At 68.5% G+C, this 54,649-nt stretch carries 50 protein-coding genes, 1 tRNA gene and 2 pseudogenes; 32 read left to right on the plus strand and 21 right to left on the minus strand.

Features of this window, described 5'->3' with window-relative positions; genetic code table 11:
• The first annotated feature begins 1 nt into the window (after window position 1).
• The 3 genes from ACIA8E_RS17760 to ACIA8E_RS17770 all read left to right on the plus strand — a co-directional run bounded on the left by ACIA8E_RS17760 (window position 2) and on the right by ACIA8E_RS17770 (window position 3,224).
• Window positions 2-370: an HPP family protein gene (locus ACIA8E_RS17760; protein ID WP_399298937.1), complete on the plus strand. Its 369-nt coding sequence runs from the start codon at window positions 2-4 to the stop codon at window positions 368-370.
• Between the two features lie 426 nt (window positions 371-796).
• Entirely contained in the window at window positions 797-1,771 is a 975-nt protein-coding gene (locus tag ACIA8E_RS17765; protein WP_399298939.1) for a hypothetical protein, read from the plus strand.
• A gap of 613 nt (window positions 1,772-2,384) precedes the next feature.
• Entirely contained in the window at window positions 2,385-3,224 is an 840-nt protein-coding gene (locus ACIA8E_RS17770) for a DUF5707 domain-containing protein (RefSeq protein ID WP_399298941.1), read from the plus strand.
• An 88-nt stretch (window positions 3,225-3,312) separates the two neighbouring features.
• Here the strand turns inward: ACIA8E_RS17770 and ACIA8E_RS17775 are convergent.
• A pseudogene (locus ACIA8E_RS17775) lies at window positions 3,313-3,537 on the minus strand (hypothetical protein); the annotation flags it as partial.
• A gap of 108 nt (window positions 3,538-3,645) precedes the next feature.
• Complete coding sequence (locus ACIA8E_RS17780) at window positions 3,646-4,380, minus strand: DinB family protein (protein ID WP_399298943.1); 735 nt, start codon at window positions 4,378-4,380, stop codon at window positions 3,646-3,648.
• A 142-nt stretch (window positions 4,381-4,522) separates the two neighbouring features.
• Here ACIA8E_RS17780 and ACIA8E_RS17785 point away from each other — a divergent pair, with 142 nt between their 5' ends.
• On the plus strand, window positions 4,523-6,163 hold the full coding sequence (locus ACIA8E_RS17785; protein WP_399299167.1) for a M4 family metallopeptidase: 1,641 nt from the start codon (window positions 4,523-4,525) through the stop codon (window positions 6,161-6,163).
• Between the two features lie 228 nt (window positions 6,164-6,391).
• Window positions 6,392-8,062: a cellulase family glycosylhydrolase gene (locus ACIA8E_RS17790; RefSeq protein ID WP_399298945.1), complete on the plus strand. Its 1,671-nt coding sequence runs from the start codon at window positions 6,392-6,394 to the stop codon at window positions 8,060-8,062.
• A 456-nt stretch (window positions 8,063-8,518) separates the two neighbouring features.
• On the opposite strand, the gene ACIA8E_RS17795 is transcribed toward ACIA8E_RS17790, so the two are convergent.
• Complete coding sequence (locus ACIA8E_RS17795; RefSeq protein ID WP_399298947.1) at window positions 8,519-8,713, minus strand: hypothetical protein; 195 nt, start codon at window positions 8,711-8,713, stop codon at window positions 8,519-8,521.
• A gap of 145 nt (window positions 8,714-8,858) precedes the next feature.
• On the opposite strand from ACIA8E_RS17795, the gene ACIA8E_RS17800 reads away from it, so the two are divergent.
• Together ACIA8E_RS17800 and ACIA8E_RS17805 are read left to right on the plus strand one after the other, a co-directional pair.
• Window positions 8,859-9,611, plus strand: a complete 753-nt coding sequence (locus ACIA8E_RS17800; RefSeq protein WP_399298949.1) for a DUF6879 family protein — start codon at window positions 8,859-8,861, stop codon at window positions 9,609-9,611.
• A gap of 17 nt (window positions 9,612-9,628) precedes the next feature.
• A complete protein-coding gene (locus ACIA8E_RS17805; RefSeq protein WP_399298951.1) occupies window positions 9,629-10,480 on the plus strand; it encodes a helix-turn-helix domain-containing protein in 852 nt (283 codons plus the stop codon).
• Between the two features lie 31 nt (window positions 10,481-10,511).
• Here ACIA8E_RS17805 and ACIA8E_RS17810 read toward each other — a convergent pair whose 3' ends face one another.
• The 3 genes from ACIA8E_RS17810 to ACIA8E_RS17820 all read right to left on the minus strand — a co-directional run bounded on the left by ACIA8E_RS17810 (window position 10,512) and on the right by ACIA8E_RS17820 (window position 11,867).
• Window positions 10,512-10,706, minus strand: a complete 195-nt coding sequence (locus ACIA8E_RS17810; protein ID WP_392841047.1) for a DUF397 domain-containing protein — start codon at window positions 10,704-10,706, stop codon at window positions 10,512-10,514.
• A gap of 103 nt (window positions 10,707-10,809) precedes the next feature.
• A complete protein-coding gene (locus tag ACIA8E_RS17815; protein ID WP_392841048.1) occupies window positions 10,810-11,022 on the minus strand; it encodes a DUF397 domain-containing protein in 213 nt (70 codons plus the stop codon).
• On the minus strand, window positions 11,022-11,867 hold the full coding sequence (locus tag ACIA8E_RS17820) for a helix-turn-helix domain-containing protein (protein ID WP_399298954.1): 846 nt from the start codon (window positions 11,865-11,867) through the stop codon (window positions 11,022-11,024). The genes ACIA8E_RS17815 and ACIA8E_RS17820 overlap by 1 nt, the downstream gene beginning before the upstream one ends.
• Window positions 11,868-12,076: 209 nt before the next feature.
• On the opposite strand from ACIA8E_RS17820, the gene ACIA8E_RS17825 reads away from it, so the two are divergent.
• A complete protein-coding gene (locus ACIA8E_RS17825) occupies window positions 12,077-12,700 on the plus strand; it encodes an ATP-binding protein (protein WP_399298956.1) in 624 nt (207 codons plus the stop codon).
• Between the two features lie 31 nt (window positions 12,701-12,731).
• Here ACIA8E_RS17825 and ACIA8E_RS17830 read toward each other — a convergent pair whose 3' ends face one another.
• Complete coding sequence (locus ACIA8E_RS17830; protein WP_399298958.1) at window positions 12,732-13,487, minus strand: HNH endonuclease; 756 nt, start codon at window positions 13,485-13,487, stop codon at window positions 12,732-12,734.
• 161 nt (window positions 13,488-13,648) lie between these two features.
• Between ACIA8E_RS17830 and ACIA8E_RS17835 the strand changes: the two genes are divergently transcribed.
• Window positions 13,649-14,860 (plus strand): DNA cytosine methyltransferase, encoded by a 1,212-nt coding sequence (locus ACIA8E_RS17835; protein ID WP_399298960.1) that lies wholly within the window; start codon window positions 13,649-13,651, stop codon window positions 14,858-14,860.
• Here ACIA8E_RS17835 and ACIA8E_RS17840 read toward each other — a convergent pair.
• The 7 genes from ACIA8E_RS17840 to ACIA8E_RS17870 all read right to left on the minus strand — a co-directional run bounded on the left by ACIA8E_RS17840 (window position 14,795) and on the right by ACIA8E_RS17870 (window position 24,147).
• Window positions 14,795-15,250 (minus strand): very short patch repair endonuclease, encoded by a 456-nt coding sequence (locus ACIA8E_RS17840; protein ID WP_399299170.1) that lies wholly within the window; start codon window positions 15,248-15,250, stop codon window positions 14,795-14,797. The two genes, ACIA8E_RS17835 and ACIA8E_RS17840, sit on opposite strands and share 66 nt — an antisense overlap.
• Entirely contained in the window at window positions 15,243-15,845 is a 603-nt protein-coding gene (locus ACIA8E_RS17845) for a hypothetical protein (RefSeq protein ID WP_399298962.1), read from the minus strand. Before ACIA8E_RS17845 ends, ACIA8E_RS17840 begins: the two co-directional genes overlap by 8 nt.
• A gap of 31 nt (window positions 15,846-15,876) precedes the next feature.
• On the minus strand, window positions 15,877-17,292 hold the full coding sequence (locus tag ACIA8E_RS17850) for a PIN-like domain-containing protein (protein ID WP_399298964.1): 1,416 nt from the start codon (window positions 17,290-17,292) through the stop codon (window positions 15,877-15,879).
• A 63-nt stretch (window positions 17,293-17,355) separates the two neighbouring features.
• Window positions 17,356-18,336: a NaeI family type II restriction endonuclease gene (locus ACIA8E_RS17855; RefSeq protein ID WP_399298966.1), complete on the minus strand. Its 981-nt coding sequence runs from the start codon at window positions 18,334-18,336 to the stop codon at window positions 17,356-17,358.
• Between the two features lie 73 nt (window positions 18,337-18,409).
• Window positions 18,410-21,349 carry a Z1 domain-containing protein gene (locus tag ACIA8E_RS17860; RefSeq protein WP_399298968.1) on the minus strand — a complete coding sequence of 980 codons (2,940 nt, stop codon included), beginning with the start codon at window positions 21,347-21,349 and terminating at the stop codon, window positions 18,410-18,412.
• Window positions 21,350-21,397: 48 nt separating this feature from the next.
• Window positions 21,398-22,927 carry an ATP-binding protein gene (locus tag ACIA8E_RS17865; protein ID WP_399298970.1) on the minus strand — a complete coding sequence of 510 codons (1,530 nt, stop codon included), beginning with the start codon at window positions 22,925-22,927 and terminating at the stop codon, window positions 21,398-21,400.
• Window positions 22,928-23,148: 221 nt separating this feature from the next.
• Window positions 23,149-24,147 carry an SEC-C metal-binding domain-containing protein gene (locus ACIA8E_RS17870; RefSeq protein ID WP_376256870.1) on the minus strand — a complete coding sequence of 333 codons (999 nt, stop codon included), beginning with the start codon at window positions 24,145-24,147 and terminating at the stop codon, window positions 23,149-23,151.
• Between the two features lie 108 nt (window positions 24,148-24,255).
• Between ACIA8E_RS17870 and ACIA8E_RS17875 the strand changes: the two genes are divergently transcribed.
• From ACIA8E_RS17875 to ACIA8E_RS17885, 3 genes are read left to right on the plus strand one after another with little or no spacing between them, the layout of a single operon-like run.
• The gene (locus tag ACIA8E_RS17875; protein ID WP_399299172.1) at window positions 24,256-25,038 is read left to right on the plus strand and encodes a class E sortase; all 783 of its coding nucleotides are present in this window, start codon (window positions 24,256-24,258) and stop codon (window positions 25,036-25,038) included.
• A gap of 54 nt (window positions 25,039-25,092) precedes the next feature.
• Window positions 25,093-25,251 carry a DUF3311 domain-containing protein gene (locus ACIA8E_RS17880; RefSeq protein ID WP_078852680.1) on the plus strand — a complete coding sequence of 53 codons (159 nt, stop codon included), beginning with the start codon at window positions 25,093-25,095 and terminating at the stop codon, window positions 25,249-25,251.
• Window positions 25,248-26,810, plus strand: coding sequence for a sodium:solute symporter (locus tag ACIA8E_RS17885; RefSeq protein ID WP_399298973.1), 1,563 nt, complete (start codon window positions 25,248-25,250; stop codon window positions 26,808-26,810). Before ACIA8E_RS17880 ends, ACIA8E_RS17885 begins: the two co-directional genes overlap by 4 nt.
• On the opposite strand, the gene ACIA8E_RS17890 is transcribed toward ACIA8E_RS17885, so the two are convergent.
• Window positions 26,776-28,221, minus strand: a complete 1,446-nt coding sequence (locus tag ACIA8E_RS17890) for an MFS transporter (RefSeq protein WP_399298975.1) — start codon at window positions 28,219-28,221, stop codon at window positions 26,776-26,778. The genes ACIA8E_RS17885 and ACIA8E_RS17890 overlap by 35 nt on opposite strands.
• A gap of 134 nt (window positions 28,222-28,355) precedes the next feature.
• Between ACIA8E_RS17890 and ACIA8E_RS17895 the strand changes: the two genes are divergently transcribed.
• From ACIA8E_RS17895 to ACIA8E_RS17910, 4 genes are all read left to right on the plus strand, one after another.
• Window positions 28,356-28,883, plus strand: a complete 528-nt coding sequence (locus tag ACIA8E_RS17895; protein WP_399298977.1) for a winged helix-turn-helix transcriptional regulator — start codon at window positions 28,356-28,358, stop codon at window positions 28,881-28,883.
• 86 nt (window positions 28,884-28,969) lie between these two features.
• Complete coding sequence (locus tag ACIA8E_RS17900; protein ID WP_399298979.1) at window positions 28,970-29,305, plus strand: DUF6412 domain-containing protein; 336 nt, start codon at window positions 28,970-28,972, stop codon at window positions 29,303-29,305.
• Between the two features lie 127 nt (window positions 29,306-29,432).
• Complete coding sequence (locus ACIA8E_RS17905) at window positions 29,433-30,203, plus strand: YidC/Oxa1 family membrane protein insertase (RefSeq protein WP_399298981.1); 771 nt, start codon at window positions 29,433-29,435, stop codon at window positions 30,201-30,203.
• A 159-nt stretch (window positions 30,204-30,362) separates the two neighbouring features.
• Window positions 30,363-31,223: a fumarylacetoacetate hydrolase family protein gene (locus ACIA8E_RS17910; RefSeq protein ID WP_399298983.1), complete on the plus strand. Its 861-nt coding sequence runs from the start codon at window positions 30,363-30,365 to the stop codon at window positions 31,221-31,223.
• A gap of 90 nt (window positions 31,224-31,313) precedes the next feature.
• Here ACIA8E_RS17910 and ACIA8E_RS17915 read toward each other — a convergent pair whose 3' ends face one another.
• Both ACIA8E_RS17915 and ACIA8E_RS17920 read right to left on the minus strand, forming a co-directional pair.
• The gene (locus ACIA8E_RS17915) at window positions 31,314-31,793 is read right to left on the minus strand and encodes a heme-degrading domain-containing protein (RefSeq protein WP_399298985.1); all 480 of its coding nucleotides are present in this window, start codon (window positions 31,791-31,793) and stop codon (window positions 31,314-31,316) included.
• Window positions 31,790-32,944 carry a Gfo/Idh/MocA family oxidoreductase gene (locus ACIA8E_RS17920; protein WP_399298987.1) on the minus strand — a complete coding sequence of 385 codons (1,155 nt, stop codon included), beginning with the start codon at window positions 32,942-32,944 and terminating at the stop codon, window positions 31,790-31,792. Before ACIA8E_RS17920 ends, ACIA8E_RS17915 begins: the two co-directional genes overlap by 4 nt.
• A gap of 56 nt (window positions 32,945-33,000) precedes the next feature.
• Here ACIA8E_RS17920 and ACIA8E_RS17925 point away from each other — a divergent pair, with 56 nt between their 5' ends.
• The 9 genes from ACIA8E_RS17925 (at window position 33,001) to ACIA8E_RS17965 (ending at window position 42,366) form a co-directional block, all read left to right on the plus strand.
• Window positions 33,001-34,233: an ROK family protein gene (locus tag ACIA8E_RS17925; RefSeq protein ID WP_399298989.1), complete on the plus strand. Its 1,233-nt coding sequence runs from the start codon at window positions 33,001-33,003 to the stop codon at window positions 34,231-34,233.
• Between the two features lie 177 nt (window positions 34,234-34,410).
• On the plus strand, window positions 34,411-35,649 hold the full coding sequence (locus tag ACIA8E_RS17930) for a hypothetical protein (protein ID WP_399298991.1): 1,239 nt from the start codon (window positions 34,411-34,413) through the stop codon (window positions 35,647-35,649).
• A gap of 54 nt (window positions 35,650-35,703) precedes the next feature.
• Window positions 35,704-36,468: a GntR family transcriptional regulator gene (locus ACIA8E_RS17935; RefSeq protein ID WP_399298993.1), complete on the plus strand. Its 765-nt coding sequence runs from the start codon at window positions 35,704-35,706 to the stop codon at window positions 36,466-36,468.
• Between the two features lie 132 nt (window positions 36,469-36,600).
• Entirely contained in the window at window positions 36,601-37,725 is a 1,125-nt protein-coding gene (locus ACIA8E_RS17940) for a TIGR03364 family FAD-dependent oxidoreductase (protein WP_399298995.1), read from the plus strand.
• Between the two features lie 44 nt (window positions 37,726-37,769).
• Window positions 37,770-38,471, plus strand: a complete 702-nt coding sequence (locus ACIA8E_RS17945; protein WP_399298997.1) for a phosphonatase-like hydrolase — start codon at window positions 37,770-37,772, stop codon at window positions 38,469-38,471.
• Entirely contained in the window at window positions 38,468-39,583 is a 1,116-nt protein-coding gene (locus ACIA8E_RS17950; RefSeq protein WP_399298999.1) for an ABC transporter ATP-binding protein, read from the plus strand. Before ACIA8E_RS17945 ends, ACIA8E_RS17950 begins: the two co-directional genes overlap by 4 nt.
• A gap of 94 nt (window positions 39,584-39,677) precedes the next feature.
• The gene (locus ACIA8E_RS17955; protein ID WP_399299174.1) at window positions 39,678-40,481 is read left to right on the plus strand and encodes a 2-aminoethylphosphonate ABC transporter permease subunit; all 804 of its coding nucleotides are present in this window, start codon (window positions 39,678-39,680) and stop codon (window positions 40,479-40,481) included.
• Entirely contained in the window at window positions 40,468-41,265 is a 798-nt protein-coding gene (locus tag ACIA8E_RS17960) for an ABC transporter permease (protein WP_399299001.1), read from the plus strand. The genes ACIA8E_RS17955 and ACIA8E_RS17960 overlap by 14 nt, the downstream gene beginning before the upstream one ends.
• Window positions 41,266-41,304: 39 nt before the next feature.
• On the plus strand, window positions 41,305-42,366 hold the full coding sequence (locus tag ACIA8E_RS17965; protein ID WP_399299003.1) for a 2-aminoethylphosphonate ABC transporter substrate-binding protein: 1,062 nt from the start codon (window positions 41,305-41,307) through the stop codon (window positions 42,364-42,366).
• A gap of 213 nt (window positions 42,367-42,579) precedes the next feature.
• Here the strand turns inward: ACIA8E_RS17965 and ACIA8E_RS17970 are convergent, their stop codons facing one another.
• Window positions 42,580-43,359: an HAD-IIA family hydrolase gene (locus tag ACIA8E_RS17970; protein ID WP_399299004.1), complete on the minus strand. Its 780-nt coding sequence runs from the start codon at window positions 43,357-43,359 to the stop codon at window positions 42,580-42,582.
• A gap of 241 nt (window positions 43,360-43,600) precedes the next feature.
• Between ACIA8E_RS17970 and ACIA8E_RS17975 the strand changes: the two genes are divergently transcribed.
• From ACIA8E_RS17975 to ACIA8E_RS17985, 3 genes are all read left to right on the plus strand, one after another.
• Window positions 43,601-43,882 (plus strand): HAD hydrolase-like protein, encoded by a 282-nt coding sequence (locus ACIA8E_RS17975; RefSeq protein ID WP_399299176.1) that lies wholly within the window; start codon window positions 43,601-43,603, stop codon window positions 43,880-43,882.
• Window positions 43,883-44,022: 140 nt separating this feature from the next.
• Window positions 44,023-44,598 carry a hypothetical protein gene (locus ACIA8E_RS17980; protein ID WP_399299006.1) on the plus strand — a complete coding sequence of 192 codons (576 nt, stop codon included), beginning with the start codon at window positions 44,023-44,025 and terminating at the stop codon, window positions 44,596-44,598.
• A 5-nt stretch (window positions 44,599-44,603) separates the two neighbouring features.
• A complete protein-coding gene (locus ACIA8E_RS17985) occupies window positions 44,604-45,344 on the plus strand; it encodes a class F sortase (RefSeq protein ID WP_399299008.1) in 741 nt (246 codons plus the stop codon).
• Between the two features lie 253 nt (window positions 45,345-45,597).
• Here ACIA8E_RS17985 and ACIA8E_RS17990 read toward each other — a convergent pair.
• Both ACIA8E_RS17990 and ACIA8E_RS17995 read right to left on the minus strand, forming a co-directional pair.
• Window positions 45,598-46,030, minus strand: a pseudogene (locus ACIA8E_RS17990) (glycosyl transferase); the annotation flags it as partial.
• A gap of 422 nt (window positions 46,031-46,452) precedes the next feature.
• Window positions 46,453-46,526: transfer RNA gene (locus tag ACIA8E_RS17995), tRNA-Lys, on the minus strand.
• 183 nt (window positions 46,527-46,709) lie between these two features.
• Here ACIA8E_RS17995 and ACIA8E_RS18000 point away from each other — a divergent pair.
• From ACIA8E_RS18000 to ACIA8E_RS18015, 4 genes are all read left to right on the plus strand, one after another.
• The gene (locus ACIA8E_RS18000; protein WP_399299010.1) at window positions 46,710-48,146 is read left to right on the plus strand and encodes a peptidoglycan-binding protein; all 1,437 of its coding nucleotides are present in this window, start codon (window positions 46,710-46,712) and stop codon (window positions 48,144-48,146) included.
• Window positions 48,147-48,222: 76 nt separating this feature from the next.
• Complete coding sequence (locus ACIA8E_RS18005; RefSeq protein ID WP_399299012.1) at window positions 48,223-50,376, plus strand: SPFH domain-containing protein; 2,154 nt, start codon at window positions 48,223-48,225, stop codon at window positions 50,374-50,376.
• Between the two features lie 160 nt (window positions 50,377-50,536).
• Complete coding sequence (locus tag ACIA8E_RS18010) at window positions 50,537-51,127, plus strand: lytic polysaccharide monooxygenase (protein WP_399299014.1); 591 nt, start codon at window positions 50,537-50,539, stop codon at window positions 51,125-51,127.
• A 26-nt stretch (window positions 51,128-51,153) separates the two neighbouring features.
• On the plus strand, window positions 51,154-52,833 hold the full coding sequence (locus ACIA8E_RS18015) for an AMP-binding protein (RefSeq protein ID WP_399299016.1): 1,680 nt from the start codon (window positions 51,154-51,156) through the stop codon (window positions 52,831-52,833).
• An 84-nt stretch (window positions 52,834-52,917) separates the two neighbouring features.
• Here the strand turns inward: ACIA8E_RS18015 and ACIA8E_RS18020 are convergent, their stop codons facing one another.
• Window positions 52,918-54,429, minus strand: coding sequence for an MFS transporter (locus tag ACIA8E_RS18020; RefSeq protein ID WP_399299018.1), 1,512 nt, complete (start codon window positions 54,427-54,429; stop codon window positions 52,918-52,920).
• Window positions 54,430-54,649: the final 220 nt, after the last annotated feature.

Here is a 54,649-nt window from a genome sequence, read left to right on the forward strand (position 1 = left end):
GATGGTGCTTGTACCGCCGCTCGCGGCCACGATGGCGATCGTCACCGCGACTCCCGCCTCGCCTCTGGCGCAGCCCCGCCATGTCATCGGCGGCCACATGCTGTCCTGCCTTGTCTGCTTCACGGTGCTGGCCCTCGGCTGGCACGGCCCTTGGGCCGCTGTCGTGGCCTGCGGCATCGCCTGCGGACTTGTGCTCGTGCTCAAGGCGGCCCATCCACCAGCCATGGCGACCGCCGTCATGATCATGCTCACCGCCCCGCCTGCTACCCGCTTCGTACCCCTGCTGGCCGTCGGCGCGGTGCTGCTCGTCATGGTGCAGATGGTCGCCGCCCGTCTGCAGCGAGAGGTCTATCCCACCTCCTGGTGGTGAGCTGATGCGGAGTTGCCTGCGGAGCAGATGAGCCGGTGGCCGTCGACCCGGATCCGCACGGCCGGCATCTCCTCGCGGGATCGCGCGATGGTCCGCCCTGGAGGAACGCCGGGCCCGACAGTGCCTCCGCACGCAGGTGGGAATGATCCGGCGCCTGGTGAACACCTCCAGCGGCGAACTCGCGCTCACTGCCGCGGACATGGTGGGCGTGACGCCTGCGAACCACCGACACGGCTCGATCTGGTACGCCTGACCCACACCGAGGGCGTGACGTGAAGTCCCGTTCGCATGGTGGGAGATGGCGGGGGTGCGATACGGTGACGAAATCATCACGCTCTGTGTGCGCGCGTACGCAGAGCGGCCCCCGGCGGTGCGCCAACACCAACCGAGGGCCTTCATCGCCAGTGGAAGTAGAGGCCACCGGAAATGCTGCGTCATGCTATCTCCCCGTCCCGGCGCTTCACGAAGGCATCGCACGATGTCGTGCGCCATCCGCGTCTGAGCAGTGACGCGAAGATCCTGCTCCTGTACGTCCAGGGCCTTCCCGAAGACACCCCTTGCAGGCCCCTGAGTGAACTCGCCCGGAAGCTCGGCATCAAGGGCCGCGCGTACCAGAAGGCGAAGGAGCAACTTGTCGCGCACGGGTACGTACACGAGTGGCGAAGCCAGGGCGGCCGAGGCCGCTGGATCACCGAGCAACTGGTCGCGAACAACCCTCTGACGATTGAGCAGGCAGAACACCTGCGAGGGGCCCCGCCCGCCACCTCGCCACCGAGTACGCAGATTCCGACGGTCGGCGAACCGGCCACCCGGACGGTCGGTGGCTATGAACCCGTAGAAGACCACAGTGATAAGACCACTCCCCACCCACCCTCCGAAGCCGAGCCGGCGACGGACCCGGAACCCGAACCGACGCCGAGACCGTCCGACTCCCACCAACTGGCCTGCGCGGAACGGGTCCTGCTCTCGCTGCGACACACCCGCCGTGAACTGCACCTGGGAGCACGCGAGGCCCGCGCACTGGCTGGGGAGGCGGTCAAGTGGCTGGAGCGGGGTCTGAGCGAGTCCGACCTGCGACGAGCGCTGCTCGCCGAACGCCCGGAAGACGGAGTGCGCTCGGCGTTCGGCTTCCTGCGCTACCGCCTCATCCAGAAGCTCCCCGCGGCCCCACCCCCGCCCCCGTCGCCTCAACTTCCGTCGTCGGCTGCCCTGGTCGTCTGCTCCTCGCCCGGCGAGGAACACGTCTTCCGCCCCCTGGGAGACGAGACGGAATGCGCCGCGTGCCGCCAGGCCACCGCATACGCGAACTTCTGCGGCATCCCCGCACCGGAGCCTGATCGCATCCCGTGGCGCGATCGGTTCGCGAAGATCAAAATGAATCAGTCGTGCCCCGGCGGCTAAGGGCTGTCCCGTAATCCCGGGTGGATCAGCTCGCGGCGTCGGACGCGGTGCATCGCAAGGCGGAGGGGCGTCCTCATACTGGGCGTATTCGGGCGTTCCGACAACGCAGCGAGGTGCCGTAGCTGTCGTCGTGCGCCCGCTCGCATCACCGCCTGAGGAGCCGCTGTTCTCCGCAGCGTCCACGACGGTATCCACGATCTCGCCGATGGCGGCCTGAGACACGTCCTGTGGGCTGTCCACGACGACCGGCTCCGAGGCGGCGATCACTTCGTCCGCAGCCGGGTCCGTGAGCGTTACAGCGACCACGCTCGGGTGACTACGTCGACGTGCAGTAACTCGACGTCCATCAAGTCGACGTGCAGTATTCCGTAACCCGTAATCTGTAATTCCCGATTCCTTACCCAAAGTCGGTTAATGGCTATGGGTAACGGACTCCGTAATAACCCGCATAAACGCGTACTCGAAAAGATTTCACGGAGTCGCACAACCATTCACTGGTGCCCCATGTCTGATCAGTGGAGTCAGCAGACTCCAGAGACTGACTGGATCGGGCGCCGCGGAAGCATGCAACGGAGCAGTCCCGTGCGCCCCTTTTTCAGACGTGGGGAAACACATGCGCATTCGTGCCTCTGTCGCCGCAGTGACAGGCGCCCTGGCCCTCTCCGCCCTCGCCGTCCCGGCGGCGCAGGCGGATGACAGCAACACCGTCTCCTCGTTCGCGCAGAGCGTCGAGACCGACGCGGCGGTCGACCCGGCCGACGACGTCAGCGGAGACACCACGATCTCGAACGTGGTCGTAAACGGCGGCAAGGCCGTCGTCATGGGTGCGACCACGAAGAAGACCTTCACGGTCAGCTTCACCGCCACGGACGATTCCGGCATCGAGTGGGCGACCGCGGTGCTGTGGCACGGTTCGACCTTCGACAACCTCGACGGCGGCGTGGTGCCCAACGAGGACGAGGCCGTCTGCACCAAGGTCAACGGCACGACCTCCACCTGCAAGCACACCTTCACTGTCGATGCCAACTACGACCTGCTGAACAAGCTGGCCGGCGGCTGGAAGGTCTGGGCGATCGCTCAGGGCACGGACGCCGACTACGTCCAGAAGGACAACGCCAAGGGCTTCAGCCTGCAGCGCATGTCGAAGCTGACGGTCAACGCGTCCCCGGAGCCGGTGGTGAAGGGCAAGACCATCACGGTCACCGGCGCGCTGACCCGTGCCGACTGGGAGTCGAACAAGTACGTGGGCCTCAGCGGCCAGTCGGTGGTGCTGCAGTTCCGCAAGGCGGGCACCACCAACTACACCAACGTCAAGGGCATCAAGTCGACCACGGGCGGCGCGCTGAAGACCACGGTCACGGCGTCCACCGACGGCTATTACCGCTTCACGTACGCGGGTATCGCGTCCACCGCGACGGTCAGCGCCGCGGGTGACTACGTCGACGTGAAGTAAGTCGGCGTGAGGTAAGTCGGCGTGAGGTAGGCCGACGTGAAGTAGCCCATGGCCCCGTAGACGCGGGGCCCGTAACGGATCATCGGATTTACGCGGGAAAGCGGCGGTCGACCCACCTCCACACGAGCTCCAGGGTGGCCGCCGCCACCACGGCGATACCCACCGCGACCCACGGCATCGTCACCCCGACCAGCTTCAGCGCGAAGAAGTCCTGAAGTCAGGGCACAGCGAGCACCTGCAGGAACGCCACGCCCATCGCGGCGACGAGGCAGATTCGCCACCAGGTGTACGGCCGGGCGGTGATCACGAGCACTGCGCGTCCGGGGACTCCTCGGTTGGCGTCACGACCTCGGCCGTGACCGTCATCGACTCGGACACCTGGGGCGGCGGGCTGTGTGGACGTGTACGACCATGCTGCGGGCTATTGCGCCCGAGTCTGCCCGGGAGCGGTGAAGCGGGCCCGCCAGAGGTCGCGGAGCAACGCGATCTCGGCCATGTGGTGGATGAATTCGAGGTTGGACCCCGACAGCACGTCAACGTATGGGTCGTCGGGGTCGGAGCCGTACGGGTACTGCGAGAAGCCGATCGTGTCGAGTTGCTCGTCGGTCATGGCGGCGACGCTGTCGCGCCAGCGGTCGATCAGCGCCAAGAACCGCTCGACGGCCACGGTGGCGGAGGGGGTGAAATCGACCAGCAGCTTCGGCTCCTGCCGCCGTTCACCGAAGGTCCACTCCCATTGGCCCGCGAAGCAGAAGTGGAGGTGTCCCAGCCGCCACGCGATGGTGGTGACCGGCGCATCGTCGGGCTCCGGCGTGCCGGTGTGGGCGAGGATCTGCTCGACCCGCTCGACGCTCACGCTCCAGTCGTCGGCGATCTTGGCGACTGTCATGCCGCCGGCGGCCTGCCGGGCGACCTCGGCGTACTCGTTTGCCGGGATCCGCGGTTCGCCCTGGTCGAGCACCCACTCGCCCGGCCCGAAAGCCCTGGGTGTCGTCGCCTCGCCCCGGGGCCGGATCGACCAGCAACCGGGGACCGGTTCCCACAGGTACTCCTCGTCGCCGAGCCCTGTCAGCCGCACCTCGGCCATCTCCCTGGCGAGGTCGAACTGGCCGACCAGCAAGCCCAAACGGTCGGCCCGCGCGTGCTCATTCCCCATGCCTGGCTCCGTTCGCGGTCGCGGCTCGTACTCGCTGCGTTCGGAGGGAAGCTAACGGCTCAACTCGCGGGGCGCGACTCATTTTCCCGCCACCGAAGCTGCGCAGTGCCACCCGTATCACCGCACCCGTTCAGGCCGTCCAATCAACTCCATGGTCGGCGTCACTTCCGGCGGGCAGCCGTATGTCAACGCCTTCTGGGACGGCTCCAAGATGGTGTACGGGACGGGCGACGCCGAGTACAAGCCGCTCTCCTCCGACCTGGACGTGGTCGGCCATGAGATGACCCACGGCGTCGTCGAGAACACCGCGAATCTGGTGTACGCCGGCCAGTCCGGCGCCATGAACGAGGCGATCGCCGACTACTTCGGCAACGCCATCGACGTCACCGCCTCCGGTACGTCCATGAGCGACCCCGACTCCGGGCTGCTCGGCGAGGACCTCTGCCGCAGCGCGACCCCGCGTGAGTGCGCCTTCCGCGACCTCAACGACGGTGCGACCACCTCCAAGAACTTCCTCGGAGTCTCCTTCGGCGCCGACAACGGCGGCGTCCACCTCAACTCGACGATCTACTCGGGTGCGCTCTGGGACATCCGGCAGGACCTGGGCGCCGACCTCGCGGACAGGATCGCGTACAAGGCGCTCAGTGAGTACATGACGCCGCTGGACGGCTTCACCCAGGGGCGCAACGCCACGATCGCGGCGGCCAAGGCGCTCGGTGTGACGTCCAAGCAGCTCGGTGTCGTCACCCGTTCGTTCAACGCCCATGGCATCGTGCCCGGTTGGGAGCAGGCGCTCGGCGTCGACTCGGACAAGCTCCTGGGCAAGCTCAACACCTACTCCACCGGGACCGGCGCGGGCGGCGGCTGGTGGGCGGCCTCCCGGTCCAACGACGACGGATCGGAACCGTTCTCGGTCTGGGCGGGCAGGACCGCCGGCGGCGGACTGCGGATGATCAGCTCCAACGACGGGAACTACAACGTCTACCCGGCGACCGACGGCAAGACCGTCGTCTGGGCCTCGTTCGGCACATCGAGCATCGATGTCTACACACGGCCGATCTCGGGCGGGCTCCCGAAGAAGGTCTGGTCCTCCTACACCTCGATCGGCGAGCTGAAGATCGACGGTGACGTCGTGGTCTTCGAGGAGACCGACCCCTACGGCCGACGACATGCCGGTTACGTCAACATCAGGACCGGCCGGCAGGCGTACGTCGACGGAGGCTCGTACTCCAAGAGTTCGGCGCTGCCCTCGGTCAAGGGCACGACCCTCGCGTACGGAAAGGTCTGGCCGGACGCGTCCGGCTACCACCTGGGCATCGAGACCCTCGACCTTTCCACCGGAAAGACCACGCTGATGCCGGGCATCGACCAGGCGCAGGCAATCGGCGGGACCGGCCTCGACGGCACCCATGTCCTGTGGCTGGCGGACGACGACGCCGACGGCACGCTGGCGGTCCGCAGGGCCAACTACGACGGCTCCAAGCTGCTCGACCTGACCCCCGAGTCGGGCGACGGCGCGCTCTACGCCTCCGCCCTGTCGGTCAGCGACATCTCGGCGACGGTCACCGCCCAGGTGCCGGACACGGTCTGGCGCAATGAGTCGCTCTCGAAGCTCTGGCAGGTCCCGACGGACGGCACGGGCCCGGCGGTGCGCGTCTCCTGCAACCGCGGGGAGCAGCTCTACGCGGCGGCCGACGGCGGGCAGCGGGTGGTGTGGATCGACGGGACCACGGGCTACACGGACCTGGTGACGCGGGAGCGTCCGGCGGGCCGGTGTGCGTGAGCAGGTAACGGTCAGCCTGTAGCAGTGGTGGCATCACGGGCATGACGGAGCCCCCGGCGCGAGGACGCGTCGGGGGCTCCGCTGCGTGCTCGTCCACCGCACCCCGGCCGTTCAAGTGCCGGAGTGTGCGCGATGTCTTGACGCGCCCCTGACATGATGACTTCATGGGAGCGCTCCCATCTTCCTTCTGATGCTCAGGCTTATTGGCGCTCACCCTCTGGAGTCGCGATGAGAACAACAAGAAGTACGACACGAAGAAGCCCGGTCACCGCCCTACTGGCCGCACTGGCCACCCTCCTCGGGATCGTCGTTCTCGGTGCCCTCGGCCCGGCCACTGCCCACGCCCAGTCGGCGGGCGACCTTGCCACCGGCCTCCACATCAGTGACGGCCGCTTACTCGAAGGCAACGGCAACGACTTCATCATGCGAGGCGTCAACCACGCCCACGCCTGGTACCCGGGCGAGACCCAGTCGCTGGCCGACATCAAGGCGTTGGGCGCCAACACCGTCCGCGTCGTCCTCTCCGACGGCTACCGCTGGAGCGAGAACAGCCCCGCGGAAGTGGCCGACATCGTCGCCCAGTGCAAGACCAACCGGCTCATCTGCGTACTGGAGGTGCACGACACCACCGGCTACGGCGAGGACGCAGCGGCCGGCACGCTCGACCACGCCGCCGACTACTGGATCGGCCTGCAGGACGTACTCGCCGGCGAAGAGAACTACGTGATCATCAACATCGGCAACGAGCCCTGGGGCAACACCGACCCCGAGGGCTGGACCGCGCCCACGATCGCCGCCGTCCAGAAACTGCGGAACGCCGGGTTCGAGCACACGATCATGGTGGATGCGCCCAACTGGGGCCAGGACTGGCAAGGGGTCATGCGCGCCAATGCCCAGTCCGTCTACGACGCCGACCCCACCGGCAACCTGATCTTTTCGATCCACATGTACAGCGTCTACGACACAGCCCAGAAGGTCACCGACTACCTGCACGCCTTCGTCGACGCCGGACTGCCCATCCTCATCGGTGAGTTCGGGGGTCCCGCCGACCAGTACGGTGACCCGGACGAGGACACCATGATGGCCACCGCCGAGCAGCTCCGGCTCGGCTACCTGGCATGGTCCTGGAGCGGCAACACCGACCCGATCCTCGACCTGGCGATCGACTTCGATCCCAGCCGGCTCAGCTCCTGGGGCCGGCGCATCTTCAACGGGGTCAACGGCATCGCCCAGACCTCCCGGGAAGCCACCGTCTACGGAGGCGGCAACCCCGGCGACACTCAGGCCCCGTCCACTGCCGGAACCCCGACCGCCTCCGCCGTGGCCGCCACCTCCGTCACCCTCACCTGGCCTGCCGCCACTGACAACGTCGGCGTCATCGGCTACGACATCGTCCGCGCCAGCGGCGGCTCCGAGGCCACGGTCGCCGCCGCCACCACCAACACCGCCACCGTGACCGGCCTCACCGCCGACACGGCGTACACCTTCGCCGTCTACGCCCGCGACGCGGCCGGGAACCGTTCGGCCCGCTCGGCCACGGTGAGCGTGACCACCGACAAGGGCGGCAGCACACCCGGTGTGGGCTGCGCCGTCGGCTACCGCGTCGTCGGCGAGTGGCCCGACGGCTTTCAGGGCGAGATCACCATCCGCAACACCGGCGCCACCACCATCAACGGCTGGACGCTCGCCTTCGCCTTCGCCAACGGCCAGACCGTCACCAACATGTGGGGAGGGACCCCCACCCAGAACAGCGGCACGGTGAGCGTCGCTCCCGCCTCCTACACCTCCACCATCCCCGCCAACGGCTCGGTCACCGTCGGCTTCACCGCCGCCAAGGGATCCAGCAACGCCGCCCCGACTGCGTTCACCCTCAGCGGCACGAACTGCACCACGGCCTGACCTGGCCGTCCTGCTGACCGGCGGAAGTACTCGCCCCCGTCGGTCAGTGCGCCGTCCAGGCCGAGCGCAACCGAGGACGTGGCGCAGCTGCCGCATCTGTCCGAAGGGGAGGTGGCCGTCGTCGTGCCGCGCGAGCTCCTGGTCGAATACTTGCCGAAGATCAACGGGTCGGCGACGGCTCAGCCGGATGAGGGCGGACCTCGCCTGCGGCGGGGACTGCGACCCACAGGGCTCACCGAACGACAGCGGCAAACGATGTACGGACCCGCCGGAAGCTCTTGTGCCCACTGCGTCCGGTGTGGCTCATGCACTCCACGTCGACACTCGCGGAGTCTGTCGAGGGTTCTGCGGCCCAGTCACACCAGAGACATTCGGCCTCGTAGGTGACGTCTGTGTCGGGGTGTTCGGTGATGCGGTGGAGCACATAGCGGTACGCAGCTCGCGCACGGGCGGCCGTCACGTGTGTTCCCCGTGGTGTCGCCGCAGCTCGACATTGCAGTCGGCGACCGTCGACCAGTTGCCGACACCGGCAGCTTCCTTGCGTTCCCTTGCGAGTGCACCACATACATCGCATCCGGAGCCGGGTTCGGGCGATACGGGAGGGTCCACCACATGCACCGGCGCAGCCATCGTCGTCCTGGGGTTGCTCATGAAGGGAACGCTAAGGAGGCCCAGTTGGAGAGGCGACACGATATTCTCGAATATTCTCGCGTCGGCCTCAGTCATGCATCGACATTCCTGGACGACGGCGGAGATCCTGTGACTTGGAGAGCAACCATGCGAAAGGCAGGTCGACATGGCACGCAGACTGCGGTTCAACGGCACAGGCAGCGGCGGCACCGGATGCCCGTCACTCCATGAAGATCTCGACAGCCGGGAAGTCATCGTTCACGGACCACCGCTCAGCGCCCCCGAGGACGTGGCGCAGTTGCAGCATCTGTCCGCAGGAGAGGTGGCCGTCGTCGTGCCGCGCGAGCTTCTGGTCGATTACGCCCCGAAGGACGCCACCCGCGCAGCGAGGATCATCGACCTGGACGAGTTCGAGAACCTGTTCAAGACGTTCAAGTACACGGCATGGCGCCTGGAGACCAGACGACGCTATGCGAGCGACGAAACCACACACACCTACCGGCAGTTCGTGGAGAGCGGCAGCGCCCAGTGGGACTTCGACGACCCGTACTGCGCCATGATCCGGGCACAGACGGAGCAGGGGAAGCGGGTCGAGCGTGTCCGCATTGCCGACGAGCCGCCGACCCCCGGTCAGCTCTACCTGCTCGACAACGCGAAGCGGAACACCGCCCTTGGTGAGGACATCAGGAATCTGCGGAGGGTCGAAGCGGTGCGGCTCGGACTACCGGAAGAGGATTTCTGGATCTTCGACTCGCGACTCCTCGCGCGGCTGAACTTCGATTCCGACGATCAACTCGTGGACGTCGAGCTCATCACGGAGCCGGCAGAAGTGGTGCGCTGCTCGCTGGTGCGTGATGCGGCGTGGCACCACGCTGTCCCGCATGAGATGTTCACGGTCGAAGTCAACGAGCTCGAATGAAGGCATGAGTTGAACTGGTGAGTACGGACTATCAGCAGGCACGGGCAGCCCTGGGCGCCAGGCTCCGGGAACTCCGTGTCGCGCACCCTGGAGGACCACTCACCGGCTCAGAAATGGCCGCACATCTCGGCTGGCCGCAGTCCAAGATCAGCAAGCTGGAGAACGGTCGCCAGACCGCAACCCCCGATGACCTGAGGTTGTGGGCGGTCGCGACCGGCCACCCCGATGCGTACGACGAACTGCACGCTCGCCTGCAGGGATTCGAGTCGCATGTACGTTCATGGCGTAGGCAGCTCGCGTCCGGCCACCGCCCGGTACAGGACACCTGGAACGAGCTGGTCGCCGGTGCCTCGACCATCCACAATTGGGAGCCGACCATGGTGTCGGGAATGCTCCAGACGGCGGACTACGCGCGCCATGTCTTCGTCCGATACGCGGAGCTTCAGAACTCGGTCCCTGACACAGAAGAAGCTGTCCGATCCCGAATGAAACGGCAGGAGTGGCTGTACCGGCCGGGCAAGAAGCTTCATGTCCTGATGTGGGAAGCGGCATTGCGCACCTTGATCTGCCCGCCATCGGTACTGGCCGCGCAACTGGACCGCCTGGCCGGTGTCATCGGCATGGACACCGTCACTCTCGGAATCGTCCCCCTCCACGCCACAGTGAGGGTCCCTCCCGCCAATGGGTTCTGGAGCTTCGACGGCCGCCTCGTGATCACTGAGGACTGGCACGCCGAGCTGTGGCTCGACGACGCGGACACCATCGCCACGTACCAGCGGGTGTGGCAGGGCCTGAGCGAATCCGCTGTGTTCGGGACCGAGGCGCAACACGTGATCGCCCAGGTGCGCCGGAGCCTCGACGTTCGCTGACTGTGGGCGTCACGCTCGATCGGACGCCGACCTACTGGGTGCGTGGAGAAGCAACGAACCGCGCCCACGTGCTCTGGCTTACGGCTATGTGGGGCCTGCGGGGCTGCTTGGAGTCCCGCACGCCGACCGTCGATTGGAGGTCAGCAACCTCGACACACTCCGTGCCGCTGCCACCACTACGACTGCTCTTCCGCCACTTGGGGCGGGCGAAAGGTTGATCCATCATGAGCACACATGTTCGCGACTGAAGGGAGTCGGTGCGCAGACCTGGCGCTGGAGACCTTTCCCATGAGGCAGCGCGGAGGCAACCCTCACAGGAGGTGGGTCTATCACGCGCCGAGCTGCTGATGTCGTACGGCGGTGAGGAACCCCGCCCACGATGCGCTGCCGAACGTCAGCATCGGACCGTCAGGGGACTTCGAGTCGCGGACCGCGATGGCCTGTGGGAGGTGGGTGGCTTCAACGCACTCAGTTGTGTTCGCACCGCTGTAGGACGATTTGAACCAGCTGAGAGGCCTGTGGGAGTGAGGAACCGAATGCATTACATCTCCTCGCGAACGCGCTCGATCAAGGCCGACGACGTGGCCATGTCCAACGCTTGTGCACGCAGGTAGTCGAACGCAAGTCTGTATCGGTCGAGTTCCTCGTCCTTCTCCATGAAGAGCGAGCCGACATGCAGGTCGACGTACACGACGTCCAAGCTTGTCTCGACCCCGCCGAGAATCACGAAACTTCCCAAGGCCGCGCCGTGAGCGCCCTTGGAGAACGGCAGGATCTGCAAGGTGATGTGTTGCGAGTCGTTGGCTTCCAACAAGTGACCCAGTTGATCGCGCATGATTCGGGGGGAACCGACCACGCGCCGGATCACTGACTCGTCGAGGATGGCCCACAGGTGGGGTGGCTTGGGTCGGCTCAGGATCTCCTGGCGTTTCATGCGGATATCCACGAGACGCTGGATCTCCTGGGATGCCAGGCGCATCTCGCTGGCACCTTGAATCGCTGTGCTGTAGTTCCGTGTCTGCAGAAGGCCGGGCACGTAAGTGCAGGAGAAGTGGTCCTCGCGCACGGCCTCGTCCTCAAGCGTCAGCAAGAGATTCATGTCAGGTGGGATGGAGTCCGTGTACAGCCCCCACCAGCCCTGCTGCTTGGCGTCCTTCGCCAGAGCGACCACGGCAGTCCGCTCCGCGTCGGTTGCGTCGTACTGCCGGCAGAGTGCGTCTGCGATGGGCCACTTCACGGGGCCTTCCTGGGTCTCGTAGCGGCTGACGGTGGCCTTTGAAACCCCGACAAGCCGTCCGGCCTCCTCCAGTGTCATGCCCTTCCGTGCGCGCAGTTTGCGCATCATCGCGCCGAGCTGGCGGCGTCGTGTGGTGGTCCTGACGGACATGGAGGCGGCCTTCCGTTCCGTGCCATGCGGCGCTTGGGCGCCAACAAGGCTATGTCGGTGGCGATTTGGAGGCGTCCGGATTCACCCGATCGATTCCCGTGAGAAGTTTCATGGAGAGACTTCTTGCTGCCATACTCGCAAACCTGACCACTCAGCGCAGTCGTTTGGATACGGCAGGTGCGGCTGAAGTGGCGCCGGAAGGAGAGCGCATGTCCGGACACGACAACAGTTCGCAACTCCGCAGCGTGTTGCCGTTCGAGGCCGAGCCCGCAGCGGTTCGGGACCTCCGGAGAGTCGTCAGAGGGCAGCTCGCGGAGTGGTGCCTGCCGGCCTTTGCTGAAGAGGCCGAGCTCGCAGTGAGTGAGTTGGCTGCCAACGTGATCAAGCACGTGGGAAAAGGTGCCGCTGCCACTCTTGTGTTGGAGGCGGCGGCTGACCGGCTGCGGATCGAGCTCCATGACAAGAGCCACCGTGTGCCGGTCCTTGGATCGCCTGCTTGCGACGACGAGTGTGGCCGGGGTCTGCATTTGCTTGCCGGCATGGCTGTCGACTGGGGAACGTTGCTGACTGCGACGGGTAAAGCGGTCTGGTGCGAACTTTCAGCTGACTCGGAGCTGCACTGCCACCGGGTGCGACGGGCCGAGGCGGCCCTGGCGAATTACCGACGGGACGTCGGAGCGCCGCCATTGCTGCACAGTCGCTCGGCTCAGATCCTTGAGGAATCTGCCACCGACCTCATTGCGGATCTCCTCCACTGGGTCGCTGCCCGGGGCGGCGACCCGGACGGCCTGTTGGACGGGGCGCAGATGCACTTCGAGGCGGAGGCGGCCTGATGGGCGCAGCATACGAGTCGAAGGCGGGCGGCTACGCCGCCCCGCCGACCTTGGCGGCTTTCTCAATCTCCGCCCGCAGGGCTGCAGGGGTACGCCATGATGCGCCGCGATGGCCTCTGTGGCACATGCGGTGGCAGTTGGCGCACAGGAAGGCGAGGTCTTCCAGCTTGGTCTCTCGGGGGCCGGATATGTGGAGGGGCAGTACGTGGTGAATCTCAACGTAGCCCTTACCGAGGGCTCCGTAGAACCGGCCGAAATCGAAAGTGCAGACCTCGCACTGCAGGGGCTGCCCCAGCTTCTCCGCCCGCGCGATCTTGCGAGCCCGGAGATTGCGGTCACGTTCGCGATGCAGGGCCCATCGGGCGAGGAGGCGGCCTTCAATCGCCGAGTTCCCCTCATCATCGAGCTCATCTGGATCTGCTGGGATCTTGTGCAGCTCGCCCGTGCCGATACCCTGCCGCAGAGCAACGGCGGCCCCAAGCATCTCGGAGGGCTGGGCGATAAAGGCGGCGATCACTTCCTTGTCCAGTCGGCCACCCTTGGTGGGGGTGCCGCTGTAGGCGGGATGGTTCGAGGCCAGGTCGGAAGTCTTGCGGCTGACGCTGCCGCTGGATCTGAACTTCGGGATGGTCTGCGCTGCACCTTCGTGGATGGGCAGCGAGCGGAGCAGGTCGGAGAGATCGAGTACGCGAGAGTCGCCCTCGCGGAGCTCATTCCAGTCGTTCTCGACCACGAGTGCGCAGGCCAGCAGCAACTCGTCGTGGGTCCATGCAGGGCTTCTCGGCATGGGCCATATCGTATGAGTGTTCGCTGTCACGTGTGGGGCGGTCAGAGCGTAATGATGTGTGCCGCACACTTGAGGACGGTCGTGTTGTCAGTGGGGTCTGTCACCCTCTGTGATGGCTGGTGGCAATCGGCGCCAGTCGGGCAAGTCTGGAAGGAGGGTGCATGATCAGCACCAAGAGGGAGTTCACCTCGGTTGAGATCTGTGCCGGGGCGGGCGGGCAGGCATTGGGCCTGCACAATGCGCTGTTCAGGCATCTTGCGCTGATCGAGATCGACACGAATGCGGTAGCCACCCTCAAGGCGAACGTGGAGGGGAACGCGGAGTGGGAGGGATGCAAGGTCAAGCAGGCTGACTTGACGCAGCTCAAGCCGCTGGATCTGAGGCTGGAGCTGGGGCTGGAAGCGGGGGATCTTGACCTGCTTGCCGGTGGTGTTCCCTGCCCGCCGTTCTCCATCGCAGGCAAGCAGCTGGGGCGGGACGACGAGAGAGACCTGTTCCCGACCATGCTCGACCTGGTCGAGGAACTTCAGCCTAAGGCCGTCATGATTGAGAACGTCCGTGGGCTCCTTGAGCCGAAGGAGAAATTCCAGGGGTACCGGGAAGAGCTTCTGGAGCGTCTTGAGACCATGGGGTATGAGAAATGCTACTGGGAAGTTCTGGAAGCCAAGAATTATGGGGTTCCGCAGCTCCGTCCGCGCGCCATTCTGGTGGCGATGAAGAAGGCCTACACTCCGTTCTTCGCCAATACGAAGCCGGAAAAAAGGCCGCTCGTCACTGTGGGGGAGGCGCTGGAGGAGACCATGAAGAAGCGCTATGACGACGTAGATGACCCGCGGGCCGAGCAGGTATTCCAGAGGTGGCTCGACCAGGCGTCGAAGGGTGTCGCGCCCACGCTCGTTGGAGGCTCTAAGAAGCACGGCGGCGCTGACCTCGGCCCCACGCGGGCCAAGAAGGCATGGGAAGCGCTGGGTGTATGCGGGCTCGGCGTCGCGAATAACGCAAAGGATATGGAGCGACTGGAGAGCCAGGACCGCGATCTCTTCGCTAAGGCCGGGCCGAAGCTCACAGTGACGCAGGCGGCGATCATCCAGGGCTTCCCGGAGACCTGGAAGTTCTCAGGAAAGAAGACTGCTGCATACCGACAAGTGGGGAACGCCTTCCCGCCGCCGGTCGCTCAAGCAGTGGGGGAACAAATTGTCGCCGCTCTGAAAGCGGCTCGCGAGGCCGGAGTTGTGGCCCCGGTGCGGGAGGAGAAGGTCCTGGCTGGGGAACGGGACAGCGAGCTGTTGTTCAAGCTGGCCGACCTCTCAGCGCCTGTCATCCCGGAGCCGGCTGACCGCAGCAGCGATCGTGAGGGCGCAGTCGTCGGGTGACTCGTGCTCCCAGAAGCGGAGCACTGTCCATCCCGCTTCGCGGAGGCGTTCGTCCGTGTCCCGGTCGCGGGTGACGTTCCGCAAGACCTTGTCAGACCAGTAGCCGGGGTTGGTTTTCGGCGAGACGTAGTGCTCCGGGCAGCCGTGCCAGTAACAGCCGTCGATGAAGACAGCCAGCTTCGCCGGGCGGAAGACAATGTCTGCCGTCCGGCGAAGCCCCGGCAGCGGTTTTGCCGCTACTCGGTACCGCAGGCCCTGAGCGTGCAGAAGTCTCCGGATCAGCAGCTCCGGCTTGGTGTCCCGGCTCCGGATCGCCTGCATGTTGCGGCGCCGAGCGGCGGATGAAGCCCAGGAGCCTTCCGGAGGTTCCCAGCTGCTGTCGCTAACCATTTTCGGGGATGCCTGCGTTCCTGAGAATGCGCTGCTTCTCATCTTTAGCGAGCGCCTTTGTACGTCGCACATTATTTCTCACGATGGCGGGAACCATATCGAAATCCAGCTCCAGAGAGCGGAGCTCATAGACGCTGATCTCTTCAGTCTCATACCAGTGAAGATCGAATCCGAGCTCACGGAGCTCGCGCGCCCTCCGTTCGGTATGTACGTTATCTCCGGTCACGATACGCAGCATCGCTGCCGGAACCGGTTGCGCCAGATTCTCCTGAAGCAGAGAGAAGAGGCCTTCATGGGTCTTTCCGCTGTATGGGGAGGTAAGGAGGCTTGCCGGGACTATTTCCTGGTAGCGGGAGCACATCTCTTGTCGGATCTTCGCATGCAGTACTCTGAACTGCTGGTTCTCGGCAGGGAGATGTTTCAGCATTCGAGACTGAATGGCGCGTGCGGCGATTTCCTTGGCGTACGTATACGCTTCGAACAGCGGCTGGGGATCTGTATGATCCGAGATCTCCGAAAGGAGGATCCTCAGGGCGTGCTCAGCATCCAGTCTGAGCCGCTGCCATTCTTCCTCCGGGGAGCGTTCGCTGGTCACAGGGTGACTCCAATCTCCGATGAGGGCGTCATTATGGGGCTTCCTGATCCGTGATCTCGATAGCCAACTGCTGGGCAGCGAGCCTCTGCAGGATCTTTCTGTCGCGACGAGACGAATGGTTGACCGCATGGGCGAACCATGGCGCGATCCACGATGAGCTCCGGTAGGGCCATTCGCCAAGGTGGAGACGGACTCCCGGAACCCAGCCCGGATCAGGCTGTGCCGTCGAGCGAATCGCCGGTACGACCAAGACATCCGGTTCATCATCGAAGCGAGGGCGCCGCTCCAGCTGCGCGGTGGCGCCGATCAGCCACCAGAGGAACGGCAGGCGGTATGCCGGATTGCTGATGCTGTCCAGCAGTGACTCTTCCAGGCCGGCCGCATCGAAGGCCGCGGCAACAAGTTCAGATGGGGGCTGTGTACTGACTCCGTGCTGTTCCGTGATCACTGCCTCGACGGGGTTCACAGCAGCGCGGTCAATCTCTGCGTACGTCGCCTCTGCGATTTCTGTGTGAAGGAATCGGTTAACACCCCGGTAGAAGTCCCTCGGAGTCTCGATGCGTAGCTCAGCACCCGTACGCAGCCTCAACTCATTGGCCAGGGGTGGCCAGGGCCGAGAGGCGTTACGGCCTTCGCCTGGTGGCTGATACCAGTCTTCCTTCGTGTCGTTAGAGACAAAGAGCAGACGTGAGCGATCCGCTGAACCTGCCATATGGGCGATAGTCTCTTCCCAGAGCAGGAAGTCACCGGACGACAACAAGGCTGTATTTTTCCCCGCATCCTTGAAGCCGGGAGGGATGAGGTTGGGGAACCTGTACGAAGACGCCTCCTCGACGCGCCGCCGGGTCTTTTCCGGGTCCGGCGGATCCGCGATCTGGTCGCCGAACAAGATTGCAACCTGGGACAATACAGTGTCACCCTCGTTGCCAGGCGATATGGAGATGTCGTACTCCGAGAGTCTGGTCACCTGTCCTTCGAGTGCCTTGCTCCAACCGCTGAGCAGATCGTCAATTGCCTTATTTGAGATCTGCGCATCAAGTTCGCCGCTCGCATCGGTGTCCTGGGCATACTTGATCAACATTTTCTGAGTGTGTGCCCGCGCTTCCTTGATCGCCGTTTTGGCATCGCCGAGCTTGTTCCTGAGGATCCGACGAGCTTCCTCCAGAGCCTTTTTCCTGCCGATAATGATGCGATGGCGGTTCTGGACGAACTCCAGCCCGACCTGGTGCGGGAGCCAGAGTCGCGACTGCACGCTCTGAAGAGCTTCTAGTACCTGCTGGCGCGCGGCGGGGGTGTACTCGTACAAGCTGAGCAGGACGTTGGTGTCGAGTACTACGATTCCGTCCGTGAAGAAATGAACCCGGTCTGGATCATTTTCGGACGGGCCCTTCTGAATCCAATCCCGGTACTGCCTCATCAACGGGAGCTCGCCCTCAAGGCCGGTCACTGCTCAACTCCTTGCTCTCGGGGAGGTGCTGAAGGTGATGATCTCGTTTCGAGTGCGGCAGCGCTACTGGGCTTTCTCGCCTCTGCTTTCTTGGGCATCTGGCAGCTGCGGTGCCGGTTCCACGGCATCACCAGGTTGAGCCACAACCCAGAACTCCCCGCCAATCTCGGCCTGTGGGCGACCATCGTGTTCAGGCCGGGCGAGCACGACGCGGTGCGCGACGAACTCACCTTCCTTTGGAACCGGGCCACCGAGAGCCCTGGCTACTGCCTGATGAGGTTGGTAGTCGCCCAGGATGATGATTCCCTCTGGGCGAAGCGCAGGGCGTGCGCGGCCCTTGCTCCCCTCGCGTACACGTGCCATGTAGTCAAGCTGCTGAGCGGCAGTGCGCACCACGCCGCGGCCGATCCGCTTGCCATGGACGGAACGGAACAGCTCGCGGACACGTGCCTGACCCTTCTTTTTGCCTGGGATCAGGATGCGTGCCCGTGTTGCTGGGTCGAGGTGGAGGAGGACGTTCTCCGGAAGTATCGCGTCCTTCCAGAGCCAGGTGATCTTGTTCCGGTGCTCTGCCTTGACGGTGAACTTCATGTCCCGGTTGGTCCCGCCGTTGAGCCATTCGCGCTTGATGCGCAGCAGGCCTGCACTCCAGCGGCTCTGGTAGTCATCTGCCCAGACAAGCAGGCATAGGTGGCCTTCCGCCTCGGGCGGAATCATCCAGGAACCGTACGTCTGGGAGTACTTACAGTCGACATCGATGCCCTCTATGCGGTAGTCCATGTCGACCCCGTCGCCGAACTCGAACTCACGCTGCAGGTTGATCTCAACGAGTGTCCCTGCGTGCGTTTTCTCGGTTTTAAACAGGGTCTTCCAGTCGTACCGGCCGGTGGCTTCACCGTTGAGCAGCTGGTCAATGGTGTCGCGTAGCACACGGGAGAAGCGCGTCCCGTCGGGGTCAAGCTTGATCAGGTGCTGGTGAACCAGCATGAGTTCGGGATCGTCGCAGACGCCGTGCGCCGGCCCAGGAAGTTCAAACAGGGTCACTCTGCATTCCTTTGCGAAGCAGGAGCACGTGATGGCAACTGTCCTGACTCTCAACGCCTATGCGGAGTTCCCATCACGGTGAAGTCGCCTCCACGAAAATGTCGTTGGCGTGCCGGGAGTCCTTCGCCTGGAACCGGAGCAGGCGGCGCGTTGAGTCGGTCGCGGATCTCGGAGGGATCAGCGTGAAGGCCATGATGGTCTTCGACGGATCGGCCACACCCTGAGGGGCGGCGGCGTGCATCTCGGCGTCGCTTCGGCCTTCCACTACCGGATACAGCAAGATCACACCAGTAGCTGGGCTGGCGCTAAGTTCGGGCGTGTCAGCGCCGTCGATTATGCGCAGTGCTGCGGTCCGGTGTTCCATGCTCGCGATACGGCCGAACGCCGTCTTTCCGGCCTGTCGGCTACGACGGACGAGCGAGAAGGGGGATGAGCCGAGGATGCTGGCCTCTATCCGGCTGGATCGAGACAGTTGTGGGGCGATGAGCAGCCAGCCGTCTACCTTGGCCAGCTTGCCGTCGAGTTGTGAGAGATAGGTCAGGTGGGGCCGGAAGAGGTCAGGACGTTCCCACTCAAGTCCGCTCAGGATGCTCATCAGGTCGGCATGAGGCACCTGGGCGGTAAGCGCGGAGAAGCTTCGAGCGAGTGAACTCGTGCTGTCCGGCGGGTTGGTGAATGTGACAGGGGCTGCACTGAATGAGTCGAGCAGCGGGCGCCAGCGTTCGGTGTTGCGGCGGATCGCGGGGGCATCCGTGGGGTACGAGGCGGGTTCGATTGGCTGTCCCGGTGACCGGATCTCCACCAGTTCCGCGTTGAACATCTTGTTACGGGCGGACGGCTTGATCCAGGACAGGTGCTGGGAGACCAGCGGGGGGATCTGGGCCGGGGTGACCTGGGGCTTGCCGTCCACCAGGGCGGCGTACCGGGTGAGTTGGGCGCGGAACGTTTCCTCGTCGCGGCAGATGGCCTCGAAGGCCTCGTACAGGTCGACCGTCTTCGACTTGCCCATGGGCTCCTCGCGGCCGATGTAGAGGCGGACCAGGTCGCGGTAGCCAGGGCGGAAGCCGAACCAGCGACCCATCTGCATGAGGGTGTCGGCCTGCTGGGTCTTGCGGCGGTAGTACGTCACCGTCAGGCCCTCGACCGTGAAGCCGCGGGAAAGCTTGGTGCCGCCGACCAGGATCTTCCACACGTTCGGGGTGCGGTCGAAGTCGAGGTCGGGCTGGGCGTAGTCGCGTTCGGTGTCGCCGTTGACGACGATCACCGGTGTGCCGCCGGAGTTGATCAGCTGACGGGCTCGGAAGACGTGCGGCTTGATGTCCTCGTACGAAGTGGGGGTGGGCAGGCCGTCGTCGGCGAAGCGCTGGAAATCGGAGGCCAGCAGGGCCGAGAGGCGGTCGTGACCCTCCTGGCTGGTGTAGGCCGCCTCGTGCCACAGGGAGCTGATCCGCAGGGCGAGGGACGCGTGTTCGGCCATGCGTACGGACTCGTGGACGAGCATCGTGTGGTGGCGGAAAGGGCCGTCAGGGACGCCGTTGGCCGCGCGGTACAGCTTCAGGGCTCCAGTGAGGAGGAAGGCGTCCAGGGCTTCCTGGAGGCGGTCGCCCGTGTCCTCGTAGATGCCGCGGATGTGGGATTCCTCGGCGGTGCCGGTGGCGGAGTCGTCGGTCCGGTCCAGGTCGTGGAAGTCCTGCACGCCCATGTAGCCGGTCGGGCGGGGCAGCGAGATCAGGAAGTCGCGCGGGAAAATGTCCTCGCCGTCGCCCGGATCGACGAAGACGTTAGCGAAGGGCGTCGCCGTGTAGCCGACGTACTGGGCACGGGGGAGGAGGCCGAGCAGCTGGGAGATCTGGCCGTTGATGGCCGTGCGGGCGACCTTGCCCTCCTCCCACTTCTTCGGGTCAGTGGTGTTGACCGAAGCCTGGTCGGACTCGTCGTCGATGATCAGCGCGGGTATCTCGGAGAGGAGCGGGCCGATCTTCTTCAGGTCCTTGATGAGCTTGGCCAGCACGGACTTGTTCTTCTTCACCACCATCACGCGCGCAGCCGCGCGGTGCAGGTTGTCCGGGGCGTGAAGCGGCTGCGTACGGACCTGCTTGTCGAATTCGAGTGCGCGGATTCCGGTCGCCAGACTCTTGTAGTCATCGTCCCGGGTAGTGAGGCGTTCGATGTCGAAGGCGCCTCGGGTGGAGGGGCGGCCACCGTGGCTGACGAACTTCGCCGGCCAGTCCTCGTCATCCTGGTAGTCGATGTCGATCAGGGCGTCGGGGTCCGACGGGTCGGCGCCGCGCAGGATGTTCTCCTGGCCGATCAGTTCCATGTCCAGACGGCGCTGGGTCTGGCCACGGAGGAGGTTCAGGGTGCCGCCGAGGACGATGACGAGTCGGTAGCCCGCGTCGATGGCCTTTGCCGTGACGCCTGTGAAGTTGGCGGTCTTGCCCGACTGGACGTAGCCGACGACCAGGCCCCGGGCTCCGTACGCCTCAGTGCGCGTGGGGTCGGCGAGGCGCTCGACCACGGCGTGGCTCGCCTCGTCGAGGCTGGACACAGCCGCATCCGACCAGCCCTTGCGGCGCAGCAGTTGCTCGTACGAGTTCCAGTAGAAGGAGCGGGCCGCCGCGATGTCGCGGGAGTACCAGGAAGTCGGGGTCTTGCTGATGATCGTCGGGCCGGGCTCTTTGAAGACTGGCACCGCATGGTCGAGCGCCTTGCGCAGGTCGGCGCCGAAGCCGAGGCGGGTGTACGTGTCCACGCGGCGCTCGTCGGTGCGGGGTGGGGCGGTGGACCAATCGGCCTGTTCCGCCAGGTCCCAGCTGGTCAGCGTGCGGTGCCAGAGTGCGGTGAGCTCGTCGCCGGGGCCCGCGGCGATGATGCGGTCCCGGAAGTGGCTCAGCTCCGTGTCGGCGGGTTCGTCGGCCTCGGAGAGGACGAAGGCCAGTTTGGTGAAGTGTTTGGGGCCACGTCGCATCGCGGCCAGGACGTCGCCGTGCAGGTTGAGCAAGTGGTCGGTCATGGTGGAACGGCTTCCTCGGGTGGGGAGGTGGGCGGGCGACTCGGTGGTTCAGCGCGCGAGTTCGCAGCGGGCGGCGGTCACCAGGACGCTGTTCCACAGCGCCACGTTGTCGGTGTGGACAGCCCGCACCCGTTCCTTCTGGAAGATCTCGTTGACCATGAGATAGAGCATGCTCTTGACGACCGGGGCGTCGTTCAGGCCGCCTCGGCGACCCCCGTTGAAGACCTGCCGGTACTCCTTGTTGAGCTTGACCTCCCGCTCGTCACGATCGAGTTCGAAGAACACCTCCGACGGCAGCGTGTCCCAGCGGAAGGTGATCGCGTCTTCACCCTCCAGCTCCGGAAGTTCGTCACGCAGCGCACGCCTCAGCCTCGGGTCGAGGCCCTTACCGGCCGGGAGGACGGCCTTGCGCTGCGGCTCGGTGGCGCGTCGGGCCGCTTCCCGATACGTCGTCTCCGCTTCCTGGAGATAGGCGGCGAACGTCTGGCCGTTGTCGTCCGTGGCCTGTTCGAGGCCGCGGGCGAAGGCGGGGGTGACCGTCACGCCGTCCTTCTTCACTGTGAGGCTGAAGACGTCGTTCGGTTCGGTCGGCAGGTCGACGGCGATCCGGGCCAGCGCGAGGTGTCCCTCGGCGCTACGGGTGCTGTTCCATCCGCCTGCCTGGACGAGGCGGTCGTTGCGGTAGATGTAGAAGCCCTGGCGTTCGGCGAGCGGGCCGATGCCACGGAAGCTGACCAGCGGCGACTTCGGCGGCCAGATGTGGGCGGTGAGAGCCACCTCTCCGACACCCTCCACGGGTGCGGTGTATGTACGGGGGTAGCCGGACCGGCCCGGTATCCGGTAGCCGAACGGGTCGATCGGCTCGACGCCGCGGTGGTCGAGTTCCTCCTTGGTCCGGACGTCCTCCACGACGATGTCGACGTTGAAGTCCTCACGGGCGAGGAAGCGGTGCAGGTACAGACCGAGGTGGGTCTCCAGCTTCTCGATCGCGTCGTTCAGGAAGCGGTCGGCCTGCCCCGTCGTCACGGTGTCGAAGGCCCGCACCCGGTCCCAGCGGACGATCGTGCCGTGCCACTCGACAACCCCGTCGTAGCGGTCGACGAGGTCCTGGCAGTAGCGGGGGTCGACGACGTCGCACGTGAAGTCGGCCTGAGCGCGTGCCGTCAGCCATCGGCGGCCGGTGGAGGGACTCTTCTTGGTGCGGCTGATGACGGTCAGCGAATCGGCGTGCGAGAGGGAGGCTGCCTTGAGACCCGCCCCGAAGTGACCGAGCGCGCTTGCCGCGTACCCCTCGCGGCCGCCGACCGTCATCGCGGTGTCCAGGGCCTCGTCGTTCATGCCGCACCCGTCGTCGACGACAAGGAGGCCGGCGAGGCGGTCGTCGTCCCGGAGGAAGCTGACGACGACGTTACGGGCGCCCGCGTCGATGGAGTTGTCGACGAGGTCGGCTATGGCCGCCTCGAAGCCGTACCCCTGGTGCGTCAGCGATTCGACGTAACGGGCGGCGGGCGGCAGCCGCTTGCTGCCGGTCGTCGGGATCTCGTACTGCCAGTCGGCAGAAGGCTGATAAGGCGGCATGAAGGCTTCCTCGCGCACACAGAGCTGGAACCTGCGTGGGGGAGGTGCGCCCTGAGACCAGTGGTGAGATGTGATGGTATTGCAAAAGTGGGACATCGAGGGAATCTTCTTGCAGAGAGAACGCCTCGTTCCGCTCATCTACGTCCAAGGGCCCCGCTGAAGCAGGGCCCTTGGGGGATTTCCGGCAACGGCACAGCGGCAGCGCCCGTCCGGTCAGGTGCTCACGCCACCCCGTGGCAGTCCCGATAGGCCCGCCCCGACCCGCACCAGCAGGCCGCGGTCCGCGCCGGAGGCCACGGCACTGCGCGGCCGCGGGCTGCGAGCGTCGTCGCGTACTGGGGGAGGAGGTTCGGGTCGGACGGGGACGCGGCTTCGGAGGCGGCGAAGGCCTCGTACGAGGGGACAGTGCCGGTGACGATGCCCAGGTTCGGGGTGCCCGCGGAGTGGAGGTCGCGGAGGGCGGCTTCCAGGTCGGCGAGGTGTTCGGCGTGGGAGGGGTACTCCGCGCGCAGGGTGGGGTAGCCGGCGAGGAGTTCGCTCAGTTCGGGCTCCGGCCAGTGCAGGACCGCCACCGGGAACGGGCGGGAGAGAGCGGTGCGGTAGGTGCCCAGTTCGGCGCGGAGCCGGGTGATCTCGGCCTGGAGTTCGCCCGGGTCGGACGAGCCGAGAGACCACAGCCGCTTCGGGTCGTGGAGTTCGTCCAGCGGGACCGTGGCGGTGTGGAGCGTGTCGGTCAGGTCGTCCCAGGTGTCGTGGTCGACGCCCATCAGGCGGCGTACCCGGTGGCGGCCGATCAGCAGCGACTGGGTGGTGTACGGGACTTCCTCGCCCGGGGCCAGGAGCAGGGTCAGCGCGGTCGAGAGGAAGTCGTGGGCGGACTCCAGCTCGTCGTGCGATTCCAGGGTCTCGGCCGCGATCTGCCAGGGGCCCGGTTCGAGGGGCCCCGCCGCGCGGATGCCTTCGATGATGGCGCGGGCCTCGGCCTCGTGGCCGTACTCCCAGAGGTTCGATGCCTTGAGGGCCTTGATCAGGTACGGCTCGGCGGCGTCCACGGCGAGGAGCTCGTCGTAGAGGGGGGTGGCGCGGGTGCGCTCGCCGGCGAGTTCCAGGTGGGCGGCGGCCCGGAGGAGCAGGGGTTCCCGGTCGTCGGGGTACTGCGCCGCCGTGCGCAGCAGGCGCTCGGCTTCGGCAATGTGGTCAGCAGGCGTGTCGGGGCGCATGCATCACACCGTACTGCTGTACGGCTCCTGCACGGAGGGTTGTTCCGACCCTGGAGAGTTACAGGTCCTGCCTCTATCGTGCGGGCCGTGAGGCAGCGGATACCGGTCATGGTGCAGCGGAACCCGCGCGGGCGGCGCCTCGCCGCGCGCGGGCTGTGGTCGGGCGCCGAGGCGGTCGTGACCCTCGGTGTGGTGCTGCTGCTTCTCGTGGTCCATCAGCTGTGGTGGACCAACAGGCAGGCCAGGGCCGATGCCCGGAACAAGGTGCAGTCCCTGGAACAGGAGTGGGGGCGGCCGGGGAACGGGGATGCCGGTGTTCCGTCCGCCCCGTCGGACGAGGGTGCGGATACGGACGCGGATACGGACACGGATGCGGCGGGGGAGGGCGGGGGCGCGCCGGCGGGTGATGCGCGTACGGCAGCGGCTGCCGCGCCCCGCTGGGATCAGGCCTACGCCGTCATCCGCATCCCGCGCCTCGGGCTCACCGCCCCCGTCGCCCAGGGCATCAGCAAGAGCGGCGTCCTCGACAAGGGGTACGTCGGGCACTACCCGCGCACCGCGCAGCCCGGTGCCGCCGGGAACTTCGCGCTCGCCGGGCACCGCAACACGCACGGTGAGCCGTTCCGCTACATCAATCGGCTGCGGCGCGGCGACCGGATCACAGTCGAGACCCGGGAGCGCGTGTACACGTACGTCGTCGACAAGACGCTGGCGCAGACCGCCGCCCGGGACAGCGGGGTCATCGCCGCCGTGCCGCGCAGCAATCTGAAGCCCGCCTCCGGGTACAGCGAGCCCGGTTCGTACGTGACGCTGACCACGTGCACGCCTGAATTCACCTCCCGTTACCGGCTTGTCGTCTGGGGAAAGCTGGCGGGCGTGCGGGGGCGGTAGGACGCGTCGCTAAGCTTTCCCGACGTGCTCAGACGACGTCCGCAGTTGTTGTGGTTGCTGGTTCCCTACGTGCTGTACCTGGGGGCGCTCCCGTTCGTGAACCGGGTCCGTCCCGTCGTGCTCGGACTGCCGTTCCTCTTCGTGTGGCTGCTCGGGGCGACCCTGCTGACACCCGTGGCGGTCTGGCTGACCCGGCGGGGGGACCGCCGGTGAACGCCGCAGTCGCTACCTCCGTCTTCGGGGCCTTCATGGTGGCCACCGTCGCTCTCGGGCTCCTCGCCGTGCGAGGCCGCGGGAACAGGGGCCGTGACGGGCTTGCCGAGTGGTCCGTCGGCGGGCGCAGCCTCGGGACCGTCTTCATCTGGGTACTGATGGCCGGTGAGGGTTACACCAGCTTCAGCTATCTCGGCGCCGCGGGATGGGGCTACAACTACGGGGCCCCCGTGCTCTATGTGGTGGCGTACATGTCCTGCGGCTACGCCGTCGGGTATGTCGTCGGGCCGATGCTCTGGGCGTACGCGCGCCGGCACGGGCTCGTCGGGATCACCGACATGGTCGCGCACCGCTTCGGGCGGCCCTGGCTCGGCGCCCTCGTCGCAGTCCTCGCGACCGTGTTCCTGCTGCCGTACATCCAGCTGCAGATCACCGGCATGGGCGTCGTCGTCTCCACCATCTCGTACGGTGCCATCAGCCTGAACTGGGCGTACTTCATAGCCTTCGCCGTCACCACGGGTTTCGTCGTGGTCAGCGGGCTGCGCGGCAGCGCCTGGGTGTCCGTGCTCAAGGACGTGCTGGTGATCGCCACTCTCGGGTTTCTCGCCTTCTACGTCCCCATGCACTACTTCGACGGGTACGGGCCCTTCCTGGACCGGCTCGTCACCGACAAGAGCGAGTGGCTGACCTTCCCGGGGCACGGCGACAGCGGGCTCGGGCAGGCGTGGTTCATCACCACCTCGTTCCTGAACTCCCTCACCGTGGTGATCTTCCCGACCACCGTCGCCGGGTACCTCGGCGCGAAGAACGCCGACGTCCTGCGCCGCAACGCGATGTGGCTGCCCGCCTACAACGTGCTGCTGTTCGTCCCGATGCTGCTCGGCATGGCCGCCCTCTTCGTCGTGCCGGGGCTCGTCGGCGCCGAGTCCAACCTCGCGCTCTTCAAGCTCGTCGTGGACTCGCTGCCCGCCTGGGCCGTCGGCGTCATCGGGGTGGCGGCCGCGCTGTCGTCGATCGTGCCCATGGCCGTCTTCATGCTCGTCATCGGCACGATGTGGGGGCGCAGTGTGCTCTCGCTCGTACCGCGCTGGCAGCAGCGGCAGAAGGGCGCGGCGCAGACCGTGGTCGTGGTCGCGGGCGTCATCGCGCTCGTGCTGACGTACACCGCGCCGAACACGCTGGTGCGGCTCTCCCTCATCTCGTACGAGGGGATGGCGCAGCTGCTCCCCATGGTGCTGCTGGGACTGATGTGGCGGCGGCTGACGCTGCTCGGTGCGATGGCCGGGCTGGTCGTGGGTGTGGGCGTGGTCTGCGGGTTCGTGTTCACCGGGAACGATCCGGTGTGGGGCGTGAACGCGGGCATCGTCGCGCTCGGCGCCAACCTCGCCGTCGCGCTCGCGGTGACCTACGCCGGCCCGCGCGAGCACGACGACCGGCCGGACGGCGACGTGCTCGCGTGGGACGAGCCGGGGGAGAGGCAGGAGACCGCGGAGAGCCGGAAGCCGGAGCTCTCGGGGGTCGGCGTCAGCGAGGCGAGCGACGCTCCCGCAGGAGCATGACGCCCACCGTCGCCACCAGAGCCATCGCGACCGAGAGCAGCACCGCCCCGTCCGCACCCGAGCCCGACGTCGCGACCGCGATCGTCAGCGCGACCCCGGCGGACGAGCCGAGGTAGCGGGCGGTGTTGTTCGCCCCGGAACCCATCGCCGCCCGCTCTGCCGGCACCGACTCCACAGCGACACGCGGCAGCGCGGCATTGAGCAGGCCGCTGCCGATGCCGGAGACGACGAGCGCCAGGGTGAGCCGCAGCCACACCGACGGGCCCGCCGTTCCCGTGTCCAGGGTGCCCAGCAGCGCCAGCACCGCCACGGCGTGCAGGGCGAAGCCCGCGGCCAGCTGGTGGCGCGCCGAGATCCGGCCTGTCAGCCGCCGTGCCTGCAGCGCCACCACGAACGACGTACCGGACCAGAGCAGGAACAGCCACGCCGTGCCCATTGCCGACAGGCCGAGTCCCCCCTGCAGCAGTGTCGGCAGATAGCTGAACAGGCCGATCACCGCGAGACCGGTGAACAGACCGCCCGCCAGTGACGTCAGGAACGGGCGGCTGCGCAGCAGCGTCAGATCGATCAGCGGCGCCGCGGCCCGGCGCTCCACCATCACGAACACGGTGGTCAGCGCGAGCGCGGCAAGCAGCAGCAGGCCGACGCTCGCGCGCAGCCAGCCCTCCCGGCCCAGCGTGAGGGCCGTCAGCAGCGCGGTCATCGCCAGGCCGAGCGCCGCTGTGCCCGCGAAATCGGGGCGGCCGCCGCGCGGCGAGCGGGACTCGGAGAGCGTGCGGAACGCGAAACCGGCCGTGACGAGTGCGGCGACACCCAGTACGGCGTACGTCAGCCGCCAGTCGACCGAGCCGAGCGAGCCGGCGAGCAGCGGGCCGAGCGCGATCCCGCCACTCACGAACGCACCCCAGATCCCGGTCGCCCTGATCCTGGCCGTCCCCATGGGGAACGCGCCGACGAGCAGGCCCAGGCTGGTCGCGAGGATCGCCGCGGTCGCCGCGCCCTGGGCCACGCGGGCCAGCGTGAAGGCGAGCGTGCTGGTCGCGAAGGCGCCGGCCGCGGTGGTGACGCCGAGGCCCAGGGTGCCGATGAGGAACAGCCTGCGCCGGCCGTAGTCGTCGGCGAGGCTGCCCACGACCAGGAGGAAGGCGGCCAGTCCGAGCGGGGTGCCGTTGATCAGCCAGGCCTGGCCGGAGGCGGGGGTGGCGAGCGCGGCGGAGATGCCGGGGACGGTCGTCAACGGCGACGTGTAGTTCATCAGCGCCACGGTGGTGGCCAGAGCGGTGACGGCGAGGGTGGCGGTGGGGCGGGGAGAGGAGGAGAGGACGGCGGTCGGACGGGTAGCGGCGGGTCTCGGGGGGTGCGGCGGGGTGCGCTCGAGCTGCTGAGTGAGGGGACGTGTGGGCTGCGCCATGGCTTCGCTCCGGGGCTCGGGTCGTTCGTTCCGGTTCGGCTCTCGGCCGTTATTGGTTCGGTGAATGAACCTACAAGCCGACGCTAGCACGGGTCGGTTCATTCATCGAACCTTGGGGGAGTAAAGTGGTGCGCATGGCTCTCGGCAAGGACTACGCGACACAGCAGTGCTCGATCGCCCGCGCGCTCGAAGTGATCGGCGAGCGCTGGACCCTCCTGGTGGTGCGCGACGCGTTCTACGGCGTTCGCCGCTACAGCGACTTCCTCGTCCACCTCGGCATCCCGCGCGCCGTCCTCGCCGCCCGGCTGCAGTCCCTCATCGAGGCCGGGGTCATGGAGAAGCGGCGCTACCAGCAGTCGCCGCCGCGCGACGAATACCTCCTCACCGACAGCGGCAAGGCTCTCTGGCCGGTCCTTCGCGCCCTCGGTCTGTGGGGGAGCGAGCACATTCCCGGTACGCGTCCGATGCGGCTCTTCGTCCATGCCGCCTGCGGTACGGCGCTGGGGGCGTACGGCAACTGCCCGGCCTGCGCCCAGGTCGTACCGCCGGAGGATGTCGAGATGCGGCCGGGCGACGGGCTCGACCCGGACCGCGATCCGGTCAGCCGTGCCCTGTTCGCACCGCGCCGGCTGCTTCAGCCCCTGGAGGCCGCCCCCGTCTGACGCCGGCCACCTGCCACGGCGCCATCGTGTATAACGGCTGGAGGGCCGAACCGACGAGCCCACCGGGCCGAGCAGGAGAGGGATCGATGAGCGCCAGCATCAGCAACCGTCTGCGCGCCGGTGTCGCCCGCCTGCCCCGGCCCGTCGGAATCCTGCTCTTCCTCCTGACCGAGGTCCTCCTCGCCGAGGGCGGCAGCCTCTCCGCCGCGGTCGCGCTCGCCGCCACCGCCGCCGCCGGTTCCGCGCTCGTCGCCTGCTCGGTCATCAGCGCCCGCTGCGCCGCCCCGGTGCCCCGCACCCGGGTCCGTACCGCCATGCGCGACCGTGAGAAACGCACCGCGTTCCTTCCGCAGCGCGACCCCGACGCCAAGGGGCGCAGGCGGCCCCGAGCCCCCGGCCATGCCCTCCTGACGGCCGCGTAGGGACTTCGCCCACCTTCTTGCCTGTGTACGTACGCATACGCGTACCCGGGCGCACCCCCACGCGGGTCGTCATGCCGAGCCAGATTTTCTCTCCCCCGGCACGACGAGACCCCCGGAGGGCTCACCCATGTCCGTCTTCATGTCCGCTTTCGCCGGCCTGGTCGGCTCCTTCGCCGACCTCCTCCAGCCGCTCTTCCAGGGCGCCGCCACCGCCGCCGCGATCGTCCTCTTCACAGCGCTGGTGCGGCTCGCCGTGCACCCCCTGTCACGGGCCGCGGCACGAGGGCAGAAGGCCCGCACCAAACTCCAGCCGCAGATCGCCGAATTGCGCAAGAAGCATGGCAAGAACCCCGACCGCATGCAGAAGGCGCTCATGGAACTGCACAAGGAGGAGAAGGTTTCGCCACTGTCCGGCTGCCTGCCCAGCCTCCTCCAGATGCCCGCCTTCTTCCTGCTCTACCACCTCTTCTCCAGCCAGAAGATCGGCGGCGACCCCAACGCGCTGCTCGGCCACGAGCTCTTCGGCGCCCCGCTCGGCGAGCGCTGGCACAACGCGCTCGCGCACGGCGGGCTGCTCGGCGCGCAGAGCGTCGTCTATCTCGGCCTCTTCGCGATCGTCGCCACCGTCGCCACGTTCAACTACCGGCGTACGAAGCGTCAGCTCGCCGCAGCCCCGGCCACTCCCGCCACCGGGCCCGACGGGCAGCCGATGCCGGGCATGGGCGCGATGACGAAGCTGATGCCGCTGATGTCCTTCTTCACACTCGTCTCGGTCGCCTACGTGCCGCTCGCCGCCGCGCTCTACATCGTCACCAGCACCACCTGGACCGCGGTGGAGCGGACCGTCCTCTACCGCGACATGCCGGCCGCGGGCGCCGCCATGGCCACCGCGGCGTAAGGGCCATGGCCACTGCGGCGCAGTCGCCGCAGCGAGTGCGCCGGTCCAGTGTGTGAACAGGGTCTTGCGGAGTGATCCGATGTCTTGGAGGATCGGCCAAGCCTGCGATGGCCGCCACCCATCCGACGGGCCCGATCTCGACCAAGGGGAGACAGACCGTTGAAGCTGCTTCGCGTGGGTACGGCAGGTGCGGAACGACCGGCTCTGCTGGACCAGGACGGAACGCTGCGTGACCTGTCGGGAATCGTCACCGACATCGACAGCGACCTGCTCGCCGACGAGTCCGCGCTGGCCCGCGTACGGGCTGCCGCGGCAGCGCCCGGCGAGCTGCCCGTACTCGATGCCGAAGGGCTCCGGGCCGGGCCGCCGCTCGCCCGGATTGGCAAGATCGTGTGCATCGGGCTGAACTACCACGACCACGCCACCGAGACCGGTGCGGCGATTCCGACCGAGCCGATCCTGTTCTTCAAGGCGCCGGACACCGTCGTCGGACCCGAGGACACCGTGTTGGTGCCGCGCGGCAGCCGCAAGACCGACTGGGAGGTCGAGCTCGCCGTCGTCATCGGCCGCACCGCCCGGTACCTGGACTCCGCCGAGGAGGCCCTCGGACATGTCGCCGGCTACGCGGTCGCGCACGACGTCTCCGAGCGCGAGTTCCAGATCGAGCGGGGCGGCACCTGGGACAAGGGCAAGAACTGCGAGACGTTCAACCCGCTGGGGCCGTGGCTGGTGACGGCGGACGAGGTGCCCGACCCGCAGGCGCTCGCGCTGAAGCTGTGGGTCAACGGCGAGCTGAAGCAGAACGGCACGACCGCCGACCAGATCTTCCCGGTGGGCGAGGTCGTCCGCTACCTCAGCCAGTTCATGACGCTGTACCCGGGCGATGTCATCAACACCGGTACGCCGGCCGGGGTGGCCATGGGGCAGCCGGAGCCCAAGCCGTATCTGAAGGCGGGCGATGTCGTCGAGCTGGAGGTCGAGGGGCTGGGACGGCAGCGGCAGGAGCTCAAGGACGCGTAACCGCGTAGCCGGCCAAGGGCCGTCCCGTGGGGCAGCGAAAGATCGGAGGGGTGGGGCGCTGCTGATGCAGCGGCCCACCCCTCCGGTGCGTCATCCGGCGATCGTGGTGGCGAACTGTTCCAGCGCCTCGACGACCAGCGCGTGGTCGTCCGCCTGCGGGAGACCCGAGACCGTGACCGAGCCGATCACGCCTGCTCCCTCGACCGCGATCGGGAACGAACCGCCGTGCGCGGCGTACAGGTCCGGGTCCAGCCGCGAGGAGTCCTCGAACGTCGTCCCCTTCGCCCGGAACCGGGTCCCCACCAGGTAGGAGCTCTCGCCGTACCGCTCGACCACTCTGCGCTTGCGGTCGATCCAGGCGTCGTTGTCGGCGCTCGAACCGGGCAGCGCGGCATGGAACAGCTGCTGGGCGCCGCGCCGGATGTCGATCGCGACCGGCGCGTGCCGCGTCCGGGCCATGGAGACGAGCAGGCCGCCGACGGCGTACGCGTCGTCGTAGCCGAAATGCGGCAGAGTCAGTCGGCGCTCCTGCGCGATGAGCTCGGAGATGGTCGGAGCGGTGGGGTTCATGCGGTCTGCTCCTCGGAAGCAGTGGGCAGGGTCACGGTGACGCCTTCGCGGGCCGAGCGGCGGGCGGCCTCGAGGACATCCAGGGCCGCGGCGGCCTGCAGGGCCGTCACCGGATTGTCGCCCTTGCCGCGCACCGCGTCGGCGACCGCCGCGTAGTACGCCGGGTAGTCGCCCGGCAGGGTACGGACCGGGACGCCGCCACCGGTCAGCGGCGACTCGCCCGCACCGATCCGGCCCCACAGCGCCTCGGGCTCCTCGCCCCAGCCGGGAGCCGCGGCGGACGGGCGGTGGCCCTCGCGCAGGTCGGCCTCCTGCGGGTCCAGCCCGTACTTCACGTAACCGGCCTTCGAACCGAGCACCCGGAAGCGCGGGGCGAGCTGCGCGGTCGTGGCGCTGACGTACAGATGCGAGCGGACCCCGTTCGCATGGGTGATCGCCAGGAACGTGTCGTCGTCGGTGGCGGCGCCGGGGCGGCGGGCGTCGGACTCCGCGTACACCTGGACGGCCGGGCCGAACAGCACGAGCGCCTGGTCGACGACATGGCTGCCCAGGTCGTACAGCAGCCCGCCGATCTCCTGCGGATCGCCCGACTCGCGCCAGCCGCCCTTCAGCTGCGGGCGCCACCGCTCGAAACGGGACTCGAAGCGCTGGACGTCGCCGAGCTCGCCGTCCTCGATCAGCCGGGCAAGCGTCAGGAAGTCGTTGTCCCAGCGGCGGTTCTGGAAGACCGAGAGCAGCAGTCCGCGCTCCTCGGCCAGCGCGGCGAGCGCACGCGCCTCGGCGGCCGTACCGGCGATCGGCTTGTCCACGACGACCGGCAGACCGGCGTCGAGCGCGGCGGTCGCGATCGGGACATGGGTCTTGTTGGGGGAGGCGATCACGATCAGGTCGAGCGCGTCCGGGCCGCCCGCACGGGCCCACAGCTCGTCGGGCGACGCGGCGAACGAGACGTCGGGGAACTCGGCGCGGGCCTGCGCCCGCCGCTCCTCGTTCGACGTGACGACCGTGTCGAGGACGAGCCCCTCGGTCGCGGCGATCAGCGGGGCGTGGAAGACGGAGCCCGCCAGGCCGTAGCCGACGAGTCCGACACGGAGGGGGGTCTCGTGCGCGCGCGTCTGCTGCCGCGTCTCGGGAGTCGTGATGCCAGTCATGCAATCCACTTAAGCAACGCTGTTGCCAAAGTGCAAGCGAGAGGGACAATGGGTCCGTGAACAGGAGTAATGCCGGGGCCAACCTGCCGACACTGCGCAGCCACAACGCGGCGCTCGTGCTGGACCTGCTGCGTGTCGCGGGCGAGCGCGGGATCAGCCGTCTGGAACTGGCGGAGCGGACGGGGCTCACGCCGCAGGCCGTCAGCAAGATCACCGCCCGGTTGCGGGCGGAGGGCCTGGCGACGGAGGCCGGCCACCGCGCGTCCACGGGCGGCAAGCCGCGGACGGTGCTGCGGCTGGTCCCGGACGCGGGGCACGCGGTGGGGCTGCACCTGGACCGCGACGAGCTGACGGTGGTCCTGGTCGACCTGGCCGGGACGGTCGTCGCGAGCCGCAGGACGCCGCTGGACTTCGGTGCGCCGGCCGGGGAGGTCGTCGCGGTGGCGGCGGGCGAGGTGGGGGCGGTGCTGGGCGGACCGGTGGGGGCGGACGCCGGGGCGGAATCTCCCGGGCCGTACCCCTTGCCGGAACCGGGGGCAGGCCCCCGGGCCCCTGCGGCGCCCACCCCCGCCGACGGGGGCGCGGGCGGGACCGCCCCCGTCGGGTGCGCGCGGACCGTCCTCGGGATCGGTGTGGCCGTGCCCGGGCCCTTGGACCATCGCGGTGGCGTGCTCCATCGCGTCACCGGATTTCCGCAGTGGGACGGCTATCCGCTCCAGGAAGCCCTCGCCGCTCGTACCGGGTTGCCCGTCGTCGTGGACAAGGACACCAACGCCGCCGCCCTCGGGCTCGCCCTGCGGGCCGACGGTCCGGGCGACTTCGCGTATCTGCATCTCGGGACCGGGCTCGGTGCCGGGCTGTTTCTCGGCGGGGCGTTGCACCGCGGGGCCCGTACCGGGGCCGGGGAGTTCGGGCATCAGACCGTGTCGCTGGACGGGCCGCCGTGCAGCTGCGGCGGGCGTGGCTGCATCGAGGCGCTCTGTCTCGCCGCCGTCGCCGACGGCGACGTCGCGGAGGCCGCGCGCGTGCTCGGGACCGGTGCCGCCAACCTCGTCGGGCTGCTCGACATCGACCGGGTGGTGCTGGGCGGCCGTACCGTCGGCGCGGATCCGGATGCGTACGTACGGGGGGTCCGCGCCGTGATCGAAGAGCGTGCACGGCGTGATGGCACCGGTGCGGCGGTGCCGCTCGTCACCACCGCCGGTGCCGGCCGGCCGGTCGCCGAGGGGGCCGCGCAGCTGGTCCTCGCCCCGTTGTTCGGCCGAGTCGGCAGCGGCGGTGGCGCATAGCGCCGTCGGAGCGGCAGGGGTGTGGGCCGGCCGAGGGGTTGAGGGCGGCCGACCGGGTGGCCCTTCGGCATGTCGACGCCCGGCGGGTCGCGCGCGCGTGACAGCGTCGCCGCCTACAGCCGGTGAACTCCGGGCGCGGGGCGATCCGGCCGTTCGCAAGCAGCGAAGGGTGCCCCCATGTCCCCCGAACCGTCTCCGGAGCCGTCCCCCCAACCGCCCCCGGAACCGGCCCCCGAACCGTCTCCGGAGCCGTCCCCGCTCCTGCCGTCCTCACCGCTTCCTCCCGTCGCACGGCCACGCCATGGACTCGCCCTCGGACTGGCCGCGGCGAGCGTGGTCCCCGCCGTCGTCCTCGGCGGCCCGTCCGCCGCCGCCACCCCGGTCCCGGCGCTCTCCGTCACCGCGGACCAGCAGCCCACCTGTGGTACACCGACGGCGGGCGACTTCCCGATCGCGACCCGGATCCACGGCGGCCCGCAGACGTATGCCTCCGGCGGCGGATACGGCACCTGGTTCCTGGATCTGACCAATACGACCTCCGAGTCCTGCCGGTCCATCCACCCGGTCCTGGTCCTCACCGACGAGGACCGGAAGCTGACCTCCGACCAGATCCAGCTGGAGTTCTCCGATCAGGCCCAACCCGATGTCGAGCACCGCGTCGCCTGGGAGACGACCGACCGCGACGAGCACATCGGTGTCTTCGGCGGTGACGGCGCCGACGACTTCGGCGGCTTCACGGTCCCCGCGGGCCGCACCGTCACCGTCGAGGTCCGGATGGCGTTCACCTCCGACACCGGCCCCGGCCGGATCACCGTCAACGCCGCGATCGTCCAGCGGCAGCGCGGCGCGAGCGCCGACAGCGGCAGGATGCAGCCGAAGGACGACGGGGACTGGGTCGGTGAGTCGGACGACTATGCCTTCAGCGTCGTCGAGGACAGTGGCGACAGCGACACCGGCGATTTCGGTGAGACCAACGATTTCGGTGAGACCAACGATTTCGGAGAAACCGACGAGTACGGCGGCACCGACGAGTACGGCGGCACCGACGATTTCGGTGAGACCAGTGATTCCGGTGAGGCCTCCGGCATCGGCGGGACCGGTGATGCCGGAGGCGTCGGCGATGTGACGGGGAGCGGGGACCCCGGCCGGGACACCGCTCGCGACGGAACGGGAACCGGCCCCCGGGACAACGCCACCGGAGCAGTCGACGGCGGAGGCGACGGTGGTACGCCGACCCCGCCGGTCTCCGGGCGCGTCCCGGACTCCGGACAGGCCCCGCAGGACAGTCCCGGGCTCGCCATGACCGGCCAGGCGTCGACCGTCCCCTGGCTCTCGCTCCTCACCGCCGGGTCCCTGCTGCTCAGCGGCGCCGCCGTCCTCGTGTGGTCCCGGCGGCTGCGCCGCGCCCGTCGTTGACCTGCGGCGCCGCACCGTTCAGCGGTGTTCATGTCCGTCTGCGACCATCGGGGCGTGGACTACCTGCTCGACCAGGCACCTGGCGCACCGATCCGTTCCGGCATTCCGGAGCACGGCCGTATCCCCAAGTACTACGCCGTGAAGGCCCATGTCTCGCTCCTCATCGAGGAGTTGGGCGAGGGCGGCATGCTGCCCACCGAGCGTGACCTCGCCGTCCGCTACGAAGTCTCGCGCGAGACCGTGCGTCAGGCGCTGCGTGAACTCCTGCTGGAGGGCCGGCTCGCCCGTCAGGGCCGCGGCACCGTCGTCGCGGGCCCCAAGCTGGAGCAGCCGCTCTCCCTCGCCAGCTATACAGAGGGTGTGCGCCGCCAGGGGCGGACCCCGGGCCGCCACCTCATAGGTCTGGAAAAGTTCCCCTGCCCCGCCGCACTCGCCGCCGAGACCGGCGTCGAGCAGGGCGAACCGGTCTGGCACCTGGAGCGCGTCCTGCTCGCCGACGACGACCGGGTCGGCCTGGAGAGCACCTACGTCTCCGTCGCCCGCGTACCGGATCTGGACACCGAGTTCGACCCCGACTCCTCCTTCTACGCCTACCTCCACGACCGGCTCGGCATCTCGTTCGGTGATGCGGACGAGCGGATCGAGACGGTGCTCGCCACCCCGCGCGAAGCGCTGCTGATCGGTACGCCGCCCGCGCTGCCCATGCTGCTGCTCCACCGGATCTCGCGGGACGCGAGCGGGCGGCCGCTGGAGCGCGTGCGCACCCTCTTCCGCGGCGACCGGTTCTCCTTCACCGCTCACCTGGGCGCGCGGGGCTGACGCCACGGACCGGCAACCGACTTGCATCGATAACGGGAATGTAACGGGTCTAGGCCAACCTTGAGGCCCAGTTCACCCTCCCGTTGCCGTACCGATCCGGACGGGCCACCCACCCCGAGGAGCGTTGCCGCCGTGAGAGTCATCGTCGTAGGAGCCGGCGTGGTGGGAACCATGCACGCCTGGCACGCAGTGAACCGCGGCCACGAGGTCGTACAGATCGAGCGCGAGAGCGAGGCACGCGGAGCATCGCTCCGCAATTTCGGACAGATCTGGGTCAGCGGCCGGGCCGGTGGCGAAGAGCTGGAGACCGCCCTTCGTGCCCGCGAGCTGTGGGAGGGCATCGGGGAGCAGGTCCCCGGCCTGGGCTTCCGGCCCTGCGGTTCGCTGACCCCGCTCCGCACCGAGCTGGAGATCGCCGTCGCCGAGACGGCCGTGGCCCGCCCCGACGCTGCGGCCCGCGGCTACAAGCTGCTCACGGCCGACGAGGCCCGCGCCGTCAACCCCGCGCTCCGCGGCGACTTCGTCGCCGCGCTGTGGTGCGAGCGGGACGCCGCCGTCGAGCCGCGCACCGCTCAACTCGCGTTGAAGCAGGAGCTGTTGTCGTCGGGCCGGTACACCTTCCTCGGCGGCCGTGAAGTCCGCGAGGTGGTCGGTGCGGCCTCCGTGCGCGACGATCACGGTGACGTGCACACCGGCGACGCCGTCGTCCTGTGCACCGGCGCCTGGCTCGGCGGCCTCGTCCGCGAGCTGGCCGGCCCCGACCTGCCGGTGCGCCGCGTCCGCCTCCAGATGATGCAGACCGACCCGCTCGGCGAAACGCTCACCACCTCCGTCGCCGACGCCGACAGTTTCCGCTACTACCCGGCGTACCGGAGCGAGGCGCTCGACGCCCTCAACGCCGGGCAGGTGCAGGCGCCGACCGCGGCCGAGCACAGGATGCAGCTGCTGATGGTCCAGCGCCGGGACGGCGGACTGACCATCGGCGACACCCACGAGTACGAGCACCCGTTCTCCTTCGACGTCGTCGAGGAGCCGTACGAGCACCTCACCCGGGTCGTCGAGTCCTTCCTCGGCCGCCCGCTGCCGAGGATCCGGCACCGCTGGGCCGGGGTCTACGCCCAGTGCACCGACACCGGCCGCGTCGTCCACCGCCAGCAGGTGAGGGACGGCGTCTGGCTGGTCACCGGGCCGGGCGGCCGCGGTATGACCTGCTCGCCCGCCATCGCCGAAACGACCGCCGACGAACTGGGCTGGTGAAGAAGTTGAGCAACGCGCAGAAGAACGACCGGAGGAACGACCGGATGAACGAGCAGAGGAGCAGGCTGAATCTGATCGTCCTCGACATGGCCGGGACCACCGTCGCCGACGGCGGCCTCGTCGAGCAGGCCTTCGGCGCCGCCGCACAGCGCCTCGGCGTGGAGCCCGGCTCCGCCGACCACGCGGAGAAGCTGGACTATGTACGCGCCACCATGGGCGAGTCCAAGATCTCGGTCTTCCGCCACCTCTTCGGCGACGAGGACCGGGCCCAGCAGGCCAACCTCGCGTTCGAGGAGGCGTACGGGGAACTGGTCGCCGACGGCCGTATCGCGCCGGTGCCCGGCGCCCGCGAAGCCATCGAGCGGCTCACGGGAGAGGGCCGGACCGTGGTCCTCTCCACCGGCTTCGCCCGCACCACCCAGGACGCGATCCTCGCCGCGCTCGGCTGGCAGGACCTGGTCGCGCTGACCCTCTGCCCCGCCGACGCGGGCGGCCGCGGCCGCCCCTACCCCGACATGGTCCTGGCCGCGTTCCTGCGCACCGGGGTGGTCGACGGCGTCCAGCAGATCGTGGTCGCGGGGGACACCTCGTACGACATGCTCAGCGGCGTACGCTCCGGGGCCGGGATCGTCGCCGGGGTGCTGACCGGCGCACACGACAAGGACCAGCTGGAACGCAACGGGGCCACGCACGTGCTGGGTTCGGTCGCCGAGCTGCCGGACCTGATCGCCCGGGCGGAAGCATGACCGGCGCATCCGCACCCGCGGCAGTCGGCCGGACCGCGCAGGGCGGCGGGATCCGGTTCGACGGGGTCAGCGTCGCGTACGGCAGGAACACCGTCCTCGACCGGCTCGATCTGACCGTCGAACCCGGTGAGGTCATGGCGCTGCTCGGGCCCTCCGGATCCGGCAAGACCACCGCCCTGCGCGCCGTCGCCGGATTCGTCCGGCCCGCCTCCGGGCGGGTCTGGCTCGGCGACCGCGATGTCACCGGGCTGCCGCCGCACAAGCGCGGCATCGGCATGGTCGTCCAGCAGTACGCGCTGTTCCCGCACATGAGGGTCCAGGACAACGTCGCCTTCGGCCTCAAGGTCCGCAAGGTCGCGAAAGCCGAGATCCCCGCACGGGTCGCCGAAGCCCTCGAGCTCGTCGGCATGGCGGCGTACGCCAAGCGCTACCCGCGCGAGCTCTCCGGCGGTCAGCAGCAGCGCGTCGCCATCGCCCGCGCGCTCGCCGTCCGCCCCGGTGTACTGCTGCTCGACGAACCGCTCTCCGCGCTCGACGCCCGGCTGCGCTCCGGGATGCTCGCCGAACTGGCACGCCTGCACCGGGAGTTGCCGGACGTATCCATCCTGTACGTCACCCATGACCAGGTCGAGGCGCTGACCCTCGCCGACCGGATCGCGGTCATGGACAAGGCGCGGCTGCAGGACTGCGGCACCCCGCAGGAGCTGTACCGCCGACCCCGTACGGAGTTCACCGCGTCGTTCGTCGGCAACGCCAACCTGCTGCCGGTCACCGTCGCCGGGACCGCGGGCACCGTGGAGTTCGCCGGACGCAGGCTCGACGTACCCACCGGCGAGGCGGCCGGCGGCGTCACCGCCACCCTCTGCGTCCGGCCCCACCTCGTCGGACTCGGCGACGGGCCCAACGCGCTGACCGGCGCCCTCGCCGAGGTCCAGTGGCGCGGCTCCACGCATCGGCTGTACGTCGACGTCGAAGGCCACCGGATCAAGGCCGACCTCCGCGAACTGCGCGACACTCCGGCGCTCGGCGACCAGGTCACCCTGCACTTCGCCGCCGAGGACGCGGTGCTGCTGCCGGCAGGTGCCGGGGTCGAGGGAGGAGTTCGTGCCTAGCGCCGTGACCGGAGACGTGTCCTCGGGCGCGTCCGGCAGCCGCTTCGTCCTCAATCGCCGGACAGGCTCGAAATACCGCACGGCCCCCCCGTTCGTGTGGGCGGTGCCGCCTGTGGCCGTTCTTGCTCTTGTCTTCCTCTATCCGCTGGTCCTCGTCGTCCAGCAGTCCGTCAGCCCGGACGAGGGCGGCACCTCGCTCGCCCCGTACGGTGACGTCTTCGCCTCCGCGTCGTTCCGCTCGGCACTGACCACCACCGTCTGGCTCGCCGTCGGCTCGACCGCCGGCTGTCTGGTGCTGGGTCTCGTCCTCGCCCTGGTGATCGCCTTCGTGCCGTTCCCCGGCGGCAGGGCGGTCGCCAGGTTCATCGACGTCTTCCTCTCCTTCCCGTCCTTCCTGATCACCCTCGCCCTGCTGTTCATCTACGGCACCGTGGGCATGGCCAACGGCGTCTGGACGGATGTCACCGGCGCAGCGGACGGGCCCTTCCACTTCCTCACCACGCCGTGGGGCGTCCTCCTCGCGGAGATCACGTACTTCACCCCGTTCGTGATGCGGCCACTGCTCGCCGCGTTCTCGCAACTCGACATCGCGCAGCTGGAGGTCGCCTCCTCGCTGGGCGCGAAGCCGGCCCGGATCGTGCGGCAGGTGATCCTCCCCGAGGCGCTGCCGGCGCTCGCCGCGGGCGGCTCCCTCGTCCTCGTGATGTGCCTCAACGAGTTCGGGATCGTGCTGTTCACCGGGGCGAAAGGCGTCACGACCCTGCCGATGCTCGTCTACAGCAAGGCGATCTTGGAGTCCGACTACCCGGCCGCCTGTGCCGTCGCCGTCGTCAATATCGCGATCTCCGTGGGTCTCTACAGCCTGTATCGGATGGTGAGCCGCCGTGTTGGTGCATAGCCGTACCGGGAAGTGGGCCACCTGGTCCGTCTTCCTCCTGCTCTTCGCCCCCCTGTTCGCGCTCCCCCTGCTGGTGATCGTCGCCGCGTCGTTCACCACCAACTGGTCCGGCGCCTTCCCTTCGGGCCCGACCACCGAGCACTACCGGACCGCCACCAGTGGCGACTCCCTCCAGGCCCTCACCACCAGCCTGATCACCGCCGTCGGCGCCAGCCTGCTCGCCCTCACCATCGGCTCCTGGGCCGCACTCGCCGCCGCCACGCTGCGGCGGCGCGGAAAGAGGTTCCTGGACGGGCTGTTCATGCTGCCGGTCGCCGTACCGTCCGTCGTCGTCGGCCTCGCCGTGCTCGTCGCGTTCAGCAAGCCGCCGATGCTGCTCAACGGCACGCGCTGGATCGTGATCCTGGCGCACACCATTCTTGTCACGGCGTTCGCCTACCAGTCGGTCTCAGCCGCGACACTGCGTCTCGACCCGATGTACGAGCAGGCGGCGGCCAGTCTCGGCGCCCGCCCCTCCTACGTCCTGTGGCGGATCAAGCTGCCGCTCCTGCTGCCCTCCCTCACGGCGGCCGCAGGGCTCTGCTTCGCCCTGTCCATGGGTGAGTTGAGCGCCACGATGATGCTCTACCCGCCCGACTGGACACCGCTCCCGGTGCAGATCTTCGCGGCCACCGACCGTGGCTCGCTCTTCACCGGCGCCGCCGTGGCCGTGGTCCTCATGGGCACGACGCTGCTGGTCCTGCTCGCGGTCTCCCGCATCCGCACCAAAGCCTCGTACCGCTGACCCTCCGTACCGAACCCATTTCCAGGAGATAGGACTCCCATGCGCAAGAGCCACCTCAGGCCGCTGGCCGCCGTCACCGGCGCGCTCGCCCTCGCCGCCACCCTCTCCGCCTGCGGCGGTTCCTCCGCCGCCTCCGACGAGAAGATCGTCACCGTCTACAGCGCGGACGGACTCAAGGGCGAGAACGGCGACGGCTGGTACGACAAGGTCTTCAAGGACTTCGAGAAGAAGACCGGCATCAAGGTCGAGTACGTGGAGGGCGGCTCCGGCGAGATGGTGCAGCGCGCCCTCCGCGAGAAGTCCAACACCCAGGCCGATGTGCTGGTCACCCTCCCGCCGTTCATCCAGCAGGCCGACTCCAAGGGCCTCCTGACGGCGTACGAACCGGCCGGCTCCGACCAGGTCGACGGCGCCGACAAGGCGTCCGACTCCAAGTGGACCTCGGTCGTCAACAACTACTTCGGCTTCGTCTACAACAAGAAGGAACTGAAGGCCGCGCCCACCACCTGGGATGAGCTCACCGACGGGAAGTACAAGGAGAAGATCCAGTACTCCACCCCCGGAGTCGCCGGTGACGGCACGGCCGTACTCATCAAGGCCATGCACGACTTCGGCGGCAAGGAGCCGGCGATGGAGTACCTGAAGAAGCTCCAGGCCAACAACGTCGGCCCGTCCGCCTCCACCGGAAAGCTCGCCCCCAAGGTCGACAAGGGCGAACTGCTCGTCGCCAACGGCGACGTCCAGATGAACTTCGCGCAGTCCAGGGACATGCCGAACCTCGGCATCTGGTTCCCGGCGAAGGCCGGCTCCAAGCCCACCACGTTCGCCCTGCCCTACGCGGCCGGCCTGGTCAGCAAGGCCCCGCACAGCGCCAACGGCAAGAAGCTACTCGACTTCATGCTCTCCGAGCAGGCCCAGAAGGACGTCAGCGAGGTCGGCGGCGGCTTCTCCGCCCGCAAGGATGTCGAGGCCACCGACGCGAACGCCATCGCGCTCAGCAAGCTGATGAACGGGGTGGAGGTCTTCGAGCCGGACTGGTCGGACATAGGCGCCAACCTGGACGGTTACGTCGACGCCTGGAAGACGGCCACCGGAAGCTGACTGTGGGGACCGGCACGGGCCCACCGGCCCGGCACCCTAAAACCGGGGATGGCGGCGCTGCGCAACGCGGTGCCGCCGACATCCCCGCGCACGGGCCCCGAACGCACAACGAATGTTTGGCCCTGACCTGCGGAAACACCCTTTTCAGGGCCTCCTGACGTCTTACTCCGGCTGTCTGACACTCCCCTGCGGGGCGGAGTGCCAGACCACCACTCAGACGAGGTCGACGAGGTCAGCGATCGAGTCCACAACCTTGGTCGGCCGGTACGGGTAGCGCTCGATCTCGTCCCTGTTCGTCAGCCCGGTGAGAACCAGGAACGTTTCCATCCCGGCCTCCAGTCCGGCCAACACGTCCGTGTCCATCCGGTCGCCGATCATCGCGGAGGTCTCGGAGTGGGCACCCAAAGTGTTCAGCGCACTGCGCATCATGAGCGGGTTGGGCTTGCCGACGAAGTACGGCTCCTTGCCGGTCGCCTTCGTGATCAATGCAGCGACGGAACCGGTGGCGGGCAACGCCCCGTCGGGTGAGGGCCCGGTGTTGTCGGGGTTGGTGGCGATGAAGCGGGCACCGTTGTTTATCAACCGGATGGCCTTCGTCAGCGCCTCAAACGAATAAGTCCGCGTCTCACCCAAGATCACGAAATCGGGCTCGGTGTCAGTGAGCACGTACCCCGCTTCATGCAAGGCGGTGGTCAGCCCTGCCTCACCGATGACGTAGGCAGTGCCGCCAGGGTGTTGGTTGTCCAAGAACTTGGCGGTGGCCAGGGCAGAGGTCCAGATGTTCTCGACCGGCACTTCGAGGCCGATGCGGTTGAGTCGCATATGTAGGTCTCGGGCTGTGTAGATCGAGTTGTTCGTCAGAACGAGGAACGGCTTGCCCGAATCACGGAGCTTCTTGATGAAGGCGTCCGCGCCGGGGATCGGCACGCCTTCGTGCATCAGCACCCCGTCCATGTCGGTGAGCCACGATTCGATGGGCTTGTGATCTGTCATGGGTGCGGCTCCTGCCATACGAGGACTCACGGGATGACCATGCTATTCACTCCCCGCATTCAGAGCCTGAACGTCTCGTAGCCCGGACCGGTCCCAGGGGGAGACGTCGCCTTTGGTCCATGGAGTTCCCTACACACCAGTAAGTAGCGATCCGTCCAAAGATCACCTACGGCACGGGTCTGGACATACGGAGTCACCCGCTCCGCCTCGCAGGTTGCCCGCCACCGGTGCCGTCGCCGCACTGAGCACCGAGGCCCCCGGCAAAGACCCGTACTTCGCGGGCAAGCCCAACCCGCTCATGATGCGCACCGGGCTGAACGCGATCGGCGCCCACTCCGGGTCCAGCGCCATGATCGGCGACCGGATGGACACCGATGTGCTCGCGGGCCCGGAGGCGGGCATGCACACCTTCCTGGTGCTGACCGGTCTGACGACCCCCGCCGACATCGACCGCTACCCCTTCCGGCCGTCCACGGTCGTCGGCTCCATCGCCGACCTGGTCGACCTCATCGACGTGGGCTGAGGCCCCGGCCGGCACCGGTACGGGCGCGTGCGGGGAGGGGTTCCTGCGAGCCGTTCCCCGCACTCCCACGGACCAGCCCCGGCGCCCCAGCGGATGCGAAAACCCGCCGGACGCGTGAACCTGCCTTTAGGAGGTTCACGATGCGTTCCATACCCCTCACGTTCTGTGGAGCCGCAGTGGTTGCGGTGACGCTGATGCCCGCTTCCGTCGCACTGGCCGACTCCGGCTCCAGCCAGGAAAAGGAAACACAGACCCGCGCCACCCTCTCGGTGGACCCGGCCTCCATCGCCCCGGGGGGTGAGGTGGATCTGCAGGTCGACGGTTGCAAGGGCGAGAAGGCCAAAGGGATCTCCGATGCCTTCGACTCCGACGCCGGCTTCTCGGCCGCCGACGACAGCAGGCTCTCCGCCAAGGGCAGGATCCGCTCTGACGCCGCGGCCGGCGACTACGACATCTGGGTGACGTGTGACGACGACAAGGACACCCGGGTGTCCGGCACCGTCACCGTCGTCGACCGCGAAGGCGCCGCACCCGTCGCCCCGATCGCCCCGGTCCAAGCCGGAGGCGGCGGCACCGCGACGCTCCTTGCCGGCGAGGCGGCCCAGCAGGACGGGCCCGGCATCGCACACACCGTGACCGGGCTGGTCCTGGCCGCCGTCGCGTCCGTCGCCGTCGCCTTCCGCAGCTCCCGCCGTCGCCACCCGTCCACGGACTGAACGAGATGTCCGCCTCGGACAGCCCGACAGGCACCGGCCGGCTGCTCACCGGCGTGGCCTGGGCCGTCGTGTTGCTGGGCCTGTGGCTCTGGGGTCGCGGCATCACCGACGGCTCCGGCGCCAGCTCCGCCCCGACCACCGGCGATGTCGCCGCGGTCGGCCGCCCCCTCGGCGTACCGCTGCCCGCGGCGCACGCCCCGATCAAGGGTGCGGTGCCCGAGCGCGTCGAGATCCCCTCGATCGGCATCAAGGCACCCGTCGTCTCCCGTGGCCTGGACGCGGCGGGAGGGATCGACCCGCCGTCCTTCGCGACACCGCACACGGTCGGCTGGTACGGCAGCGGCACCCGGCCCGGCGCGGCGGGCGCCGCGCTCTTCGTCGGCCATGTCGACACCGAGACCAAACCGGCCGTCTTCTACGGGCTGAGCGCGGCCCGCCCCGGCGCCAAGATCCGGGTGGTCCGCACGGACGGCACGGTCGCCGAATTCACCATCGACGACGTCCAGGTCTTCACCCGGAACCGCTTCAACGCCCACAAGGCGTACGGGCCCCGCAAGGACGGCCGGGCAGAGCTGAGGCTGATCACCTGCGGCGGTACGTTCGACCGGGCGTCGCACGAGTACAACGCCAATGTGGTCGTCTCCGCCTACCTGACCGGCGAGAAGAAGAGTGCGGCCAAGGCAGCCGAGGCCGTGGACAAGTCCGCCAAGTCGGCCGAGTCCGCCACGTCCGCCGACTCCGCGTAGGCCGGCCCGGGCAGAAGAGGGATACCTGGCCCGGCCGGCCGCCCGTTCTCCCCCGGGGTGCCGGCCGGGCCGGTCCTCGACCGCGGTGCGCGGGCTGCGGGAGAAGCCCGGCGCCGACACGGGAGGGCAAGAGGGCGTGTGGGCCGCTCCTGAACACTGTAGGCCGGTGAACAGTCATGGCCCAGTCGTTTTTTGACGGTGCGTCCGGAACCGGTCACTGTCCGTCGCTCGCGAACGTCCTCGACCGAGGTGGGTGCGCGTTCGACAGGACATTCATCGTGCGGAAGAGCTCGATCAGGCCGATCGAGACGTGCATGACGATGTCGAGGATCAGCAGCGTGTCGTTCTTGACGTTCGGGTCGCGTTGGGTCCGGTGCCCGGGCTGCATCAGCCAGGCGAACAGACCGAGCGAGACGAGCGGTGCGGCGCCCAGCAGGAGCGCCGCGCGGATCCTGTGCGGCTCCTGCGAGAGCAGTGAGCGGTACTGCACGGTGTAGGGCTTGTCCGGATCGGGCTGGGTCAGTGGCCCGGCGAGTCGGCTGTAGTGCTCGTAGTCGTAACGCGGCAGCGCCTTCTTCGGGTGGTGCCGCTGTACCTCGGTGCGCAGCTGCGAGGGGTATCCGCAGCTGCGTGGTCCGGGAGGAGTGGTCGTTGTTCTGCCCGGCGCCAGTCGGCGTCGACGTCATGGGTCATCCCCCTGCACGCACTGGTCACTGCGTGATCGGTCGGTCGTCTCGTCCGCGGCGAGTCCCCCTCGACCGCCGCGGGCGATATCGCTGGCGGGCCACCTTCCCCGAGGCGCGGGATGGCGCCCTTCCGGCTGCAGGATGCCCCTCGGCATCCCTCCATGAGCGGGACCCCCACCCCGCGGTACCGCAACCGGAACTTCCCCCGTGCTGTCCCAACTGCGCGTGCCATCGGCCTGGTTGAAGCCGATGACCCCATGACAGGCTGTATGACCCAGGTCGTTATCGCAAGGGTGAAAGAGACGCTTAACCGGCCATATGTGCGATTTAGGCGACTCCCGCGGAGGGCGCACGGAGGCGTGCGGGTTGCGTGTACACGAACAAGGCCCCCTCACGCTCGGTGAGAGGGCCTTGATTCTGCGTGCGCCGCCAGGGACTCGAACCCCGGACCCGCTGATTAAGAGTCAGCTGCTCTAACCAACTGAGCTAGCGGCGCCTGCTGACCTGGAGAACTGTACCCGACCTCCAGGGGTGCTTCTGACCATTTCCTGTCGATCACGGCCTGTCGGATGGTCGTTTTTTCACTTCTATCCGTCAAAATGCAATATGTCAGGTTAGTTGAAACGCTGACGCCCGTGCAGGTGCGCCCAAAGATCTTGAGAGTGCGGAGGGGATTCGCATGACCGTGCCGGCCTTCGAGGAATACGTGCCCGCCGTCGACTGCACCTGCGCAGGGTGTACCGCGCAGCGCCGCGCGGCCGCCAGGGCCCTGCCGAGGCGGTACGGAGGACACCCTGCCGTGCATGGGGCGCGGCGCGCGCTGGTCATGGTCACGGCGGCCGGCGTGGTGCTCGGCACCGGCGGGGCCGAGGCGGCGAGCGCGGCGACCGGGCACGCCGCCGAAGGCGCCGGAACCGCCGGAATCGCCGAAGGCGCCGGAACCGCCGAAACCGCAGGATCCGTCGGGTCTGGCCGGGCGGACCCGATGCCGATCCCGGCCGACCCGGAACCGGCCGACCTGGCTGACCCGGGCGATCCGGGTTCGGACAACTCGGAATTCGGCAGCCCGCAGGGTGCCCCCGGCCCACTGCGGGGGGGCGGGACCCCGGGGCCGCCGTCGTCCACGGGCTCGGCACCGGAGAAGCCGAAGACCACACGGACGGACATCATCAACCGGGCGAAGAAGTGGGTCAGCGAGCAGGTCCCGTACGGCATGGCGAAGTACTGGTCCGACGGCTACCGGCAGGACTGCTCCGGCTATGTGTCGATGGCCTGGAAGCTGAAGGGCAACGAGTGGACCGGCAGCCTCGCCAAATTCGGGACCAAGATCGCCCGCGAGGAACTGAAGCCCGGCGACATCCTGCTCTTCCACAACAAGGCCAACCCGACGAACGGCTCGCACGTCACGATCTTCGGCGGCTGGACCGACTACACGCACAGCCATTACTCGGCGTACGAGCAGACGCCCTCGCACACGCGTAAGCAGACGACGCCCATGGCCTACTGGACCCACTCCGGCAGCTACGTCCCGTACCGCTACAAGGGGCTGTCCACCGGCACCACCAGCAGCAGTTCGAAGGCGATGTCGGCGTTCCCGGGCGCCGCGAAGTTCGGTCCCGGCGCCAGCACCACGTACGTCACCCGGCTCGGCCGCATGCTCGTGGACCGCGGCGGCAGGCGCTTCTACAAGGTCGGCCCGGGACCGCACTGGGGCGATGCGGACCGGCGCGCGACCCAGACGTTCCAGAAGGCCCAGGGCTGGTCAGGCAAGGAAGCGGACGGCATCCCCGGCCCGGACACCTGGCGCCTGCTGGTGAGCGGAACGGGCCGGGGCATCCCCGCGAGCGGCAGGGGGGACAGGAGTGGTTCAACCGCGGCTCCGGCGTTCCCGGGCCGGGACCATTTCCGGCCGGGTCAGTCCAACAGCCATGTCGACAAGCTCGGCAGACAGTTGGTGAGGAAGGGATACGACAAGCACTACGCAAAGGGCCCCGGCCCCCGATGGACCGAGGAGGACCGGCGCAATGTCGAGGCCTTCCAGCGGGCGCAGGGCTGGCGGGGCACAGAGGCCGACGGCTACCCCGGCCCAGAGACCTGGCAACGACTTTTCGCGTGACAGAACGGACATGACGGAGGCGGGAATGAAATCCACGGTGTCGGACAGCTCCGGAGGTCCGGAGAAGGAGAACAGGATGGAAGGTGAGCCGGTGAACGGCGGTGAGGAAACCAGGGCCGGATGGGGCCCGGGCGTGGGTGCCGACGCGGAGCCCCGTACGAGTGCCGAGCCGGGCGACGGGACGGACTCCGTCCTCGACCTGGTGCTCGACCTGGTCCCCGGCGAAGCCAAGGACTCCACCCTCGGCGCGGCCTCGGCGTCGGTATCCGTCGCGGCCGCGGACCCGGCGCCGGCTTCGGTGTCTGCCCCGGTCCCGGACCCCGGTCCCGTCGGGGCCGGGGCCGGATGGTCGCCGCCCGGTCCCGTCGGAGCCGGGCCGGTGTCCGACCCCGTGCTCGATGCCGAACTCGGCCCCGTGGTCGCCGGCCTGGTGTCGGCCGGGGCCGAGGGCGGAGCCGCGCCCGTTTCGGTGTCCGCCCCGGTTTCGGACCCCGTGCCGGCTGTCGAGGCCGGGGCCGCATGGGCGCCGCCCGAATACATCGGAGCCGGGCCGGTGTCCGACACCGCGGTCGATGCCGCACCCGGCTCCGTGCCGGTTTCGGTGTCTGCCACGGTTTCGGACCCGGTGCCGGCAGTCGAGGTCAGGGCCGTATGGCCGCCCGAATCCATCGGAGCCGGGCCGGTGCCCGACCCTGTGCTCGATGCCGCATCCGGCCCCGTGGCCGCCGACCTGGTGTCGGTCGGGGCCGAGGGCGGAGCCGCGCCGGTTTCGGTGTCCGCCCCGGTTTCGGACCCTGTGCCGGCTGTCGGGGCCGGGGCCGGATGGTCGCCGCCCGGTCCCGTCGGAGCCGCGCCGGTGCCCGACCCCGCACCCGCTGCCCTGCTCGATACCGCGCCGTACACCGTGCCCGACGCCGCGCCCGACGCCATGCTCGATGCCGTGCCCGACACCGTGCCCGAGACAGTGTCCGACGCTTTGCTCGATGCCGCGCCGTACACCGTTCCCGACACCGTGCCCGAAGCCGCGCCCGGCCCCGCACCCGCCGCCCTGAAGTCCGTGGGAGCGGAGGCCGAGGCCGGAGCCGCGGGCGATGGTGCGGACGGCGACGGCGATACCCGGTGGGAGACCGGGCGGCAGCAGGCCGTCAGCGCCAAGGAGCACATCGCCGTCGTCCCCGCGCACGTCCTCTTCCGTGACGACTCCGCCGAGCCCCCCACCGATCCTGCGCGGCAGGGCGGCGGCGGGGAGAAGGCGACGGGCGTGCGGCGGGCGCCCGTCGCACGCAGGGGGCAGGTGCAGGCACCCATCCGGCCCGCTCCGACCTCGGATCCGTACCTGACCGAGAAGCCGGGGCCCGCACTGCCCGGATGGATCGCGGTGCTCACCGGGCTGGCCGCGGTCGTCGCCGGTGGCGCCGTGCTGTGGTGGGTCGGTGCGGTGCCGCGTGGCGTGCTCGCGCGGGCCGGGATCGGTGCGCGCCCGTACGACGGGATCGGCCTCGGGGCATTGGCGGAGCTCTTCCTGCTGGTGATCCTGGTGCTCGTCGCGGTCGGCGGTCTGGGCCGTGGCCGGGTCGGGAGCGCGTGGGTGCTGACGCTCTTCGGCGAGTACCGGGGTACCGTGCGCCGGACCGGGCTCGTCTGGACCAGCCCGCTGCTGGCGCGCCGCCGTGTCGATGTACGGCTTCGGCACTGGCGGAGCGAACCCCTGCCCGCTGTGGACGCGAACGGTACGGCGCTGCGCGTCGTCGTCCTCGTCGTCTGGCGGATCAAGGACACGGTGCGGGCGACGTTCGGGGTGACGGACCACGAGGACTATCTGCGCGAGCAGGTCGAGTCGTCGATTGCGCGGGTCCTCTCGCAGCTGCCCGCCGACGCCTTCCACGAGGACGCGCACACCCTGCGCAACGCGGAGGCGGTCGGTGACGCGCTGACCCTGACGCTGAAGGCGGAATGCGAACCGGTGGGCATCGAGGTGTACTCGGCGCAGCCGACCGGTATCGAGTACGCGCCGGAGGTCGCCGCTTCCATGCAGCGCCGACGGATCGCCGCCATCGACGCCCAACACCGCGACAGCGTGCTGACTTCCGTGGTCGACGCGGTGGACGACACGGTCAGCCGGCTGACCGCGCGAGGCCTCGTGACGCTCGACGACTACGAACGGAAGGCGCTGGTCAAGGACCTGACGGTGGCCTTCTACACCGGACGCACCAGTGGGGAGGGCTCCTGACCGCGCCGTCGCGCCGCCTCCGTGGGGAACCGGAATCCCACTCCCATTGGTCTGGACATGTTCATGCCCTGTCAATAATCTAGGGCTTGGTCTAGACCGCACCATCACGCGCGCAGCAGTGCTCATGGAACTTCTCCCACGTTCTTGAGGAGCGACAGCAATGCGTAAACGGGCAAGCGCGGCCGTCATAGGCCTCGCCATCGCGGGCGTCTCGATGTTCGCGACGAGCAGCGCCGACAGTCACGGCTACACCGACAACCCCATCAGTCGCCAGAAGCTCTGCGCCAACGGCACCGTCACCGACTGCGGTGCCATCCAGTACGAGCCGCAGAGCGTCGAGGCTCCCAAGGGCTTCCCGGCGGCGGGTCCGGCCGACGGCAAGATCTGCTCCGGCGCCCACGACAACTTCGCCGCACTGGACGACCCGCGCGGCGGCAACTGGCCCGCCACCAAGGTCACCGCGGGGCAGGGCTTCAGCTTCCGCTGGCAGTTCACCGCCCGCCACGCCACAACGGACTTCCGGTACTACATCACCAAGAACGGCTGGGATCCCACCAAACCGCTCACCCGGGCGGCGCTCGAGTCCCAGCCGTTCATGACCGTGCCGTACGGCGGTCAGCAGCCCCCGGAGACCCTGACCCAGCAGGGCACCATCCCCACCCAGAAGACCGGGCGGCACATCATCCTGAGCGTCTGGAACATAGCGGACACCGGGAACGCGTTCTATGCGTGCTCCGATGTTCAGTTCTGACGCCTAGTCAACTACCGTGCGGCGTCATGAGGAGCGCAGGCACCGTCGCGGAGCTCGTACAGCGCCAATGGGGCGACCACCGGCCTGGGTTGAGACATGAGGACACCGTCCTCAGTCACCACCAGGTCGCCGCCGGCGCTGCCGCGCGGGCGGCGCTCCTGGTGGATCTGCTGCCGGCGGGCAGTGAACCGCACCTGGGGGTGCTGCTCGACAACACTCCTGAATTTCCCCTGTGGTTGAGCGCGGCGGCCCTGGCCGGGGCCGCCGTTGCGGGCATCAACCCGACCCGGCGCGGCGCTGAGCTGGCCCGCGACATCCTGCACACCGACTGCAGGGTCCTGGTCACCGAACGCGCGCATCTGCCGTTGCTCGACGGGCTCGATCTGCCGGGCGTACGGGTGCTGGTCACCGACACCGACGCGTACGCCGAGCTGCTCGCCGACTACGCGGGGGCCGAGCCGGGCGACGCGGTGCTGGGGGAGGTCCGGTCCGCCACCCGGATGCTGCTCTACTTCACCTCCGGGTCGACCGGTGCGCCCAAGGCCGCGATCTGCACCCAGGGGCGACTGGCTGCGGCCGGGCAGTCGCTGGTCGACCACTTCGGGGTCCGGCGCGACGACGTCCACTACGTCTGCATGCCGATGTTCCACGGCAACGCCGTGATCGCCGACTGGGCCCCCGCATTGGCCGGCGGCGCCTCGGTCGCCCTGCGCCGCCGCTTCTCGGCCTCCGGCTTTCTCGAAGACGTACGGGCGTACGGCGCCACGTACTTCACCTATGTCGGCCGCGCCGTGCAGTACCTGCTGGCGACCCCTGAGCGCCCCGACGACCGTGACCATCCGCTGCGACTCGGCTTCGGCACCGAGGCGGGCTCCGTGGACGCGGCCAGGTTCCGGGAGCGGTTCGGGGTGCGGCTGGTGGAGGGGTACGGATCCTCCGAGGGCGGTGCGGCGATCCAGCGGACCCCGGACACCCCGGCGGGCGCCATCGGGCGGGCCTCCGCCCGGGACGATCTCACCGTCGTCGACCCGGAGACCGGTGAGGAGCGCGCCGCCGCGGTCTTCGACGAAGTCGGACGACTCGTCAACGGGGCCGAAGCCATAGGCGAGTTGGTCAACCGGGGCGATACGCCCTTCGAGGGCTACTGGCGCAATCCGGAGGCGGACGCGGCGCGGGTGCGCGGCGGCTGGTACTGGACCGGGGACCTGTTCTTCCGCGACCGCGACGGCTTCCTCTACTTCGCGGGCCGCACGGACGACCGGCTGCGCGTCGACAGCGAGAACCTGGCGGCCGCGATGATCGAGAACATCCTGGCCCGCTGGGGGGACACGGCGGCCGTCGCGGTGTACGCGGTGCCGGACCCGGTGGCCGGCGACCAGGTGATGGCGGCGCTGGCGCTGCGTGAGGGGGCGGTGTTCGACCCGGCCGCCTTCGCCGCGTTCCTGGCGGCCCAGCCGGATCTGGGGACGAAGATGGCGCCCCGCTTCGTGCGGATCGTCCCGGCGATGCCGGTCACGGCGACGAACAAGGTGCACCGGGTCGCGCTCCGCCGCGAGGGCTTCCGGAGCACGGACCCGGTGTGGTGGAACGGGGTGGGCGGTGGTGCCTACGGCCCGTTGGGGGGCGTGGAACTGGCAGGCCTGCTCGCCGAGTACGAGGCGCACGGACGAGCAGCCTTCCTGTCCTCGATCTCCCCCATGGCCTGAAGGGCGGGGGAAGGGCCCCTCGACGGGCTTGAGACTCAGGCCCGTCCGGCGAACGAGGACGGACAGGGCGACGTCGGCGGCCCCTCAGTGCGTCGGGGCCAGCTGCTTCCGGGCCCCACTTCCGCGCCGCAGAAGTGCCACGGCAAGCACCGCTCCCGCCAGCAGAATCAGCGATCCCGCCACCGACGCGTACTGCATGCTGTGCACGAACGCCTCCCGGCCCGCCGAGATCAACGACGCGTCCCCCGTGGCCAGTGCCCCCGGCAGCGTCTGGCGGGCGGCCTCCGGTGCGGAGTCCGGCAGGTCCGCTCCGTACACCGCGGTGGCGACCGCGCCCAGCAGCGCCATGCCCATCGCGCCGCCGAACTCCTGACCGGTCTCCAGCAGTGACGCGGCCGAACCGGCCTTCTCCGGCGGGGCGGTCGCCAGCGCCAGGTCCGAGACGAGTGCCATGACGGTGACGATGCCCGAGCTCATCACGGCCGAGCCGATGAGCAGCAGCCACAGCGAGTCCGTATCGGACAGGGTCAGCAGAGCGAATCCGGCGGCGGCGATGACGAATCCGGCGGAGATGACATACGTACGGTCGATCCGCCGGGCGATCGCCGTGGCCGTCGGCGCCGCGGCTCCCACCGCCAGTGACGGGGCCAGGCTCCACAGGGCGGCCTCCATCGTGGACATGCCGAGCACCGACTGGAGGTACTGGGTGGTGAAGAAGGCGGAACCCATCATCGCGAAGGTGGCGAGGGAGTTCAGGCCGATTCCGGCGGCGAAGCCCTTACCGCGGAACAGCTCCCGGCTGATCATCGCATCGTCACGGACGCGCTGGCGGCGGACGAAGACCCAGCCGACGAGCAGGCCGACGGCGATGAGCAGGGCGTTGCGCGCGTCGAGACCGTGGGCGGCGCTCTCCTTGACGCCGTAGATGACGGGGAGCACGGCGCCCATCGACAGCGGCACGCTCCACAGGTCGAACCGCCCCGGGTTCGGGTCCTTGAACTCCGGGACCAGCACCGGCACCAGAACCAGCAGCAGCACCATCGCCGGCACATTGATCAGGAAGACCGAGCCCCACCAGAAGTGCTGCAGCATGACCCCGCTGAGCACCGAGCCGAGTGCGATCCCGCCCGCCATCGCGCCGGACCAGATGCCGACCGCGGTGCTGCGCTGCTGCTCGTTGCGGAACATGTTCCGTACGAGCCCCATCGTCGACGGCATCAGCGTCGCGCCGCCGATCCCGAGCAGCGCGCGCGCCGCGATCAGCATCTCGGGGCTGGTGGCGTATGCCGCGCCGACGGACGCGGTGCCGAAGGCGGCCGCCCCGAGGAGGAGCAGCTTGCGGCGGCCGATCCGGTCGCCGAGCGAGCCCATCGTGATGAGCAGGCCGGACAGGGCGAAGCCGTACACATCGAAGATCCAGAGCTGCTGGGTTGCGCTCGGGGCGAGTTCCCGGTCGATGGACGGGATCGCGAAGAAGAGGACGGAGACGTCCATCGAGACAAGGAGGAGGGGGAGCAGGAGGACCACGAAGGCGGTCCATTCCTTGCGGCCGGCGAGGTCACTGCGATCAGTGGTGGTGCTCGTCGCGTTCGTCATGCCAGGAAATATACGAGCGTTTAAAACAAGTGTCTAGTACGACTGTGTAACACGTTTGTATGGAACGGTGGGCAGCAAAAAACGCAGTGGGGGGGGGGGGGGGGGGGGGGGGGGGGGGGCGGCGCCCCGCGGGGGGGGGGGGGCCCCCCGGGCGGGGCGGGGGGGGGGGGGGCGCGGGCCCCCCCCCCCCCGCCCGCGCGCGGAGGCCCCCCCCCCCCCG

Origin of the sequence: Streptomyces sp. NPDC051664 (assembly GCF_044453545.1) — a bacterium.
GTDB lineage: Bacteria > Actinomycetota > Actinomycetes > Streptomycetales > Streptomycetaceae > Streptomyces.

Coding starts and splice junctions, on each gene's coding strand:
- ACIA8E_RS17950 (WP_399298999.1), top strand. CDS start 38,468: ATGACCGGCGCATCCGCACCCGCGGCAGTCGGCCGGACCGCGCAGGGC.
- ACIA8E_RS17945 (WP_399298997.1), top strand. CDS start 37,770: ATGAACGAGCAGAGGAGCAGGCTGAATCTGATCGTCCTCGACATGGCC.
- ACIA8E_RS17795 (WP_399298947.1), bottom strand. CDS start 8,713: ATGAGCAACCCCAGGACGACGATGGCTGCGCCGGTGCATGTGGTGGAC.
- ACIA8E_RS18000 (WP_399299010.1), top strand. CDS start 46,710: ATGACCGTGCCGGCCTTCGAGGAATACGTGCCCGCCGTCGACTGCACC.
- ACIA8E_RS17760 (WP_399298937.1), top strand. CDS start 2: ATGGTGCTTGTACCGCCGCTCGCGGCCACGATGGCGATCGTCACCGCG.
- ACIA8E_RS17840 (WP_399299170.1), bottom strand. CDS start 15,250: ATGGTTAGCGACAGCAGCTGGGAACCTCCGGAAGGCTCCTGGGCTTCA.
- ACIA8E_RS17920 (WP_399298987.1), bottom strand. CDS start 32,944: ATGACTGGCATCACGACTCCCGAGACGCGGCAGCAGACGCGCGCGCAC.
- ACIA8E_RS17765 (WP_399298939.1), top strand. CDS start 797: ATGCTGCGTCATGCTATCTCCCCGTCCCGGCGCTTCACGAAGGCATCG.
- ACIA8E_RS17985 (WP_399299008.1), top strand. CDS start 44,604: ATGTCCGCCTCGGACAGCCCGACAGGCACCGGCCGGCTGCTCACCGGC.
- ACIA8E_RS17970 (WP_399299004.1), bottom strand. CDS start 43,359: ATGACAGATCACAAGCCCATCGAATCGTGGCTCACCGACATGGACGGG.
- ACIA8E_RS17770 (WP_399298941.1), top strand. CDS start 2,385: ATGCGCATTCGTGCCTCTGTCGCCGCAGTGACAGGCGCCCTGGCCCTC.
- ACIA8E_RS17865 (WP_399298970.1), bottom strand. CDS start 22,927: ATGCCGCCTTATCAGCCTTCTGCCGACTGGCAGTACGAGATCCCGACG.
- ACIA8E_RS17860 (WP_399298968.1), bottom strand. CDS start 21,349: ATGACCGACCACTTGCTCAACCTGCACGGCGACGTCCTGGCCGCGATG.
- ACIA8E_RS17895 (WP_399298977.1), top strand. CDS start 28,356: ATGGCTCTCGGCAAGGACTACGCGACACAGCAGTGCTCGATCGCCCGC.
- ACIA8E_RS17965 (WP_399299003.1), top strand. CDS start 41,305: ATGCGCAAGAGCCACCTCAGGCCGCTGGCCGCCGTCACCGGCGCGCTC.
- ACIA8E_RS17820 (WP_399298954.1), bottom strand. CDS start 11,867: ATGTCCGTCAGGACCACCACACGACGCCGCCAGCTCGGCGCGATGATG.
- ACIA8E_RS17905 (WP_399298981.1), top strand. CDS start 29,433: ATGTCCGTCTTCATGTCCGCTTTCGCCGGCCTGGTCGGCTCCTTCGCC.
- ACIA8E_RS17810 (WP_392841047.1), bottom strand. CDS start 10,706: ATGATGGATCAACCTTTCGCCCGCCCCAAGTGGCGGAAGAGCAGTCGT.
- ACIA8E_RS17835 (WP_399298960.1), top strand. CDS start 13,649: ATGATCAGCACCAAGAGGGAGTTCACCTCGGTTGAGATCTGTGCCGGG.
- ACIA8E_RS17890 (WP_399298975.1), bottom strand. CDS start 28,221: ATGGCGCAGCCCACACGTCCCCTCACTCAGCAGCTCGAGCGCACCCCG.
- ACIA8E_RS17830 (WP_399298958.1), bottom strand. CDS start 13,487: ATGCCGAGAAGCCCTGCATGGACCCACGACGAGTTGCTGCTGGCCTGC.
- ACIA8E_RS17815 (WP_392841048.1), bottom strand. CDS start 11,022: ATGCATTCGGTTCCTCACTCCCACAGGCCTCTCAGCTGGTTCAAATCG.
- ACIA8E_RS17780 (WP_399298943.1), bottom strand. CDS start 4,380: ATGGGGAATGAGCACGCGCGGGCCGACCGTTTGGGCTTGCTGGTCGGC.
- ACIA8E_RS18015 (WP_399299016.1), top strand. CDS start 51,154: ATGAGGAGCGCAGGCACCGTCGCGGAGCTCGTACAGCGCCAATGGGGC.
- ACIA8E_RS17870 (WP_376256870.1), bottom strand. CDS start 24,147: ATGCGCCCCGACACGCCTGCTGACCACATTGCCGAAGCCGAGCGCCTG.
- ACIA8E_RS18005 (WP_399299012.1), top strand. CDS start 48,223: ATGGAAGGTGAGCCGGTGAACGGCGGTGAGGAAACCAGGGCCGGATGG.
- ACIA8E_RS17980 (WP_399299006.1), top strand. CDS start 44,023: ATGCGTTCCATACCCCTCACGTTCTGTGGAGCCGCAGTGGTTGCGGTG.
- ACIA8E_RS17930 (WP_399298991.1), top strand. CDS start 34,411: ATGTCCCCCGAACCGTCTCCGGAGCCGTCCCCCCAACCGCCCCCGGAA.
- ACIA8E_RS17800 (WP_399298949.1), top strand. CDS start 8,859: ATGGCACGCAGACTGCGGTTCAACGGCACAGGCAGCGGCGGCACCGGA.
- ACIA8E_RS18010 (WP_399299014.1), top strand. CDS start 50,537: ATGCGTAAACGGGCAAGCGCGGCCGTCATAGGCCTCGCCATCGCGGGC.
- ACIA8E_RS17900 (WP_399298979.1), top strand. CDS start 28,970: ATGAGCGCCAGCATCAGCAACCGTCTGCGCGCCGGTGTCGCCCGCCTG.
- ACIA8E_RS18020 (WP_399299018.1), bottom strand. CDS start 54,429: ATGACGAACGCGACGAGCACCACCACTGATCGCAGTGACCTCGCCGGC.
- ACIA8E_RS17825 (WP_399298956.1), top strand. CDS start 12,077: ATGTCCGGACACGACAACAGTTCGCAACTCCGCAGCGTGTTGCCGTTC.
- ACIA8E_RS17915 (WP_399298985.1), bottom strand. CDS start 31,793: ATGAACCCCACCGCTCCGACCATCTCCGAGCTCATCGCGCAGGAGCGC.
- ACIA8E_RS17790 (WP_399298945.1), top strand. CDS start 6,392: ATGAGAACAACAAGAAGTACGACACGAAGAAGCCCGGTCACCGCCCTA.
- ACIA8E_RS17875 (WP_399299172.1), top strand. CDS start 24,256: ATGGTGCAGCGGAACCCGCGCGGGCGGCGCCTCGCCGCGCGCGGGCTG.